This is a genomic window from Aeromonas sp. 600282 (assembly GCF_049175755.1).
Taxonomy (GTDB): Bacteria; Pseudomonadota; Gammaproteobacteria; order Enterobacterales; family Aeromonadaceae; genus Aeromonas; species Aeromonas veronii_A.
This window is the reverse complement of record NZ_JAAKVR010000001.1, coordinates 115344-172882: the sequence shown is the minus strand read 5'-3', so window position 1 is coordinate 172882 and position 57539 is coordinate 115344. Positions and strand designations below refer to the sequence as shown.

The 57539-nt window shown below is 60.0% G+C and carries 52 protein-coding genes and 1 tRNA gene (2 of these 53 cut by a window edge); 21 read left to right on the top strand and 32 right to left on the bottom strand.

What is annotated here, in order from left to right; translation table 11 throughout:
• The 12 genes from G5137_RS00825 to G5137_RS00770 all read left to right on the top strand — a co-directional run.
• Positions 1-363 carry the final stretch of an ATP-binding protein gene (locus G5137_RS00825; protein WP_421254752.1) on the top strand. Its footprint begins 3666 nt before the window's first position, so only the last 363 of its 4029 coding nucleotides appear in the window; its start codon lies beyond the left edge, outside the window; its stop codon occupies positions 361-363.
• Between the two features lie 954 nt (positions 364-1317).
• Complete coding sequence (hybO, locus tag G5137_RS00820) at positions 1318-2451, top strand: hydrogenase 2 small subunit (RefSeq protein WP_047435203.1); 1134 nt, start codon at positions 1318-1320, stop codon at positions 2449-2451.
• Positions 2452-2453: 2 nt separating this feature from the next.
• Complete coding sequence (gene hybA / locus G5137_RS00815; protein WP_159143598.1) at positions 2454-3500, top strand: hydrogenase 2 operon protein HybA; 1047 nt, start codon at positions 2454-2456, stop codon at positions 3498-3500.
• A complete protein-coding gene (hybB, locus tag G5137_RS00810; RefSeq protein ID WP_421208417.1) occupies positions 3493-4680 on the top strand; it encodes a Ni/Fe-hydrogenase cytochrome b subunit in 1188 nt (395 codons plus the stop codon). Before hybA ends, hybB begins: the two co-directional genes overlap by 8 nt.
• Positions 4681-4688: 8 nt before the next feature.
• On the top strand, positions 4689-6392 hold the full coding sequence (hybC, locus tag G5137_RS00805; protein WP_421254872.1) for a hydrogenase 2 large subunit: 1704 nt from the start codon (positions 4689-4691) through the stop codon (positions 6390-6392).
• Positions 6392-6922 (top strand): HyaD/HybD family hydrogenase maturation endopeptidase, encoded by a 531-nt coding sequence (locus G5137_RS00800; protein WP_407958744.1) that lies wholly within the window; start codon positions 6392-6394, stop codon positions 6920-6922. The genes hybC and G5137_RS00800 overlap by 1 nt, the downstream gene beginning before the upstream one ends.
• Positions 6904-7434, top strand: a complete 531-nt coding sequence (gene hybE / locus G5137_RS00795; RefSeq protein ID WP_421208419.1) for a hydrogenase-2 assembly chaperone — start codon at positions 6904-6906, stop codon at positions 7432-7434. The genes G5137_RS00800 and hybE overlap by 19 nt, the downstream gene beginning before the upstream one ends.
• Before the next feature lie 140 nt (positions 7435-7574).
• Positions 7575-9185, top strand: a complete 1611-nt coding sequence (locus G5137_RS00790; protein ID WP_421254751.1) for an ABC transporter substrate-binding protein — start codon at positions 7575-7577, stop codon at positions 9183-9185.
• The gene (locus G5137_RS00785; RefSeq protein WP_421254750.1) at positions 9170-10180 is read left to right on the top strand and encodes an ABC transporter permease; all 1011 of its coding nucleotides are present in this window, start codon (positions 9170-9172) and stop codon (positions 10178-10180) included. The genes G5137_RS00790 and G5137_RS00785 overlap by 16 nt, the downstream gene beginning before the upstream one ends.
• The gene (locus G5137_RS00780; protein ID WP_005360181.1) at positions 10170-10985 is read left to right on the top strand and encodes an ABC transporter permease; all 816 of its coding nucleotides are present in this window, start codon (positions 10170-10172) and stop codon (positions 10983-10985) included. Before G5137_RS00785 ends, G5137_RS00780 begins: the two co-directional genes overlap by 11 nt.
• Positions 10979-11770: an ATP-binding cassette domain-containing protein gene (locus G5137_RS00775; RefSeq protein ID WP_421254749.1), complete on the top strand. Its 792-nt coding sequence runs from the start codon at positions 10979-10981 to the stop codon at positions 11768-11770. Before G5137_RS00780 ends, G5137_RS00775 begins: the two co-directional genes overlap by 7 nt.
• A gap of 100 nt (positions 11771-11870) precedes the next feature.
• On the top strand, positions 11871-12512 hold the full coding sequence (locus G5137_RS00770) for an ATP-binding cassette domain-containing protein (protein WP_227340652.1): 642 nt from the start codon (positions 11871-11873) through the stop codon (positions 12510-12512).
• Between the two features lie 418 nt (positions 12513-12930).
• Here the strand turns inward: G5137_RS00770 and hypB are convergent, their stop codons facing one another.
• Positions 12931-13797: a hydrogenase nickel incorporation protein HypB gene (gene hypB, locus G5137_RS00765; RefSeq protein WP_421254871.1), complete on the bottom strand. Its 867-nt coding sequence runs from the start codon at positions 13795-13797 to the stop codon at positions 12931-12933.
• Between hypB and G5137_RS00760 the strand changes: the two genes are divergently transcribed.
• Positions 13684-14070, top strand: coding sequence for a hypothetical protein (locus G5137_RS00760; protein WP_421254748.1), 387 nt, complete (start codon positions 13684-13686; stop codon positions 14068-14070). The genes hypB and G5137_RS00760 overlap by 114 nt on opposite strands.
• Here G5137_RS00760 and hypA read toward each other — a convergent pair.
• From hypA to G5137_RS00660, 20 genes are all read right to left on the bottom strand, one after another.
• Positions 14048-14389, bottom strand: a complete 342-nt coding sequence (gene hypA / locus G5137_RS00755) for a hydrogenase maturation nickel metallochaperone HypA (RefSeq protein ID WP_005301911.1) — start codon at positions 14387-14389, stop codon at positions 14048-14050. The two genes, G5137_RS00760 and hypA, sit on opposite strands and share 23 nt — an antisense overlap.
• A 69-nt stretch (positions 14390-14458) precedes the next feature.
• Positions 14459-15463 (bottom strand): hydrogenase expression/formation protein HypE, encoded by a 1005-nt coding sequence (gene hypE, locus G5137_RS00750; RefSeq protein ID WP_043170816.1) that lies wholly within the window; start codon positions 15461-15463, stop codon positions 14459-14461.
• The gene (gene hypD / locus G5137_RS00745) at positions 15460-16572 is read right to left on the bottom strand and encodes a hydrogenase formation protein HypD (RefSeq protein WP_421254747.1); all 1113 of its coding nucleotides are present in this window, start codon (positions 16570-16572) and stop codon (positions 15460-15462) included. The genes hypE and hypD overlap by 4 nt, the downstream gene beginning before the upstream one ends.
• On the bottom strand, positions 16566-16817 hold the full coding sequence (locus G5137_RS00740) for a HypC/HybG/HupF family hydrogenase formation chaperone (protein WP_043819819.1): 252 nt from the start codon (positions 16815-16817) through the stop codon (positions 16566-16568). The genes hypD and G5137_RS00740 overlap by 7 nt, the downstream gene beginning before the upstream one ends.
• 5 nt (positions 16818-16822) lie before the next feature.
• Entirely contained in the window at positions 16823-19261 is a 2439-nt protein-coding gene (gene hypF / locus G5137_RS00735) for a carbamoyltransferase HypF (protein ID WP_421254746.1), read from the bottom strand.
• Entirely contained in the window at positions 19258-21153 is a 1896-nt protein-coding gene (gene selB / locus G5137_RS00730; protein WP_421254745.1) for a selenocysteine-specific translation elongation factor, read from the bottom strand. Before selB ends, hypF begins: the two co-directional genes overlap by 4 nt.
• A gap of 4 nt (positions 21154-21157) precedes the next feature.
• On the bottom strand, positions 21158-22636 hold the full coding sequence (selA, locus tag G5137_RS00725) for an L-seryl-tRNA(Sec) selenium transferase (protein ID WP_421254744.1): 1479 nt from the start codon (positions 22634-22636) through the stop codon (positions 21158-21160).
• Positions 22637-22950: 314 nt separating this feature from the next.
• Positions 22951-23042, bottom strand: a tRNA-Sec gene (locus G5137_RS00720).
• Positions 23043-23255: 213 nt separating this feature from the next.
• Positions 23256-23747 carry a hydrogenase maturation peptidase HycI gene (gene hycI / locus G5137_RS00715; RefSeq protein WP_201942033.1) on the bottom strand — a complete coding sequence of 164 codons (492 nt, stop codon included), beginning with the start codon at positions 23745-23747 and terminating at the stop codon, positions 23256-23258.
• Positions 23747-24160 (bottom strand): formate hydrogenlyase maturation HycH family protein, encoded by a 414-nt coding sequence (locus tag G5137_RS00710; protein ID WP_201942036.1) that lies wholly within the window; start codon positions 24158-24160, stop codon positions 23747-23749. The genes hycI and G5137_RS00710 overlap by 1 nt, the downstream gene beginning before the upstream one ends.
• Positions 24153-24968: an NADH-quinone oxidoreductase subunit B family protein gene (locus G5137_RS00705; protein ID WP_005333324.1), complete on the bottom strand. Its 816-nt coding sequence runs from the start codon at positions 24966-24968 to the stop codon at positions 24153-24155. The genes G5137_RS00710 and G5137_RS00705 overlap by 8 nt, the downstream gene beginning before the upstream one ends.
• The gene (locus tag G5137_RS00700) at positions 24968-25525 is read right to left on the bottom strand and encodes a formate hydrogenlyase complex iron-sulfur subunit (protein WP_005351513.1); all 558 of its coding nucleotides are present in this window, start codon (positions 25523-25525) and stop codon (positions 24968-24970) included. Before G5137_RS00700 ends, G5137_RS00705 begins: the two co-directional genes overlap by 1 nt.
• 9 nt (positions 25526-25534) lie before the next feature.
• Positions 25535-27253, bottom strand: coding sequence for an NADH-quinone oxidoreductase subunit C (locus tag G5137_RS00695; RefSeq protein WP_421254743.1), 1719 nt, complete (start codon positions 27251-27253; stop codon positions 25535-25537).
• An 80-nt stretch (positions 27254-27333) separates the two neighbouring features.
• A complete protein-coding gene (locus tag G5137_RS00690) occupies positions 27334-28287 on the bottom strand; it encodes a respiratory chain complex I subunit 1 family protein (protein WP_005345231.1) in 954 nt (317 codons plus the stop codon).
• 1 nt (position 28288) lies between these two features.
• Positions 28289-30160: a hydrogenase 4 subunit B gene (gene hyfB / locus G5137_RS00685; RefSeq protein ID WP_421254742.1), complete on the bottom strand. Its 1872-nt coding sequence runs from the start codon at positions 30158-30160 to the stop codon at positions 28289-28291.
• Positions 30160-30825: a 4Fe-4S dicluster domain-containing protein gene (locus G5137_RS00680; protein ID WP_421254741.1), complete on the bottom strand. Its 666-nt coding sequence runs from the start codon at positions 30823-30825 to the stop codon at positions 30160-30162. The genes hyfB and G5137_RS00680 overlap by 1 nt, the downstream gene beginning before the upstream one ends.
• A 597-nt stretch (positions 30826-31422) precedes the next feature.
• A complete protein-coding gene (gene kup, locus G5137_RS00675; RefSeq protein WP_013723794.1) occupies positions 31423-33291 on the bottom strand; it encodes a low affinity potassium transporter Kup in 1869 nt (622 codons plus the stop codon).
• A gap of 533 nt (positions 33292-33824) precedes the next feature.
• Positions 33825-34739: a hypothetical protein gene (locus tag G5137_RS00670; protein ID WP_421254740.1), complete on the bottom strand. Its 915-nt coding sequence runs from the start codon at positions 34737-34739 to the stop codon at positions 33825-33827.
• Between the two features lie 181 nt (positions 34740-34920).
• A complete protein-coding gene (locus G5137_RS00665) occupies positions 34921-35619 on the bottom strand; it encodes a hypothetical protein (RefSeq protein WP_323928218.1) in 699 nt (232 codons plus the stop codon).
• A gap of 231 nt (positions 35620-35850) precedes the next feature.
• On the bottom strand, positions 35851-36063 hold the full coding sequence (locus tag G5137_RS00660) for a hypothetical protein (protein WP_421254739.1): 213 nt from the start codon (positions 36061-36063) through the stop codon (positions 35851-35853).
• A gap of 91 nt (positions 36064-36154) precedes the next feature.
• Here G5137_RS00660 and G5137_RS00655 point away from each other — a divergent pair, with 91 nt between their 5' ends.
• The 5 genes from G5137_RS00655 to fdhD all read left to right on the top strand — a co-directional run bounded on the left by G5137_RS00655 (position 36155) and on the right by fdhD (position 42852).
• A complete protein-coding gene (locus G5137_RS00655; protein ID WP_040065709.1) occupies positions 36155-36754 on the top strand; it encodes a 4Fe-4S binding protein in 600 nt (199 codons plus the stop codon).
• Between the two features lie 46 nt (positions 36755-36800).
• On the top strand, positions 36801-38945 hold the full coding sequence (gene fdhF / locus G5137_RS00650; RefSeq protein WP_421254738.1) for a formate dehydrogenase subunit alpha: 2145 nt from the start codon (positions 36801-36803) through the stop codon (positions 38943-38945).
• Positions 38946-39041: 96 nt separating this feature from the next.
• On the top strand, positions 39042-39440 hold the full coding sequence (locus G5137_RS00645) for a hypothetical protein (protein WP_005345263.1): 399 nt from the start codon (positions 39042-39044) through the stop codon (positions 39438-39440).
• Between the two features lie 428 nt (positions 39441-39868).
• On the top strand, positions 39869-41998 hold the full coding sequence (locus G5137_RS00640; protein WP_421254737.1) for a sigma 54-interacting transcriptional regulator: 2130 nt from the start codon (positions 39869-39871) through the stop codon (positions 41996-41998).
• Positions 41995-42852 (top strand): formate dehydrogenase accessory sulfurtransferase FdhD, encoded by an 858-nt coding sequence (gene fdhD, locus G5137_RS00635; RefSeq protein WP_421254736.1) that lies wholly within the window; start codon positions 41995-41997, stop codon positions 42850-42852. Before G5137_RS00640 ends, fdhD begins: the two co-directional genes overlap by 4 nt.
• 105 nt (positions 42853-42957) lie before the next feature.
• On the opposite strand, the gene asd is transcribed toward fdhD, so the two are convergent.
• The 4 genes from asd to G5137_RS00615 form a co-directional block, all read right to left on the bottom strand.
• Positions 42958-44070 (bottom strand): aspartate-semialdehyde dehydrogenase, encoded by a 1113-nt coding sequence (gene asd, locus G5137_RS00630; protein ID WP_376896633.1) that lies wholly within the window; start codon positions 44068-44070, stop codon positions 42958-42960.
• A gap of 362 nt (positions 44071-44432) precedes the next feature.
• Positions 44433-45740 carry a D-amino acid dehydrogenase gene (locus G5137_RS00625; RefSeq protein ID WP_421254870.1) on the bottom strand — a complete coding sequence of 436 codons (1308 nt, stop codon included), beginning with the start codon at positions 45738-45740 and terminating at the stop codon, positions 44433-44435.
• A 154-nt stretch (positions 45741-45894) separates the two neighbouring features.
• Complete coding sequence (locus G5137_RS00620; protein WP_421254735.1) at positions 45895-47415, bottom strand: cryptochrome/photolyase family protein; 1521 nt, start codon at positions 47413-47415, stop codon at positions 45895-45897.
• Complete coding sequence (locus G5137_RS00615) at positions 47415-47579, bottom strand: DUF2256 domain-containing protein (RefSeq protein WP_421254734.1); 165 nt, start codon at positions 47577-47579, stop codon at positions 47415-47417. The genes G5137_RS00620 and G5137_RS00615 overlap by 1 nt, the downstream gene beginning before the upstream one ends.
• A 474-nt stretch (positions 47580-48053) precedes the next feature.
• On the opposite strand from G5137_RS00615, the gene G5137_RS00610 reads away from it, so the two are divergent.
• Positions 48054-49439 carry a tryptophanase gene (locus G5137_RS00610; RefSeq protein WP_421254733.1) on the top strand — a complete coding sequence of 462 codons (1386 nt, stop codon included), beginning with the start codon at positions 48054-48056 and terminating at the stop codon, positions 49437-49439.
• A 134-nt stretch (positions 49440-49573) separates the two neighbouring features.
• Here G5137_RS00610 and cdd read toward each other — a convergent pair whose 3' ends face one another.
• The 3 genes from cdd to G5137_RS00595 all read right to left on the bottom strand — a co-directional run bounded on the left by cdd (position 49574) and on the right by G5137_RS00595 (position 51695).
• The gene (gene cdd / locus G5137_RS00605; protein ID WP_005333283.1) at positions 49574-50458 is read right to left on the bottom strand and encodes a cytidine deaminase; all 885 of its coding nucleotides are present in this window, start codon (positions 50456-50458) and stop codon (positions 49574-49576) included.
• Between the two features lie 197 nt (positions 50459-50655).
• A complete protein-coding gene (locus tag G5137_RS00600) occupies positions 50656-51342 on the bottom strand; it encodes an LrgB family protein (protein ID WP_021230200.1) in 687 nt (228 codons plus the stop codon).
• On the bottom strand, positions 51339-51695 hold the full coding sequence (locus G5137_RS00595; protein WP_005333279.1) for a CidA/LrgA family protein: 357 nt from the start codon (positions 51693-51695) through the stop codon (positions 51339-51341). The genes G5137_RS00600 and G5137_RS00595 overlap by 4 nt, the downstream gene beginning before the upstream one ends.
• 165 nt (positions 51696-51860) lie before the next feature.
• Here G5137_RS00595 and G5137_RS00590 point away from each other — a divergent pair, with 165 nt between their 5' ends.
• Positions 51861-53570, top strand: a complete 1710-nt coding sequence (locus G5137_RS00590; RefSeq protein ID WP_421254732.1) for a glycoside hydrolase family 36 protein — start codon at positions 51861-51863, stop codon at positions 53568-53570.
• 77 nt (positions 53571-53647) lie between these two features.
• On the opposite strand, the gene G5137_RS00585 is transcribed toward G5137_RS00590, so the two are convergent.
• Both G5137_RS00585 and sbcB read right to left on the bottom strand, forming a co-directional pair.
• On the bottom strand, positions 53648-54148 hold the full coding sequence (locus G5137_RS00585) for a hypothetical protein (protein WP_005360277.1): 501 nt from the start codon (positions 54146-54148) through the stop codon (positions 53648-53650).
• A gap of 155 nt (positions 54149-54303) precedes the next feature.
• Positions 54304-55731: an exodeoxyribonuclease I gene (sbcB, locus tag G5137_RS00580; protein WP_421254731.1), complete on the bottom strand. Its 1428-nt coding sequence runs from the start codon at positions 55729-55731 to the stop codon at positions 54304-54306.
• Positions 55732-55914: 183 nt separating this feature from the next.
• On the opposite strand from sbcB, the gene G5137_RS00575 reads away from it, so the two are divergent.
• The gene (locus tag G5137_RS00575; RefSeq protein ID WP_421254730.1) at positions 55915-57108 is read left to right on the top strand and encodes a tyrosine-type recombinase/integrase; all 1194 of its coding nucleotides are present in this window, start codon (positions 55915-55917) and stop codon (positions 57106-57108) included.
• On the opposite strand, the gene G5137_RS00570 is transcribed toward G5137_RS00575, so the two are convergent.
• Both G5137_RS00570 and ssb read right to left on the bottom strand, forming a co-directional pair.
• Entirely contained in the window at positions 57055-57249 is a 195-nt protein-coding gene (locus tag G5137_RS00570; RefSeq protein WP_421254729.1) for a helix-turn-helix transcriptional regulator, read from the bottom strand. The two genes, G5137_RS00575 and G5137_RS00570, sit on opposite strands and share 54 nt — an antisense overlap.
• Positions 57250-57259: 10 nt before the next feature.
• Positions 57260-57539, bottom strand: partial view of a single-stranded DNA-binding protein gene (gene ssb, locus G5137_RS00565; protein WP_421254728.1) — the 3' portion only. The gene runs 203 nt beyond the window's last position; only the last 280 of its 483 coding nucleotides appear in the window; its start codon lies off the right edge, out of view — the gene reads right to left on this strand; the stop codon is at positions 57260-57262.

The following is a 57539-nucleotide window of genomic DNA, read 5'->3' as shown; positions in this document are numbered from 1 at the left end:
GCGGCGCTGCTCGAGCAAGCCTGTGAAGAGGGGGATGATGCAGGGGTCGCAACCCGCTTGCCATCCCTGATGGCCGAGCTGAAGCCCCTGCTGTCTGGGCTGGAAGCCGCGCTGGCAGTGTCCCCTGTGACGATGGGCGCTTCCCGAGGCATCGATGCCGGGATGCTGGCGGCGCAACTCCAGCAGTTGGGGGCCTTGCTGGCACAGAGCGATGCCCAGGCGTTGGCGCTTTGTCAGCAGATTGAGGCTGATCTGGCTGGCAGTGCATTGCCGCTGCGTGCTGCATTTCAAGAGGTGAGTCGGGCGGTCAACGAGTTCGAGTTCGATAAGGCGCTGCAGTTGCTGGTACCACTGCTTGGGTGATGGTTAACACCCTTATCGCTTGTCATGTTCATCGTCATCCCAACTCATTTTTTAGGGTTGCCATTGAACAAGAACAATTATCATCTATATCGATAGAGATGGATATTTACGCTCTGGTTAATTACGCAGGGTGACGTGAAGGTAAATAGTGTGAATACGTGCAGTAACATCTGTAACCGGATGAGCGAATGTATCGCGAGTTAAATATGATCACTATGTTGAAGGCAGCCTTCCACCTTGCCTTTTCTATTACCATTAATTTGAATGCAGATTCACGATGATGCGTAAACATATCCGTGAGTGCGATATTTTACTCACCAGCATCCAAGACAATAAAGAGTGGGGGGGAGCGTATTGATATGCATACCTCTGCGGCACCTTTTCATTAAGCGGTGTTAAACGGCAGGGAGGCCAAGCAGGGTTGTACTGCGTGGGCTAGCAGGAGCAATCATCGCCCTTCAGCGCAGGCAAGATGCAAGCAGATATCAAGCGACAGCAGGTAAATCGTGCCGTGCAGGCCGTGCTTGCTACCGGTGGTAGCTGGCCGTGAGACAGTTCTGGTATGGGGAGGCAAGTCAGGAGGTTGTCCCGTGGAGACTGTATGGAATATGCAATGAGATGAGTAAAGATATATTCAATGGATCATTTATTGGTGGGCATCAGTATTGTTAAATGAGCGGTATAGCCAAGATTTCAATCATGTTAATTTGGCTCACAGAGAAAGAGAGGATATGCGGTGATTAATTATTTACTATCCAATTAAGTTCATAAAATTTACGGGGCTGCTAAATATCTCTTTGGGGGTAATTAATTTCATTTGTGATGTGGCTCGCTATGAAAATAGGGGGGAGTCGGTCGAAATTGATAGAGATCAATACTGCAGGGTGGGTGAGTCCTTAGCATTTCCGCTATTAAGCATTTATCAAACAAGTGCTCACTACGGGAATAAGTAGAATGGTCGAGGATAATTTTTTATCGGCTCATGGGATTAATCGCCGTGATTTTATGAAATTGTGTGCCGGGATGGCCGCAACCCTGGGATTAAGTCAGCATGCCGTCGCCAAGATGGCCACTGCGCTCACCAGCCCCGAACGGCCGCCGGTGATCTGGATTGGGGCGCAGGAGTGCACCGGTTGTACCGAATCGCTGCTGCGCGCCACCCACCCCACCATCGAGAACCTGATCCTCAACACCATTTCGCTGGAGTACCACGAGGTACTCTCGGCGGCCTTTGGTCATCAGGCGGAAGAGAACAAGCACAACGCCATCAAGCGCTATAAAGGCAAGTATGTGCTGGTAGTGGATGGCTCCATTCCGCTCAAAGATGGTGGTGTCTACTGCATGGTGGCCGGTGAGCCTATCGTCGACCATATTCGCCGTGCCGCCAGTGATGCCGCTGCCGTCATCGCCATCGGCTCCTGCGCCGCCTGGGGCGGTGTGCCAGCCAGCGGCGGCAACCCGACCGGTGCCGTCAGTCTGGAAGAGGCGCTCGGCAATATCGGCACCCCGATCATCAATATCCCGGGATGCCCGCCCAATCCCCACAACTTCCTCACCACGGTTGCCTACTACATCACCTACGGCAAGCTGCCGGCGCTGGATAGCAAGAAGCGTCCGCTGTTTGCCTATGAGCGGCTGATCCACGAGAACTGCGAGCGCCGTCCGCACTTCGATGCAGGGCGTTTTGCCAAGGAGTTTGGCGATGAGGGCCACCGGCAGGGCTGGTGTCTCTACCACCTGGGCTGCAAAGGGCCGGAGACCTACGGCAACTGCTCGACCCTGGAGTTCTGCGATGTGGGCGGCGGCATCTGGCCGGTCGGCATCGGTCACCCCTGTTATGGCTGTAACGAGCAGGGGGTCGGTTTTAGCAAGGGGATCTTCCAGCTCGCCAAGGTAGAGAATCCGACTCCGAGGGTGGATAAACCCGATGTGAAGATCCAGGAGGGGGGCTATACCTCGCCCACCGCGACTGGCCTGATCGGTGGCGCCCTCGGGGTGCTGGTGGGGGTGAGTCTGATGACGGTGCGTGAACTCGGTCGCCAGCAGAAACGCCACGAAGCCGGGCAGCACCCATCACGGGAGGAGTAGCCGTGAACAGACGAAACTTCCTCAAATTTGCCTCCGTCGGTGCGCTGGCGGCGGGCACAGCCGTACCCGGCACCGCACTGGCGGCGGCCAAGAACAAGCCGCCCATTCCCGGCGCGCTCGGTATGTTGTATGACTCTACCCTTTGCGTCGGCTGTCAGGCCTGTGTGGCGGAGTGTCAGCGCCTCAACGGCAACCCGACCAACCCAGCCGGGGCGCAAACCTGGTCCAACAACGACAAGCTGACCCCTTACACCAACAACATCATTCAGGTGTGGAAGAGCGGCACTGGCGAGCACAAGGATCAGCTGGTGGATGGCTACGCCTACATCAAGAAGCAGTGCATGCACTGTGTCGATCCCAACTGCGTCTCTGTCTGTCCGGTGCAGGCTCTTAAAAAAGATCCCAAGACCGGCATTGTTCACTACGACCCGAGCGTCTGCACCGGCTGTCGCTACTGCATGGTGGGTTGCCCGTTCGATGTGCCCAAATATGACTATGACAACCCGCTGGGGGCGATCCACAAGTGCGAGCTCTGCAACCAGAAAGGGCTTGAGCGGATCGATCAGGGGAAATTGCCCGGGTGTGTCGAGGTGTGCCCCACCGGCGCTGTGATCTTCGGCACCCGCGAGGAGCTGATGGCCGAGGCCAAGCGTCGCCTGCTGGCGACCCCGGGCAGCGCATATGCCTATCCGCGCCAGACCCTCTCTGCCAACGACCCTTACCTGCACGAGGTACCCCACTACCAGCCTTACGTCTATGGCGAGAAGGAGGGGGGCGGCACCCAGGTGCTGGTGCTGGCCGGGGTGCCCTATACCAAGCTCGATATGCCCGATCTGCCGGAGCTCTCCTCCGGTGCCCGCTCCGAGCATATCCAGCACACCCTCTACAAGGGGATGGTGCTGCCCATGGTGGTGCTGACCGGCCTTTCGGTGCTCATTCGCCGCAACACCAAGAATGGTCACGAACACCATCATGACGATGGCCATGATCAGGGGAGTGCGCAGATCAAGGATCAGGGCACCACAAAGGGAGGCAAGGATCATGAGTAATCACAAGGCGTATCCCCTCGGTGGCAAGCTGGTCAGCTGGCCTGTACTGGTGCTGGCCCCCTTTGCCGTGCTGTGCGGCATGTTGATTTTAAAACGCCTCGTCTTCGGGCTGGGCTCGGTCACCGATCTGAATGGCGGCTACCCCTGGGGGCTCTGGATCTCGTTTGATCTCTTGATCGGTACCGGTTTCGCCTGTGGCGGCTGGGCGCTGGCCTGGGCTGTCTATGTGTTCAACCGGGGCGAGTATCACCCGCTGGTGCGACCGGCCCTGTTGGCGAGCCTGTTTGGCTACTCGCTGGGCGGCCTCTCCATCACCATTGACGTCGGCCGTTACTGGAACCTGCCGTACTTCTACCTGCCCGGTCACTTCAACACCTCCTCGGTGCTGTTCGAAACTGCGGTCTGCATGACCATCTATATCGGGGTGATGGCGCTGGAGTTCGCTCCCGTGCTGCTGGAGAAGTTCGGCTGGAAGGCGTCACTTATTCGCCTCAACAAGATCATGTTCTTCGTGCTGGCGCTGGGGGCGTTGCTGCCCACCATGCACCAGTCCTCGATGGGCTCATTGATGATAGTGGCAGGGGAGAAGATCCATCCGCTCTGGCAAAGCTACGAGCTGCTGCCGGTCTTTTCGCTGCTGACCGCATTTATCATGGGCTTCTCCATTGTGGTGTTTGAAGGATCCCTGGTGCAGGCCGGATTGGCGGGGCGGGGCCCCAACGAGAAGTCGCTCTTCTACAAGCTGACCCAGGTGATCGATATCTTCCTGATCCTGTTTGTGGCGCTGCGTTTTGCCGAGATCGTCATCCACGACAAGTCGGCCTACCTCTCCGAGTTCAATCGCTACTCCATCATGTTCTGGAGCGAGATTGCGCTGATGATCTTCCCGTTGCTGGTGTTCCACTGGGACAAGAGCCGCCGGGATTCGCGCATGTTGTTCCTGGGGGCCCTCAGCATGCTGCTGGGCGCCGCCCTCTGGCGGCTGGATTACTCCCTGCTCGCCTTCAACCCCGGCAATGGCTACCACTACTTCCCCTCTGCGGAGGAGGTGCTGATCTCCCTGGGCTTTGTTGCCATCGAGGTGTGTGCCTATTTGCTGTTGATCCGGCTCTTGCCGGTACTGCCATCACTTGAACGTGTTCACCAAGATTATCAGGCCCGAGGGAAAGCCAACGTATGAGCCAACGTATGAGCCAACGTATCACCATAGACCCCATCACCCGCATTGAGGGGCACCTGCGTATCGACTGCGAAATCGAAGGCGGTAAAGTGACCAAAGCCTGGTCGTCCGGCACCATGTGGCGCGGCATGGAGGAGATCGTCAAGGGCAACGACCCGCGCGATGCCTGGATGATAGTGCAGCGCATCTGCGGGGTATGTACCTCCATTCACGCCATCGCCTCGGTGCGGGCGGTGGAGAACGCCATTGGCGCCAAGGTGCCGGTCAACGCCCAGTACATCCGCAACCTCATCATCGCGGCCCACAACATCCACGATCACATCGTCCACTTCTACCAGCTCTCCGCGCTGGACTGGGTGGACATCACCGCGGCCCTTGAGGCCAATCCGCAAAAAGCGGCGGACATGCTCAAGGGGGTATCAACCTGGTCCCTCAACAGTGCCGATGAACTGACCAAGGTGCAGGACAAGATCCGCGCGCTGGTGGCGAGCGGCCAGCTCGGCATCTTTGCCAACGGTTACTGGGGTCACAAGGAGATGAAGCTGAGCCCGGAGGTAAACCTCATCGCCGTGGCCCACTACCTGCAGGCGCTGGAGTGCCAGCGCGATGCCAACCGCATTGTCGCCATCCTCGGTGGCAAGAGCCCGCACATCCAGAATCTGGCGGTGGGCGGCGTGGCCAACCCCATCAATCTGGATGCACCTAGCGTGCTCAACCTGGAGCGGCTGCTCTATGTGAAGAGCTTTATCGACCGGCTCGGCGAGTTTATCGAGCAGGTCTACAAGGTGGATGCCGCCATCATCGCCGCACACTACCCCGAGTGGCTGAACCTGGGGCAGGGTGCCAAGCACTACCTGAGCGTGCCGGAGCTGCCCACCGATGCCAACGGCGGCAGCTTCCTGATGCCGGGCGGCTATATCGAGAATGGCAATCTGGCGGGTTATCGCCCCATCGAGAGCCATCAGGATGGCTGGCTGATGGATGGCATCGCCGAGAGCAACAAGCACGCCTGGTACAAGGATGACGAGCCCCTCAAGCCGTGGGAGGGCAAGACCGAGCCCGACTACACCGGCTGGCAGGATGACGGCAAATACTCCTGGGTCAAGTCCCCCACCTTCTACGGCAAGGTGGTGGAGGTGGGGCCCCTCGCCGATTTGCTGGTGAAGCTCGCCGCCAAACACCCGGAGACGGTGGCGCACTTCGATCAGCTGAACGGCCTCTACAAAACGCTCACCGGTTCTGCCATCAAGACTGAACAGCTGCACTCGACCCTGGGCCGCATCATCGGCCGCGCGGTGCGCTGCTGTGTGCTCAAAGACACCCTGTCTCATCAGTGGAAGGCGCTGGTGGACAACATCGGCAAGGGGGACACCACCGCCTATATCAAGGCGGAGATCCCGGCGGACAAGGAGTTTCGCGGAGTGGGCTTTGAAGAGGCTCCGCGCGGCATGCTCTCCCACTGGATCGTCATCAAGGGGGGCAAGATCGAGAACTATCAGGCGGTGGTGCCATCGACCTGGAACTCGGGCCCGCGCAACTTCAATGACGAGCCCGGCCCCTACGAGCAGGCGCTGGTGGGCACCCCGGTGGCCGATCCGGCCAAACCGCTGGAGGTGGTGCGCACCATCCACTCGTTCGACCCCTGCATGTCCTGCGCGGTCCACGTGGTGGATACCCAGAATGGCGAAACGACTCAGGTGAAGGTGTTGTGATGAATACCCTGATCCTGGGCGTAGGCAACCTGCTCTTGAGCGACGAAGCCGTCGGTGTGCGCATCGTCGAGGCGCTGGGGCGTGAATACCGTTTCGCCCCCGGCATCGAGCTGCTCGATGGCGGTACCGCCGGCATGGAGTTGCTCGAAGCGATGGCCAGTCGCGATCACATCATTCTGGTGGATGCGGTGCGCAGCGGTAATCCGCCGGGCACCGTCGTGACCCTGAAGGATGAGGAGATCCCGACCCTGTTTGGTCGCAAGATATCCCCGCACCAGCTGGGGCTGGCGGACGTGCTCTCGGCGCTGCACATGACGGGGGAGTCGCCCAAGCGGCTCACCCTGATCGGGGTCGAGCCTGAATCCCTCGAACCCCGCATCGGCCTCACTCCTGTGGTGGCTGCTGCCATGGGGGAGGCGACGGATCGGATTTTGACTCTGCTGGCCGCCGTTGGCGCACCCGCCATCCCGCTCTCTGAGCAGGAGAAAGCTGAACAAGCACGGGAGGGTCTATGGCGCAGTCCCATTTAAGCGAGGCTGAGAGAGTGCTGGAGATAGTACCGGAGACGGCGCAGGAGTTTGCCGGTTTTGCTAGCGATCCCGCGCCTCTGCTGGTAGCCCAGTACGAGCGGATCGCTCGCGAAGAGATGCAGGCGTTGCCTTTCTATCACCCGGACATGCCTATAGTGGCGGAGTGCACGTTGTTTGAAGGTCAGTGGCTCGGCTGCGTGCTCACCCCCTGGATGTTGAGCGTGGTGGTGTTGCCGGGGCCGGATCAGCTTTGGCCGGTTCGCAGCAGCATCGATCGGCTCGCCCTGCAGCTCCCCTGCGGCAACATGACCTTTATGGTGGGGGAATTGCCCGAGACGGGACAGCTGCTGGCTTGCTCCCTGATGTCGCCGCTCGATCCCCATCTCGGTGCCGGGGAGGGGCGGGCGCTGGTGAGCAGCACCCTCAAGATGCTGCTCTCCTTGCCGGTGCAGCAAGGGGCTGGCGGCGTGGATCTGGGTCGCAGACGGCTATTCGGTGCCCGGCGCGGTTAACCGGCATAGTCGCTAGGTTTCACGCGAAATCAAGTTTAGAATAGGGGGCCATTTTGGCCCCTCACTCCCATGTTCAGACACGCATTTCGCCTCTTTTTTGAGTGATGATCCGTGAGTGGTACAAAACAAGAAGGATCCCCATGACTGTTTCTCGCAATTCCCTTCTCCATTACGCTAGATCCAGCGCGAGCGTCCTGTTGACTCTGCTGCTGGGCACCGCCTCTCACGCGGCGCTGGCCGCCGCCCAACCTGTGCCTGCCGAGCTCAAGCTCGCCATCGGCAGTGAGCCCACCGAGGGGTTTGACCCTCTGCTTGGCTGGAGTCACGGCAGCTACCTGCTGCTGCACAGCCCGCTGCTCAAGCAAAACGCGGACCTCAGCTGGCAGAATGTGCTCACCCAATCGGTGACCCCGAGCACGGATGGCAAGGGATGGCTCATTACCCTCAAGCCTGACCTGAAATTCTCCAACGGTGCACCGCTCACCGCCGAGGATGTGGCCTTCACCTACAACAGCGCAGCCAAGGGCGGCGGCAAGATCGACATGGGCAACTTTGTCTCGGCCAAGGTGCTCTCGCCCACCGAGGTTGCCATCACCCTGAGTGCTCCCCAGAGCACCTTCGTCAACGTGCTGGGAGCCTTGGGGATAGTGTCGAAGAAGGATTACGACGCAAAAGCATATGCCCAAAAGCCGGTCGGTGCCGGCCCTTACCGGTTGGTGAGCTTCCTGCCCGGCCAACAGCTGGTGGTGGAGGCGAACCCCTATTACGCCGGTGGCAACAATGACTTCAAACGGCTGGTCTTTGTCTTTATCGATGAAGAGAGCGCCTATGCCGCCGCCCAGAGCAGCCAGCTCGATGTGGTGCGCATCGCCCCGTCGCTGGCGCCCACCGTGCCTGCCTCCCTCAAGCTCTGGGTGCGGCCGAGCGTGGAGAACCGCGGTATCGTCTTCCCCATTCCTCCTGCGGGTAAAAAAGATGCCAAGGGTTATCCCATCGGCAACGACGTGACCTCGGATGTAGCGGTGCGCCGCGCCATCAACTACGCCATCGACCGCAAGCTGCTGGCCGATCAACTGCTGGAAGGGCACGCCATCCCCGCCTACAGCGCGGTGGAAGGCTTGCCCTGGCTAAACAAAGCCACCGCCTTCAAGGATGGCGATGCCGCCCACGCCAACGCCCTGCTCGACGAGGCGGGTTGGAAGATGGGCAGTGACGGCATTCGCCACAAGGGCAATCTGCGCGCCGCTTTTACCCTCTGGTACACCAGTGGCGACAGCACCCGCCGTGATCTGGCGGAAGCGGTGCGGGCCATGCTCAAACCCATCGGTCTTGAGGTGAGCCTCAAGTCCGGCAGCTGGGAGCAGGTGGAGCGGGAGATGCATGCCAATACGGTGCTGATGGGGTGGGGGAGTCTGGATCCCATGGAGCTCTATCACCACTACCAGAGCGGCTCAGGTGGCGTGGAGTTCTACAACCCGGGCTACTACAGCAACCCTGTGGTGGATAGCCACCTCAAGCAGGCGCTGGATGCCCCGAACTGGCAGGCGGCCGTGCCGTTCTGGCAGCAGGTGGAGTGGGATGGCAAAACGGGCGCCGGAGTGCAGGGAGATGCCGCCTGGGCATGGCTGCTCAATGTGCAGCATACCTATCTGGCCAACCGTTGCATCGATCTTGGCAAGGGGGCGCCGGAAATCCACGGTAGCTGGTCCCTGCTCAACAACCTGCAGGATTGGCGGTGGACGTGCCGTTAAGTTCGCCCTTGAGTCACTCCGGTTATCTGTTGCTAAAAGCCCTGCTGCGTCTGGCAGGGTTGTTATGTTTGGTCTCGGTCGCCACCTTTGTGCTGCTGAGTTACTCCCCCATCGACCCCATCAAGGCCTATATCGGCAACGACCTGCTCCATGTGCCGCCGGAGCAATACGCCCGCATCGCAGCCCGCTGGGGGCTGGATCAACCGCTCTGGCTGCGCTACTGGCACTGGTTTACCCAAGTGCTGCAGGGGGATCTCGGTTACTCCATGCTCTACAACGCGCCTGTGGGTGAGGTCATTGGCCAGCGTTTTGCTGCCTCCTTCCTGCTGCTGGCGGGCGCCTGGCTGCTCTCCGGCTTGTTCGGGATTTTGCTGGGCCTCTGCGCTGGTCGCTATCTCAACCGCTGGCCCGATCGCCTGATTTGCCGCTTTGCCTACCTGCTCGCCTCCCTGCCCACCTTCTGGGTCGGCCTGTTGCTGCTCGCCCTGTTTGCGGTGCACTGGCCGCTACTGCCAGTCTGCTGCGCCTGGACGCCGGGGCTTGCTGCCGATGAGGTGGACTGGGCCATGCGGCTGCGTCATCTATTGCTGCCGGTGACGACCCTGGCGCTGCTCGGGGTGGGCAACATTGCCCTGCATACCCGGGGGCGGGTGGCCGAGGTGCTGGAGAGCGACTTTATCCGCTACGCCCGCGCTCAGGGGGATGGCGGCTGGCCCATGCTGCGTTTTCACGTGCTGCGCCACGCCCTGACCCCGGCGCTCTGCCTGCAGTTTGCCTCCCTTGGCGAGCTGATTGGCGGATCGCTCTTGGCAGAAAAGGTCTTCTCCTACCCGGGGCTCGGCCAGGCCACCGTGGATGCGGGGCTCAGGGGCGATATCCCCCTGCTGATGGGAATCGTGCTCTTCTGCACCCTGCTGGTCTTTATTGGCAACACGGTGGCCAGTTTGCTGCTGGCCCGCATCAATCGGGGCTGGGAGGGTGAGCATGCTGTTTAATCCGCTTCCCTCCATACTGCGGCTGGGTTTTGCCCTGCTCGGATTGGCGCTGCTGGCCACTTACGGCTGGAGCCTATCTCATCAGGATGTGCCGATGGATCTGCTGGCGCGCCAGCAGCCTCCCTCGCTGGCCCACTGGTTCGGCACCGATCAGATGGGGCGGGATCTCTGGCTGCGGGCTTTTCAGGGCACCCTCACCAGTCTGGAACTCGGCATCAGCACGGCTCTCTGCAGTGGCCTGCTGGCCATGGTGGCGGCAAGCGTATCGCTCATTCACCCCAGATGTGATGCGGCGGTGCGAATGGTGATCGACGCCATGCTGGCGCTGCCCCATATGCTGCTGCTGATCCTTATCTGTTTTACCGTGGGGGGCGGTATGCGCGGGGTGATCCTGGCGGTGGCGCTGACCCACTGGCCCAAGTTGGCGCTGATCCTTTGCGCAGAAGCGCGGCGGATCGCCTGCAGTGACTATGTGGTGCTGGCCCGCTGTCAGGGGATGGGGGCGCTGCGTCGCTGGCGCATCCACTTGTTGCCGGGGCTGTTGCCCCAGTGGTTTATCGGCACCTTGCTGATGTTTCCCCATGCGGTGCTGCACAGCGCGGCCTTGAGCTTTCTCGGCTTTGGTCTGGCGGCCCACGAGGCCTCGCTGGGCCTGCTGCTGGCCGATGCCCTGCGTTATCTGGCCGGTGGCGGTTGGTGGCTGGCCCTCTTCCCGGGGCTGATGTTGCTGCTGTTGGTGCTGCTGTTTGATCAGGCTACCCGCGCTCTGCAACAGCTGTTGTGGCACAGGAGTGAACCATGCTGAGTTTTGATCAGGTGACCATAGAGGCGGCCCACTACTCTTGGCTGGGACGGCGCAGCTGGCAGCCATTGCTGACCGATATCAGCCTGCAACTGGCGCCGGGGGAGATAGTGGCGCTGGTGGGGGGGAGCGGCGAGGGCAAGAGCCTGCTGTTGCAAAGCGCTCTGACATTGCTGCCGGACAACCTGCGGATGCGCGGCAGCATCTCCCTTGATGGCGTGCCCCTGTGCGATGCCAGCCGGGCCCGTTTACGCGGCCACACCCTCTGCTATGTGCCGCAGGGGGTAAGCGCCCTCAATCCGCTGCTGACGGTGGAGCGCCAGCTGGGACGTGCGGCACGCCTCTGCGGCCAGAGCGGTTCTCGCGAGCGGCTCGGCGAGCAACTGCTGCGCTACCAGCTGCCCGCTGCCACTCTGGACCGCTATCCGCGTCAGCTCTCCGGGGGCATGGCCAAGCGCATTCTGGCCTGCACTGCGGCGCTCGGCGGTGCCCGCTTCATTCTGGCAGACGAGATCACTGCCTGGCTCGAAGAGGGGCTGGCCTGTCTGCTGCTCGGCCAGTTGCGTGAATTGGCCAATCAGGGCAGCGGTATCCTCTGGGTGACCCACGATCTGGCGCTGGCGGCTCGCTTTGCCGATCGCATTGTGGCGCTGCATCAGGGGCAGGTGAGCGATACCTTGAGCTGCCACCATCTGCGCCAGGGGCAGGGGAGCGAGATGCTCCGTGCCCACTGGCAGGCGCTGCCGGAGTTCAATGCGCTCTTTGCTGCTACGTCGGAGATCTCCTGATGATTGAGTTGCAGGAATGGATCGTCTGTCTGGTTGCGGGTGTTCAGTGGCAGGCACTGCCGGAATTCAACGCGATCTTCTCTGTGCCGGAGGTTTCCTGATGTTGGAAGTACGAAATCTCACTATCGCCCAGGGGGAACGCCCCCTTTGGCAGGGATTGTCGCTGACGGTGAAAGCGGGCGAACGGCTCGGTATCTCCGCCCCGAGCGGTTATGGCAAGACCACGCTGGGGCGGGTATTGGCGGGTTGGCAACCGGTTGGGGCCGGCGGGCAGATCCTGCTGGATGGGCAGCCAGTACCTGAACAGGTAAAAGGTTATAACCCCATCCAGCTGGTGCCCCAGCACCCGGAACTCACCTTCAATCCCTATCGCACCACCGGGCAGGCGTTGTGGGATGTATGGCGCCCCGATGACGCCATACTGGCCCGCTTTATGGTCAAGCCCGAATGGCTTGGCCGTAAACCCGGTCAGCTCTCCGGTGGCGAGCTGGCCCGCATCGCGTTGCTGCGCGCCCTCGATCCCCGCACCCGACTGCTGATTGCCGACGAGGTGACTGCCCAGCTGGATCCGCAAATTCAGCGCCAGCTCTGGCGGGAGTTGATGATTGAGTGCGAACAGCGCCGGCTTGGTATGGTGATCTTCAGTCACCAGCAGGCGCTGTTGCGCCAGATCTGCCATCGGGTGCTGCGCTTTGGTGAGGTGCCTGCGGAGCAGGAGGCGATGGCCCGTAGCGTGGCCTGAGGATTGGTGTTTCCCCCCTCATCCCCAGCCCTTCTCCCGCAAGGGGAGAAGGGAGTTGAAGGTGCCATCTCAATACGCTCAGGGTTTAGGGTTTGGAGAACCTTGGGGTTTGAAAATATGGCTGGTTGTTATGCTCGAAGCCTCCCTGAGGGGGTTGAGGGAGTCGTATTGTTGCAGCATATTGCCTGTATCCACGAATAGGTTCCCTTTTCCATGTTGAGACGGGAACGGAATGCGGCATCCACGAACCGGTTCCCTCTCCCTGGGGAGAGGGCCTGGGTGAGGGGACGCGAGTGTGAGGCGCTGGCCATTCGAGACAGATAGCACGGCCGACAAGGTCTACAGATAAAAGAGAGGGAGGCATCAGCCTCCCTCTCTTGCTATCCGCCGTTGGTAACGGCATTTAACCGGTTCTGGTTCAGGCTGTAGCCAGCCAGTTGAGCCAGGCATCCATCCCTTCGCCCGTGGTAGCGCTGACCTGGATCACCTGAATATAGGGGTTGACCCGTTTGGCGTTCTCGATGCAGCGGGTCACGTCAAAGCTGACGTAGGGCAGCAGATCGATCTTGTTGATCACCATCAGCTGGGCGGCGGCAAACATGTCCGGGTATTTCAGCGGCTTCTCTTCCCCCTCGGTGACGGAGAGGATCGCCACCTTGTACTTCTCACCGAGATCGAAGCTGGCGGGGCAGACCAGATTGCCCACGTTCTCGATAAAGAGGATACCCCCTTGATTGGCGGGCAGCTGGTGGCAGGCGTCGTGAACCATTTTGGCGTCCAGATGGCAGCCCTTGCCGGTGTTGATCTGCACGGCAGGGACGCCGGTGGCGCGGATGCGATCCGCATCGGCGCTGGTCTGCTGATCCCCTTCGATCACGGCGCAGGGGCGTTTTTCGGCCAGCAGGCGCAGGGTTTCGCACAGCAAAGTGGTTTTGCCTGAACCCGGACTAGAGACCAGATTGAGAACCAGCTGGTCGGCAGCTGTGAAGTGCTCGCGGTTGTGGGCGGCCAGCGCATTGTTCTTGGCCAGCACATCCATCTCAATGGCGATCAGCTGACGCTGCCCCATGCCCGGAACCGACAATCCCGCTTCCCCTTTGCCATAGTGCAGATCACCCTGCTGGTGGTCATGGTCATGGTCATGGTCATGGTCATGGTCATGGCTGTGATCATGGGGATGTGCGTGGGAATGGCCGTGGTCATGAGAGTGGGCGTGATCATGATGATGGCTGTGGGGGTGATCATTGTGGTGCTCATGGGGGTGATCATGACCCTCGTGGCTTATGGGAGCTCGCACCCCGTGGTAGTGGTGATGGACATCTCCCTGATGGTGATAGTGGTGGTGAATGATCAGGGTTCGCGGCGCACTCTGCTCGTGGTCATGATGGTGATGGGCGTCATGAGCATGATGATGGCCATGCTCATGCTCATGCTCATGCCCATGTTCATGGTGATGTTCATGTTCGTGATGATGCTCATGATCGTGCTCATGGCCGGCGATCCGCGCCTGGCCGCATCCGCATACGCTACACATATCAACTTACCTCGATGTCGGTGATGCGCAGGCTATCACCCTGCGCGACTCGTAATTTGTATCCGCCACATTCGGGACAGGCCTGCCCGCGTTCGGTGAGGGTGACCGTCTGGTTGCAGTCGTAACACCAGGCCTCTGCCGCTTGGTGCTGAAAGTGCAGTTGGGCCCCCTCGACGGCGGTGCCCTTGGCGGCCGCCTCGAAACAGAAGGCAATGGTGTCCGGGTCGACGCAGGAGAAGCTGCCGACCTCGAGCCAGAGGGCGGTCACCTTGTTAAAGCCCCGCTGGGTGGCCTGCTCGGCCGCCAGATCGATGGCGGCCATGGCCAGAGACATTTCGTGCATGGTGGCTCCTTAACCGATATGGGGAGGAGCAGTGACTCCTCCCTGTAATTGACGGAACGGCATGGCCGATCAACAGATCCGCGGCAGCAGCTCCCCTTGCGGTAGCTCCAGATAACGGCGGCTACCCCAGGGGTTGTTGAGGATCACCTTGTGACGATCGCTTGCCTGCACCACGCCGATCTGGCTGGCAGCGGGGTTGAATTGCCGCAAGATGCCCAGCGCGTCCTGTGCCTGTTCGGCAGGCAGGGCCAGCACCATGGTTCCCTCGTTGGCGAGATCATGGGGCTCGAAGCCATAGAGCTCGCACAGGCCACGCACCGGATCGCACACCGGAATGGCGGACTCCTCCAGCTCGATGGCAACGCCGGAGGCGCTGCTCCATTCGTTGAGCACGGCGGCAAGGCCACCGCGGGTGGCGTCGCGCAGGGCGTGAGGGGTAAGTCCCGCCTGCAGCAGCGCTTCTACCTGCGGCCAGAGGGTGGTGCAGTCGCTCTTGAGATCAGATCCCAGTTGCAGGGCGTCGCGGGCCATCAGGATGCAGGCGCCGTGGCTGCCGATATCCCGCGACACCAGAATGGCGTCACCGGCTTTGAGGTTGCGTACCGAGATGCCCCGGCTCTGCTCAGGCAGCGGGAAAGTGCCGACCCCGCTGGTGTTGATGAATATCTTGTCGGCGGCTCCCTTGGGCACCACCTTGGTGTCGCCGCAGACGATGCGGGCACCGCTCTTGGCAAGTTCAGCCGCCATCGACTCGACGATGCGGGCCAGATCGGCGTAGGGGAAGCCCTCCTCGATGATAAAGCTGCAACTGAGGTATTCCGGTTTGGCCCCCATCATGGCGAGATCGTTGACCGTGCCGGCGATGGCCAGCTTGCCGATATCCCCCCCCTCGAAGAAGAGCGGCGAGACGGTAAAGCTGTCGGTGGTGAAGGCGATGGGGCCGCTCACCGGCAGCAGGGCGGCATCTTCACCGCGCAGCAGGATCTCGTTGCCAAAGTGGCGAAAGAAGAGCTGGTTGATCAGCTGGTTCATCTCCACGCCGCCGCCGCCGTGGCTTAACTGAATTTCTCTCATTGGATCCCCATATATCGGTAGTAGGCATTGCAGGCCCCTTCGGAGCTGACCATGCAGCTGCCCATTGGCTGGGTCGGGGTGCAGCCCCGGCCAAAGACTTTGCACTGGTTCGGTTTGGCCAGGCCGCGCAGGATATCGGCGCACTGGCACCCCTTGTGGTCATCGATGGGTGTCTGACTGAGCGCAAAGTGACGCTCCGCATCGCGCTTGGCAAAGGCATCGCGCAGGCGCAGGGCGGAGGCGTTGATATCCCCCAGACCTCGCCAGCGAAAGTGCTCGCGGGTCTCGAAAAAGCGCTCGACCAGCCGCTGGGCGGCTTTATTGCCACTGGCGGTGACGGCGCGGCTGTATTGCACCTCCAGCGCGTAGCGACCCTCCACCTTCTGGCGCACCATCATCAAGAGCGCCTCCATCACATCCACTGGTTCGAAGCCACTCACCACCACCGGCACCTGATAGCGATCGACGATAGGCAGGTAGATATCGGCGCCGGTGATGACGCTGACGTGGGAGGGGCCGATAAAGGCGTTCACCTTGGCAACCCCGTCGGCCATCACCGCATGAATGGCGGGGGGCACCAACACATGGTTGATATGAAACAGCAGGTTCTCAATCCCCTCAGCTTCAGCCGCAGCCAGCAAGGCGGCGGTCATGGGGGTAGAGGTCTCGAAACCGATGGCGAAGAAGACCACGGTTTTGTCCGGGTTCTCACGGGCGATACGCAGGGCATCGAGGGGGTCATAGACCGGGCGGATATCGCTCCCCTTGGCCCGCTGTTGGGCCAGCGTGCCCCTGGAGCCCGGCACCCGGATCATGTCCCCAAGGGTGACCAGAATGACGTTCGGTTGGCAAGCCAGCTCGATGGCCTGATCGATGCGCTCTTTGGGCATGATGCAGACCGGGCAGCCGGGGCCGTGGACGAACTCGATGCTGGCCGGCAGCAGCTGGTGCAGGCCGTACTTCATGATGGTGTGGGTATGGCCGCCGCACACCTCCATCACCCGCAGCGGCTCGGGCAGATCTTTGGCAAGCTCGGTAATTTGGGCGGCGAGGGCGCGGATCACCTCGGGCTGGCGAAAGCCCTGAAACAGGTCATTTAAGGTCAGCATGGCAAGATATCCTGTTTGGGCATCAGGGCCACCATCTGGCGGAAGCTCTCGAGGCTGGCCTGCGCCTCCTCTTCGTCAATCTTGCTCATCACAAAGCCGATGTGGAGCAGCACATAGTCGCCAATGTTGAGAGGTTCTTCGAGCAGCATGCAGCTGACGCGCCGCTGCACCCCCAGGGTATCGACGGTGACGCAGTTATCTTCGGGGTGCAGCTGCACCACCTGAGAGGGGATGGATAGACACATGGATTTCAGGACTCCGACAAGGTGGTACAACCGGTGGTGACAGGCTGATGCGTGGCAAGATGGTGGATGGCAAACCAGAGCTGACCGGCGGCGATGCCACCGTCATTGAGCGGCAGGGTTTCGCTGGTCAATACCTGCCGACCGGCGGCTTCGAGCGCGGGCACCAGCTGATCCATCAGCACCCGGTTTTGAAAGACGCCGCCCCCCAGCGCCACCGGATAGCCGGGGAAGCGCTCGGCCAGAGCGATGACCAGAGCGCTGATGGCGCGGATAAAACCGGCGGCCAGGCTGGCGGTGGAGGTGCCTTGGCGCCGCTCGTTGATAAGGGTATTGATGAGCTCGGCCCACTCGATCTGCAGCGGCCCTTCCGCTGATTGGCTGAGATCAAAGGCAAGGGATAAGGGCTGTTCATCGGGGGCCAGCTGCAAGGCGGCCGCCTCCAGCAGGAGTCCCGCTTCGCCCTCGTAATCCGGGGTGTTGATCACCCCCAAGAGCGCCGCCACCGCATCGAACAGCCGACCGATGGAGCTGGAGTAAGGGGCGTTGCGACCCAACTGCCAGAGCTGGTGCAGGTTGCGGATCCGTTCAGCGGGCAGTTGCTTGATCAAAGGAATATCGAGGGCGCTGATCTGCTCAGGGCTGTACGATTCAAACAGCAGCCCCAGTAGCTGGCGCGCTGGCTCGCGGATGGCCGCTTCGCCGCCGATCAGCTTGAAGGGGGCAAGGTGGGCAACCCGCTCAAATCCCTGAACGTCTGCGATCAGCAGCTCGCCGCCCCAGAGGGTGCCGTCATCGCCAAGGCCGGTGCCATCGAAGGCAACACCCAGCACCGGGCCCGTGATGTTGTGCTCGGCCATCACCCCCAGCAGGTGGGCGTGATGGTGCTGCACCTCGAGGTGGGTGGCACCCTGATTCTGGCAATAGCTTCTGGCCCACTGATGGCTGAGATAGCCCGAGTGGCGATCCGAGACCAGCAGTTCGGGGTTGAGATCGTAGAGTTCGCGAAAGGTCGCCAGGGTTTGCTCGAAGTGCTCCTGCATCGGCAGGCTGAGCAGATCGCCGATATAGGGGCTGTAGATGCGCTGGCGGCCGAAGGCGAGCGCCAGCTGGTTCTTCTGCTGCGCTCCGACTGCCAGCAGTGGCGCCTTGACCGCCTCTTGCAGGCTGGGAGTGCAGGGAGCATAGCCCCGGGCGAGGCGCAACGTCTGGCGCCGCCCGCCTGCCCACTGCACCAGACTGTCGTCACACGGGTGCAGGATGGGGCGGTTGTGATCCAGGATGCCGTCAATCTCGCGGCCGAGTTCCCTGACCACCGCCTCGCACTCGATAAGGATTGGGCTGCCGCGACCATTGGCGCTGGTGGCCACCAGCGGCATGGCGCAGGCGTCCAGCAGCAGCTGATGGAGCGGGGTATAGGGGAGCATGACCCCAAGGTAGGGGATGCCGGGGGCGATCCCCTCGGCCAGCGGCGCAGTTGTCAGTTGGGATTCTGAGAGCCGATCATCGTTTTCGCGCTTGCGCAGCAAGGCGATGGGTCTGGCCTGAGAGGCGAGCAGTTGCCACTCGTCTTTGCTGCCGGTGACATGCAATTTGGCCTCGGCAAGGGAGCCCATCATCACCGCCAGTGGTTTGCGTTCGCGCCGTTTGAGCATTCGTAATCTGGCAACACTCTGTTCATTGCGGGCATCACACATCAGGTGATAGCCCCCCATCCCCTTGACCGCGATAAGCTTGCCTGCTTGCAGGGCGCTTGCAGCTTCTTGCAGGGCATCCTCGCGCTCGGCCAGCGTATCGCCATAGCCATTTCGCCAGCTGAGATGGGGCCCGCACTCGGGGCAGCTCACCGGCTGGGCGTGGTAGCGTCTGTCCAGCGGGTTTTCATAGGCCGCCGCGCAGCGCGGGCACATGGCAAAGCCCGCCATGGCGGTGTGGGGGCGGTCGTAGGGGAGGCGGCGGATGATGGTGTAGCGCGGGCCGCAGTGGGTGCAGTTGGTAAAGGGGTAGCGATGGTGGCGATCCGCGGGGTTGGCCACATCCCGGGCGCATGCCTCGCACATCCCCTGATCCGGCGAGATGGCGACCGTGGCCGCGCTCTGCTGCTGGCTCGCTTTAATTCGAAACTGGCCATGAAATTGGTCATCGAAGTCGGGATCATGAGCAAGGGGCAGTTCCCGCTCGCTGAAATGATCGATACGGCTCAGCGGCGGCGCCAATTCCCGCAGTTCGCGGGCAAAGGCGGCCAGCTGCTCAGGCGATCCTTCGGCACCTATGGTGACGCCGTTGGCATCGTTCAACACATAGCCGGCAAGGCCGTGGCGCAGCGCCAGCCCATAGACGAAGGGGCGAAAGCCGACCCCCTGAACTATGCCGTCGATATGAAATTCGCGGCGCAGCCGGTTGGCCACTGGATTGGAAGAGCCAGAGGGGGCGATGGTGGTGCTCATGCCGGCTCCATCTCATCTTGAGTCTGCGGCAAACGCAGCACCCGGCGCTCGTTCTCCTCGCGCCGTACCCAGCCATCCATCTCCATGCGCAGGCAGAACGGAATGGCGTATTTGCGCGACAAACCGGTGATCTCCTTGAGGGATGCCATGTCGATCAGATCTCCCACCTGCTGGCCCGCCAGCACTTCGGCGACCATCTGGTTGTAAAGCTCGGCGTCGTAGTAGATGGGGCCATCGAGCTGCACCAGATACTTGAGTCGCGCCAGATTGCGCAGTTGCTTTTGCAACGCGCCTTTTTGCTGCAAGCCCTGCTGCAGGGCGGCGGGCAGCTTGCGGGTGATAAAGGGATCCAGCTCCACGCCGCCGGGGCCCAGTTTACCGGGCTCGTAACCCTCCTTGCCTTGATCTCGCACCACCTTGAGCACCAGCTGTGCTTCTTCCCCCAGATCATCTTCTGACTCGCCGCTGCCTTGCTGCCACTTGTCATGGTGCAGGCGTATCAGCTGCTCGCTCTTGAGCTGCTGGAGTAGGGCCTGAGTGACCGGCAGGGCGATGCCGAAGCGGGTTGCCAGCTCGGCGGCACTCAGCGGTTCGCTGGCCAGCGTGCCGAGCAGCTGGTCGCGGCTCTGGGCCAGCCAGCAGTTATCCAGCAGCCACTCACCGAGGGGGGTGACCTGCTCGGGCCGCTGGTCAAAGCGGCTGGCCAGCACATAGCCATTGAGGCCAAGCTGCAGGGTGGCCGGGTTGTAGTGCTCGAGCTCATCAGGCAGCTCACCAAGCAGGGTGTGCAGCGCCTTGCGTCTGGCGGGATGGATGTCGCCGCACCAGACGATGCGGGCGCCGTGCAGCAATTCGCTGCTGCCGTGGCGAATGATGGCGAGCGGCTGGCCAAAGAAGCAGGGGATGGGGCTGGCAAAGATCAGCCGCGCCAGCCGGGAGTCCTTGATCGGCACGAAACGGGCCCGGCCATGCCAGCTGCCGAGGGCTACTTCGACCTCCTTGTTGTGCAGAGAGGGGCGTAGTGCCTTGCCGCTCAGGCTCTCGGCGTTGAGTCGCACGATAAGGTGGGTTGCCGCCTCGCACTGGCCAGCGGCGTTGGTAAGGCAGTGACCGCGGGCCACCTCCTTGTGGGGCACTTTTTTCAGGCCCACTGCCACCCGGCAGACGGCGCCGATCTCGTCGACGCTCTGGTGATAGGCCTGCAGGGAGCGCACCTGCACCTCCCGATCGGCGGGGTAGAGGCGCAGCTTGTCCCCCACCTTGAGGCGGCCCTGTTGCAATGTGCCGGTCAGCACGGTACCGGTGCCATTGGCGGTAAAGACCCTGTCTACATACAGTCGCGGGGCGCTCTGCTCGCGGGCAGCGTGTGAGGCAGGTAGCTCGGCAAGCTGGCGCACGATGGCGGTGTGCAGGGCAGCCATATTCTCGCCGGTTTTGGCGCTGACGCTGACGATATCGGGCACCATGCCGCTCTCGTCCATCACCCGCTCCAGCAGGCTCTCCTCCAACAGCAAAAGCTCGTCGGGGGAGACCAGATCGCACTTGTTGATGCAGACCAAGAGACGCGGCACCCCCATCGCCTTGAGCAGGCGCAGGTGATCGCCGGTCATCGGCATCCACCCCTCGTCGGCGGCGATGACCAGCAGCACCAGATCCAGACTCCAGAGCCCCGCCACCATATTGCGGATATAGCGCTCGTGGCCGGGCACGTCGATGACGCCTATGGCGTTGCCCTGACCGTCGTCGAAGTGGGCAAAGCCGAGATCCTGGGTCATGCCGATGGCCTGCTCATGGGCGCGGGCCGTAGTGATGCCGGTAAGGGCCTTGATCAGCAGGGTCTTGCCGTGATCCACGTGGCCGGCAAGACCGATAACGGCGCGATAGGGGGTCATGGGATCAGGGCTCCTCGGTCGCATTTGTTGCATTGAACGGGGCGGGCAGCAGCAACTCCCTGAGTTGGGCGATCAACAGCTCCATCTCGGTCGGCAGCAGGGTCGCCATATTGAGCAGCACCTTCTGCTGGCGCACGGTGGCGATGACAGGGACGGGGAGTTCGCGCAGGGCGTCGAGCAGCTGCTGGGCCGGGCGCGGGTCGGTGCATTCGAGCGCAGGGGCCGGGTAGAACTCGTCCGGCAATGTGCCGCCGCCCACCACCAGCTGGGCGGGAACCGGCACAAAGGAGCCGGGCAGGGCGGCCATCAGCTGATCTGCGCGGGCCTGCATGGCGGCAGGGTTGCTCAAGGTGCGCTGGGCAATACCCTCGCCGATGGGAGATTTGTTGAGCTTGTGGATGAGCAGCCGTTCGAGCAGGGAGTAGACGATGCGGCTCGGGCGGAAGGTACGCATCATGGGGTGTTTTTCCAGCCGCTTGATAAGGTCGCTGCGGCCACTGATGATGCCCGATTGCGGCCCCCCCAAGAGCTTGTCGCCTGAGTAGCAGACCAGATCCGCCCCCGCCTTGATGTACTGGCGCACCGAGGTTTCATCTGGCGCAAACTCTTCGGTGGTCAAGCCGGAGCCCTGATCCACCGCCAGCACTACATGTTCGGGCAGGGCGCGGGCCACCTCGCCGATATCGGGGGATTCGGTAAAGCCGCGAATGGCGAAATTGGATCTGTGCACCATCAGCACCAGCGCGGTCTGATCGGTGATGGCATCGAGGTAATCTTTGGCGGTGGTGATATTGGTGGTGCCCACCTCCACCAGTTTGGCGCCGGAGAGGGCCAGAATGTCGGGAATGCGAAAGCCGCCGCCAATCTGGATCTGTTCGCCGCGGGAGACGATCACCTCGCGCCCCTTGGCCACCTCCTGTAGCAGCAAAAAGAGCGAAGCGGCGTTGTTGTTGACCACCAGCGAATCCTCGGCCTGGGTGAGGCAACGGAGCAGGGGGGCGATCAGCCCCTTGCGCCCGCCGCGCTTGCCGGTGGCGAGATCCAGCTCCAGATTGTTGTAGCCGGTGTTTAGATCCCGCACCTCGTCCCACAGATCGGCACTTAACGGCGAACGCCCCAAATTGGTATGCACCAGGGTGCCGGTTGCGTTGATCACCCGGGTTTGACGCTGGCGCAACTGCTGTTGGCAGCGTTTGGCAATCAGCGCCTCGATCTGCTCGGGGGCGACGCCATGCTGGCGAAAATCTTCGCTCTGGCGCAGCTCGCTCAGGGTGTCGCGCACCGCCTGAGTCACCAGCGGGCGGCTCAGCGCCTCGATAAACCCGACGAGAAAAGGTTGTTGCAGCAGCTGTTCCACTTGCGGCAAGCGGCGCGTTTGTTGCTGGCCGGGCTGTTGCTGAGAATCTGGCTGTGAATCGTCGGCAGCCGTACCTGATGCGGGCTGGCGATGGGGGATGGCTGGCGCGTGAGACGAGTTCGGCATGGGATTACCAGTGCAGTGCGTGGGTTCGGGATGCGCACCGGTTTGCCGATAGAGAGGCCGAGCTGACGGGTTATGGCACTGCTGGCGATTTGCGGATGATTGCAAACTGGGGGCATCAATGAGCGGGTATAAATTAATGCTGCATCGATGCTGATAAATTAATTTTTGGCCAGCGAGATAACCTGAGTTCGGATTATATTGGCAAGCGGCAAGCACCTTTTTTAAGGTATTACTTCAAACATATTGAACAAACAATGGAAATAACATTCAGGCCGAAAAATTCAGCGGGAGAGTATTTGTTCAATAGATAAATTTGGCGGAAGAGGCAGGAATCGAACCTGCCAAAGCCTTCTCGGCTCACATCGGTTTTGAAGACCGAGGAGGCCACCAGACCCCATCAACTTCCGTAACGGTCGCCATTTTGTGGCAAATTTCTGTGACTGGCAACGCTTTTTTTGTCATAAAAAATCGAGAGTTAGCGATTTTTTGAAAAAATAAAAGAACCTTGTTTTATATCAAGTTCAGCACAATTAGCCCGATGTTTTTAATTTAACATCGGGCCTCGATCACATTGCCGAAATCGTCGGTCAATAACGGTCGTTAACAACTCGATAAATAATCACCGCTTGGCGTTGGCAATATTCCACTGATCCAGTTTATCTATTAACAGACCGGTATCCCTGGCGGCATCAAGATGCTGATAAAGATAATCCATCGCTTCACTCACCATCTCGGTCATCGGGAAAGAGAACGCCACGATGGCCGGTTGTACCCCGACAAAGATCACCTCGGGGACAAAGGTCTTGAGCTCGTCGATCAAAAAATTGAGCGGCATATTGTGGGTTGAGAAGATAAACATCTCGGCGATGGTCTCGGGGGGGATCACCTGCAGGGTACCCGCCTTCTCGCCCATCTCGGCGGCATCCACCAGCACCACTCGCTCCGGTTGCAGCTCCCGCACCTTGTAGACCACATTTTCCGGCGCGATGCCGCCGTCGATATGGATCCAGCCGGGCAGGGGGGCGGCTTGCAGCTTGTCGGCGAGATAGGGGCCGGCACCGTCGTCCCCCATCATGGCATTGCCCACGGTCAACACGAGATTGCAGCCCATCAGCGGCTCCTTACCATTAGGTACATATGGGGGTCGTTAAAGAGGGCGGTGAGCTGATCCATAAAGGTATTGGTCCAGCCCAGCTCCTGCTCATCGAGCAGATTGTCGGCTTTGCGCAGTCGGTCGAAGGCGCAGGCCAGCATATGGCAGTGCTCGCGATAGATGGTGATCTCGCCAAAGGTGAGAAACCCCTCCATCTTGCAGCGCGCTTCGCTCCCCTCTGGCAGCTTGGCTACCCAGTCGCGATAACCGGTCAGCGAGCAGACCAGGTCTGCTCGCAGGCAATCGACGATGCCGAGGTGATGGCCGATGGCGAGGCTGTAGTACATCACCTCCTTTGCCTCTTCCGGCACGTCGAACTGCTCGTCGACGAACTTGCGCGAGAGGCGATAGAAGAAAACCTCGTCAGCCATGCACCGCCTCTCCCTTGCCGGCCGCCCGGTTGAGGCAGGCATTTGCGAGGTTGTTGACGATCTCCGAGAGGCGCGGATCGTCGTGCTGATCGAGGTAGCTCTGGATGCGCAGATCCACATCCTGCTGGGTCGCCCCTTCGAGCAGGGCCATAAACTCGTCGGCGATGATCCGCCCCTGCCGGTAACCGGCCATGCGGCGCGCTTCGCGCTCGATCATCACCCGGATTTCATTGGGGATGCCGGTGTGGCGCAGTTCGACCCGTTCACCCGGTTGCACCTCGTGGCTGGTGGCTTTGAGTTTTTGCTCAAGCAGGCCGAGCGCCACCGCAAAGCCATAGATGGTAGCCGCCGGTGTGGGGGGGCAGCCCGGGATATAGACATCTACCGGCACGATCTTGTCGGTGCCGCCCCAGACGCAGTAGAGGTCGTGGAAGATGCCGCCGTCACAGCCGCAGGCGCCGTAGGCGATGCAGATCTTGGGATCGGGCGCCGCCTCGTAGGCGCGCAGGGCCGGAACCCGCATCGCCCGGGTCACCGCGCCGGTAAAGAGCAGGATGTCGGCGTGGCGGGGGGAGGCGACCACCTTGATGCCGAAACGCTCGGCATCAAACAGTGGGGTGATGGTGGCGAAGATCTCGATCTCGCAGGCGTTGCAGCCGCCGCAATCGACCCGGTAGACATAGGCCGAGCGGCGAATGTCCTTGAGCAGGGTCTTCTTGAGTTTGGTGATCTCGGGATCCTGTGCCAGCGGCACGGCGCGGGTATGGGCATGGCCGACAACCGGTTCTATGCCTTTGATCTTGCTCATCACATCCACTCCTTTTGTGCGGCCATCGGTGTGGCTATCGGTGTGATCAGGGCCGAGTCAGGCTGGCTCAGCATGCTCTGTTTTCGTTTGCAGTCGGGGCAGTGGTGCAGCCGCTCCGGGGTGGCCAGCGGCGTGCCCGCCTGCTTGAGAGTGTCCTCCACCAGCGCCACCAGCTTGCTCGGGGCAAAGTAGGTGCCGCACAGGGTGCAGGGGGCCAGCGCGAAGCGGGCCTCCTCATAGAGATCCGCCTTGTTGGTCACCGCCAGTTCGAACTCGGGGGAGAGGGCGATGGCGCGGGTCGGGCAGACCTCTTCGCAGCGGCCGCAGAAGATGCAGCGCGCCATGGAGATCTCCCAGCGCCGTTCGCCGGTCTCCATGTCCACTTCCATCACCAGCGCATTGGCCGGGCAGGCCTTGGTGCAGGCGGCGCAAGCGATGCACTGATCCGCCTGATATTTCGGTTTGCCGCGAAAATCCCGGTTCACATCAATAGGGGCGAAGGGGTACTTGGCGGTCGGGGTGCCAGCCTTGAGAATGGTCTTGAACAGCTTGATCATGATGACCCCTTATTTCAGCGGAGAGTGTTTGCGATCGATGCCGTAGCGCTCGATCTCCTTGTAGGAGACCACGGTGGATTTGCCCTTCTTGGGGTCGACCAGGGTGACCCGGTCGGTACAGGAGTAGCAGGGATCCAGACTGCCGATGATGAGCGGCGCGTCCGCCACGGTATTGCCGCGCAGCATGTAGCGCAGGGCGGGCCAGTTGGCGTAGGTGGCGGCGCGGCAGCGCCAGCGGAACAGCTTCTGGTTATCTCCCGTCATGCTCCAGTGGACGTTCTCGCCGCGGGGCGCTTCGGTAAAGCCCAGCGCAAACTTGCCCGGCTGGTAGGTGAACCCTTCGGTCAAAAGCGGCCCTTCCGGCAGGTGCTCCAGGCCAAACTCAATCATGTCGAGGGAGTCGTAGAGCTCGTGGATGCGCACCAGTACCCGGGATTGCACATCGCAACCCGCCTTGGTCTGGATCTCCATCGGCAGCTCGCGGTAACCGGCAAAGTCGTGGACCCGGCGCACATCGCGCTTGAAGCCGCTCGCCCGCACCATGGGGCCAACGCAGCTGAAATCGCGGGCAATCTGCGGGTCTAGCTTGCCGATACCGATGAGGCGGGAGGAGATGTTGGCGGTATCCAGCAGCATGGCCACCAGGGGTTTGAGCTCATCGCGGAGTTCGCGCACCAGCTGGGCACCCTTGATGCGATCTTCCTTGAAGATGTCGCGGCGTACCCCGCCAATCAGGTTGAGACCGTAGGTCTTGCGCGCGCCGGTCAGCAGCTCGGCCAGGGTCATGGATTTTTCCCGTACCCGGAAGAACTGCATGAAGCCGGTGTCGAAACCGGTGAAGTGGCTCGACAGGCCGATGTTGAGGATATGGCTGTGCAGGCGCTCCACCTCCAGCAGCACGGCGCGGATCATCTTGGCCCGCTCCGGCACCGGAATACCCATGGCGTTCTCCACCGAGGTGGTGTAGGCGACGCTGTGGGTAAAGCCGCAGATGCCGCAGACCCGATCGGTCAGGAAGGCCACTTCGTTGTAGCCCATGCGGGTTTCTGCCAGTTTTTCCATGCCGCGATGGACATAGAAGAGGCGGTAGTCGGCATCGATGATGTCTTCCCCATCGACGAACAGACGAAAGTGGCCCGGTTCATCCGAGGTGATGTGCAGCGGGCCGACCGGCACGATGCGGTTGGCATCACTGCCGAGCTCATTGACGAAGGGGTAGGTCTCGGTGTCGGTGGTGGGCATCGGGCGCTGGCGATAATCCATGGCGTCCTTGCGCAGGGGGTGGATATCCTCCGGCCAGTCGTCCGGCAGCACCAGACGGCGCTCATCCGGCAGACCGATGGCGCGCAGGCCATACATGTCGCGGATCTCCCGCTCGCCCCACACCGCCGCCGGAATGGTCGGGGTGATGGAGGGGTACTCCTGGGTATCGGCATCCACCAGCACCTTGACGGTGATCCAGCACTTGGTGTCGCCCTCCATGGAGAAGACGTGGTAGACGGCGAAGTGGCCGTTTAGGCTGCGCTCGTCATTGGCAAAGGAGAGCGGAAGCCAGCCCCCCAGCTGATGGAAGATCAGGCTGGCGGTCTCGACCAGACTGGTGGGTTTGACGGTAATGGTGGCCTGATCGGCGGTTTGCCACTCCTCGTCGATGATGGCGTGGGGCAGTTGTGCTCGCACCTGCTGGATGTAGTCGCAGCCGATGCGATCCGAAATGGCGATGGTCATGCAGTTCTCACTTTAATGTTCGGGAATGAGCATTCACAAATGATGAAATCGGAAAAAGTTGCTGTGCTGGCGGGCATGATTCAGATCCCGACCAGATAGGCGAGCAGCGCCAGCAGGGCCAGCCCCAAGCCGTAGCGGGTGAGCTTGTGGGTGCGCACGAACTGGGTACGGGCCATGGCGTTTTCGATGATGCCGGCCAGCAAAAAGGCCACCAGCAGCTTGCAGGCGAGGATCAGCGCCGCGCCGATGAGCGCAGGCAGACTCCAGTTGGCCGCCTTGCCGAAGGGGAGGAAAATCACCAGAAAGAGCTGCACCACTACCAGCTGCTTGAGGCCGATGGAGAGCTTGAGCAAGGCCAGGCCCGCACCGGAGTACTCGGTAAGCGGCCCCTCCTGCAACTCCTGCTCGGCTTCGGCGCAGTCAAAGGGCAGCTTGCCCATCTCGACAAACACCGCGAAGGCGCAGGCGGCACCCGCCAAGAGGGTAGCGATGGGGGCGGCCAGTGGCTGGGTCGCCACATAGCTGCTGATATTGCCCAGATCCGAGCTGCCCACCATCATCGCCATGATGAAGCAGGCGAGCACCAGAATGGGCTCCACCAGAATGCCGAGGGTCAGCTCGCGGCGGGCACCGATCCCTGCAAACATGCTGCCGCTGTCGAGCCCCGAGAGGGAGAAGAAGAAGCGGAAGATGGCGAACAGATAGATATCGGTGATGAGATCCCCGGCGATGGGGAAGGGGGACTCGTGAGTCAGGGTCGGCAGCGCCATCCCCACCAGCAAGAGGGCGGCGATGAGCAGCGCAGGCATCAGGTTGAAGATGATGCCGGCAGGCTCGGGGGTCACCTCCTGACGGCGCAGGAGCTTGGCGATATCCCGGTAATCCTGCAGCAGGCCCGGCCCCTGACGGGAGTGCATCTTGGCCCGCAGCACCCGGTTGAAACCGGTGGCGAGCGGCGCCAGCGCCAGCATGGCGATGGCCTGGGTCAGGGCGAGGGCAACCATGCCCCAGCTCGGCATTTCAAGAACAGGCATATCAGACTCCTACAGCCATCAGGATAAAGAGCGCCAGCACAATGGCGTGCAGCAGCCAGCCGGTCATTCCGCTGGTATCGCTCACCCCGTGCAGGGCGGTGGCCAGATCGAGCTGCGGCTGCTTGCGATAGAGCGGCGCGCAGAGTTGGCGCAAGGTGTGGGTGACACCGCCAGAGGTGAGGCTCATGCGCTCCTCATAGGCGTAACCACAGGCCCACGGGGTGCCGGCGTGACGACGACCGAGCTTGGGGCCCTTGAAGATGGCCAGTACCAGCAACGGGATGAGGAACAGACCCAGCAAGGTGATGGCGATAACGGGCGGGGAGAGGATCGCCTGGCTGCTATCGAGTGGCAGCAGGGTGGCGCCGGTGGCGACACTCATCTGGCTGGCAACGAGTGCCTGACCATAGCTGGCGATATGGGGGGCAATCCAGGGGGCGCCCAGACCCAGCACCAGACAGACCGCAGCTAGCAGCAGGGTGCCTGCCACCATGGCCCCCGGTACTTCGCGGGCGTGGCTCGCGTGTTCGCTGCGCGGTGCACCGCAGAAGCAGATGCCATACACCTTGACGAAACACATCACCGCCATGGCGCCGGTCACCGCCAGCATCACTACCGCGAGCGGCGCAACGACAGAGGTGCCGAGTTTGGTCATGGAGAGCAGGGATTGGTAGATAAACCACTCGCTGACAAAGCCGTTGAGCGGCGGCAGCGCCGAGATGGCCATGGCGCCGATGAGGAACGCCAGCGCAGTCCAGGGCATCAGCTTGGCCAGCCCCCCCATCTTGTCCATGTCACGGGTGTGCAGGCGGAACATCACAGAGCCGGTACCCATAAAGAGCAGGCTCTTGAAGATTGCGTGGTTGAGCAGGTGATAGAGGGCGCCGAGCAGCCCCAGCACCACCAGCGCCGGCTGCTGGTTGGCGATGCCGATCATGCCGATCCCCATCCCCATCAGAATGATGCCGATGTTCTCCACCGTGTGGTAGGCGAGCAGCCGCTTGAGGTCGTGCTCGGCCAGCGCAAACAGCACCCCGAGCACTGCCGAGCAGGCACCGAAGATCAGCACCACATAGCCCCACCAGAGCTGGCTGGCGCCGAGAAAATCGATGCTGACCCGCAAGATGCCAAAGAGACCCAGCTTTACCATCACGCCGGACATCAGCGCCGAGATATGGGAGGGGGCAACGGGCTCGGCCACCGGCAGCCAGCCGTGCAGCGGCACGAAACCGGCGCGCAGGCCAAAGCCGCAGAAGCTGAGCAGAAACACCAGGGATGCCAGGGCGCCCGCCAGATGGTGCTCGCGCAGCGCGGCGAACTCCAGCGAGCCGCTTTCGCGGCAGAGCAGCCAGAAGGCGATCAGCACCAGAGCCATGCCGATATGGTTCATCACCAGATAGAGGCGGCTCTGTTTGGCGGCCTCGGGGTTGGTCTTGACCAGCCAGTAGGTGGTGAGGGTCACCAGCTCGTAGCAGAGCAAGAAACCGAGCGCATTGTCGGCCAGTACCATGCCCACCATGGCAAAGAGGAAGAGGTTCATCAGCGCGCCGATGGCCACATCCCCCTTGCCCTGATATTCGCGGATATAGGCAAAGGAGTAGAGGGCGACGGCGACGCCGACGGTGCTAATCACCAGCAGCATCAGCGCGGCCAGCATGTCGAGGTGCACCGAGCCCAGCAGCCAGAGCTGGCCGTCGACGGGGGTGCCTTGGGCAAAGATCTGGATGGCGGCGACCAGACCCGCGAGTGAGCCCAACAGGGCAAAGCCGCTGTTGAGACGGTTGGCCAGTGCGGGCAGCTTTTGCAGCAGCAAACCGGCGGCAGCGCCCAGCAAAAAGAGCAGGAGCGTGGCCATTACAAGGGGGGACAACATCAGCGAGCTCCCTTTGTGGTGGATAAATCGGAGGCAGGGATCGCCGTGGCAGGCGCCGAGAAGGCAGAGGCCCCTTGCGGGTTGGTGTCGGCCGCTTGCTGGCGACGGATACGGGCAGCGCGTTCGGTGTCGCCGTCATTGACCAGCTTCAGTGCCTGGGAGGGGCAGGCACCGACACAGGCCGGGCCGTCGGCGCGAAACTCGCACAGGTCGCACTTGACCGCGATGCTGCGCACCCCCGGCTCCCAGCTCAGCAGATCCTCGCCAAAGCAGCGCAGGCCGGCAGAGGTGGAGGGGTTGCTGGAGCGGATGGAGCAGGGGATATAGGTGTCGTAACTGGTGGCCACGGCCACCGGACGGCTGCCACCGCTCTGGATGGCACCAAAGGGGCAGGCCACGGCGCAGAGATTGCAGCCGATGCAGAGCGACTCGTTGAGTTGCACGCAATCGCCGGTCTGGCGAATGGCCTCGACCGGGCACACCTTGATGCAGGGGGCATCGTCACAGTGACGGCACTGAACCGGCATGGTCGCCTGCTCGTGTCGCATAACGGTTAAACGGGGGGCTTGCTGCAAACCTTGCGCCTTGTGTACTTCACTGCAGGCCGCCATACAGGTGCCACAGCCGATACAAAGCTTGGGGTCAGCGATAACGAAGCGGTTCATAGCCTACCTTGTCGTGTCGCGAACGGAGAAAGTAGGGGCAGGTTGGCAAGATACGGGCCAGAATGGTTCTTGCAGAGAAATTGGTTTTAAGTGGCTGTTTTTAAATGAATAAAAATCTTGATGTGGTTGGGGCGAAGCGCTGATACGGCTGTCGAACTGTGACGTTCGTCACTTGTGACGAAGCCATCGGGAGGGTTCGTCACCTTGGAAAACGCAGCATAAGCAGGGTGCAAAGAACGCAGTGAATTGCACCGCTATCAAATATGTTCGCGGTGCACGGCGCTGCGCTTGTTGCACCCTACGGTGGGATGTCTGAGGGGGCGATGTGGTTTGCTCCCTTCTCCCCTTGCGGGAGAAGGGCTGGGGATGAGGGGGGAGGTCAGCCATATGTTCGCGGTGCACGGCGCTGCGCTTGTTGCACCCTACGGTGGGATGTCTGTGGGGGGCTATGTGGTTTGCCCCCTTCTCCCCTCGCGGGAGAAGGGTTGGGGATGAGGGGGCCGGTAACTGAGTTAACGGAAACAAGAGAGGGAGGCCCATGCCTCCCTCTCTACTTGCTGAGGTTTTCTATGCCTTTAAGAGGCCATCAACACGCCATCAGATATCCACCTGCGAGCCCAGTTCGATAACCCGGTTGGGCGGGATCTCGAACTGATCTGGCGCCCGCAGGGCGTTGCGCTGCAGCAGCATAAAGAGCTTGCCGCGCAGATAGAGATACCAGGGGCGGTCTTTCATGATGAGCGACTCGTGGGCCATAAAGAACGAGGTCTCCATCATCCGGCAGCTCAGCCCCTCGGCGTTGCAGCGGTGGAAGATCTCCTCCACGTTCGGGGTCTCGCGCCAGCCGTAGCTTGCCACCACCCGCCAGAAGGTGGGGGAGAGCTGCTCGATGCAGACCCGGCGCACATTGTGGACGTAGGGCACATCCTCCACCCGCAGGGTGAGCAGGATGATCCGCTCGTGCAGCACCTTGTTGTGCTTGAGGTTGTGCAGCAGCGCATGGGGGATCACATTGACCACCCGCGACATATAGACCGCAGTGCCGGCCACCCGGGTCGGCGGGGATTTTTCCAGCGAGGCGATCATCGGCTCAAGGGAGTTGCCGTGCTCGTTCAGGCGACGAATAAGCTGGAAACGCTCGCTCTTCCAGCTGGTCATCACGGTGAACATCACCGCGCCCAGAGTGAGCGGCAGCCAGCCGCCGGAGAAGATCTTGGCGAGGTTGGCGGCAAACAGCGGCACGTCGATACAGAGCAGCGCGGCAAACAGGATGGCCACCAGATACTTGTTCCAGTGCCAGCTGTTCTTGGCCACCGAGCAGGAGAGGATCGAGGTGAGCACCATGGTGCCGGTCACCGCGATGCCGTAGGCCGCCGCCAGATTGCTGGAGTGCTCGAAGCTCATGATGACGATCACCACCGAGATATAGAGCATCCAGTTGATGACCGGAATATAGATCTGGCCGGACTCCTGCTCGGAGGTGTGAACGATGCGAATGGGGGAGAGATAACCGAGCCGCACCGCCTGACGGGTCAGCGAAAAGACCCCGGAGATCACCGCCTGCGAGGCGATGACCGTCGCCATGGTTGCCAAGAGCAGCAGCGGCACCAGCGCCCATTTCGGCGCGAGCAGGAAGAAGGGGTTGGCAATAGCGGCGGGGTTGCTTAGCAGCAGCGCCCCCTGACCGAAGTAGTTGAGCACCAGCGAGGGCAGCACCACGATAAACCAGGCGAGGCGAATGGGATTTTTGCCAAAGTGGCCCATATCCGCGTAGAGCGCCTCCACCCCTGTGATGGCCAGCACCACGGCGCCGAGGGCAAAGAAGGAGGTGGTCTGGTACTGGACAAAGAAGCGCACCGCCCAGATGGGGTTGAGTGCACCCAGCACCTCGGGGTTATGGATGATGCCGCGCAGCCCCAGCACCGCCAGCGTCATAAACCAGATCAGCATGATGGGGGCAAACAGCTTGCCCACCATGGCGGTACCATGTTTCTGGATGGCAAACAGCAGGGTCAGCACCAGCACCGAGAGAGTGACGATATAGGGGTCGAGGGCGGGGGTGAGAATGCTCAGACCCTCGATGGCTGACATCACCGACATCGCCGGGGTGATCACCACCTCACCATAGAAGAAGCTGCCGCCAATCAGGCCGAGGATGATCAGCAGCGGCGTCCAGCGGGTGGAGGCGTTGCGGGTCGCCAGCGACATCAGGGTGAGAATGCCACCCTCGCCGGCGTTGTCGGCCCGCATCACAAAGGAGAGGTACTTGACCGACACCACCAGGATCAGCAGCCAGAAGATCAGCGAGAGAAAGCCGAGAATGGAGGCCGGCTCGACGCCGAACCCGAATTGACCTGACAGGCACTCGCGCAAGGTATAGAGCGGGCTGGTGCCGATATCGCCATAGACTACGCCAATCGCCGCCAGCATAACGCCGGGAGTGGCTTGTTGTTTATCACAGTTCATGAGTTCATCTTGTCAGTTTGATGTTTACACGTTTGCCAACGCACAGCTGCCCGACCTACCAGGAGAGTCGTGATATTTAATCGGGAGAGAATTAATGGATTGCGATGGGAAAGGGCGCTAACGGAATAGTGATCTGCTTGTCATGGAACACAGTCTGTTCATCTGTCATTAAGCTTATAATGACACACACTTTGCGGGACTATGCTCAGTTATAAACAATCAAAAGTTCAATTTGAGTAAGAGAATTAATTATCCGGCGATTGAAATAGGCCGCGACAATGCAGGCAACTGTTTGTTTTATCTAGCGAAGTGGTTTGGCTAAAATCTTTTTCCAAAATGGATGATAAATAAACGATAAAATAATCGCTAATTAATTGCTTGCAGGATGGCAAAGGGGAGGGTGTTGGGTAGCAATAGAGTCTTTATTTGGGCGGGGAAAATGTAGGGTGCAATGAACGAAGTGAATTGCACCAAATATTGAAAGAAGCAAGAGGTGCAATGCACTACGCTTATTGCACCCTACAGTGATATTTTTATGAACTCATTTCAGCACATTTTCTGGTGTGATACTTGGCCACCCTTATTAATTCAGCTGTATGCTCAGGGTATTGCTGCTGTAAGAGGCTGAGGGCATCAGCCAAGGTAATCTGATGCAGATTAAAGCAGGTGTCAAAAACCAACGACCATATTTGTTCTTTGAACCCATCAATATCATTATGGGTGGCGCAGGAGTTCCACAAGTTTAAATCCAGTTCGTCATCAGGGTCTTCAAGGGGCTCGACGGCTTGTAAATAGAGGTTGCTTAGCATGGCATTATATTGAGCATCAGATAACGAGTTTTTGCAGCGAACTATCCAGGCCAAAGTGATCAGGTTATGGCCAAAAAAGCCGGGCTGCTGCAAACAGGAATGCAATACATCCTCTAATGTTGCCGGCTGTCCGGTTGTGATCACCTCACAGCATTCTCTATTTTCTTCATTAGGGAAGGTAGCAGTGACAAAATCCGTGACCCGATTTAAAAATGCAGGTACCCACTCGGGAGGAAGGGCGCTGTATACCTCATTAAGCGCAAGCAAAATGGTGACGTTATGGGATAAATATTCGGGCTTATTGGCTGCCTTGGCGATATAGAATTCAAAGATATCGTGAAAGCCGTACTCGGCATGCCATTGGGAAATAGCTTGGTAGGCTGCGGGATAGATACCACGTGCCAGAATGCGATGCCTGCGCACATCGGAAAAAGCGATATGCTCCACACTATCGGTAAGTACCGTTGAAACCTGTAATCCATCCTTGGCAATCAATTTGGCGGTTTGTTGCCACAAGGCTTCCGATTGTCCAAGGTGTGCAGCAAGATATTGAGTCGATAAATAGGCTTTTAGCGCATGAGGCTGATGAATAATAGCGCTTCTGTGTACGGCTTTTTCAAGTAGTTCCCGAGATGTCATTTATCCTCCATGAATCTAACGTTTCCCTTAATGAGCCGGCACAGGAAAAATCAATAGTCGTAGGGTGCAATAAACGAAGTGAATTGCACCATTAAATAAAAACATAAGAGCAGAGATGCGATGCTAGACTAACTGCGTCTAATGGCACTAGTCACCCTCATATTTATATTTAAAGATCTTGTTATGTTCCTATTGATTTTATAGTTGTTTCTTTGTGTTCTGAGAGTTTTCTCTCGATTTCTTTCTTTTTAATTTTCAATTGTTTCGTTTCATATTTACTGCTCCACATAAAATATAAAGCTTTTATAGGCTCTATATCATCATCTTCAATTTCACAACATGGTATTAATTTAAATGCTTTTTCAGCAAACTTGATAAATGTTTTTGCATTTGAATGGAATGCGATGTTTTCATCTGCGACACCACTTAAGAAAAATAATGCGTAAGCTTCAAGCCCATTCATATATCTATTAAGTATTTCTTCGGCACCTACCATTTTATCAACGTCTTCTTTTTTCACGTTTTTAGCATTAATTTTAAATCCATTCTCAGTTCTGGTAAGTATAACATCATCAAAATAAGTTATGCCATTTTGAGTGCAGTATTTATCTAAAGCAATAGAATCCAGCACAATGGTTTCTGCGAATCGACGACATTCAACAACTGCGGCTTCTACTGCCGCTCTTTTAGATTGTGTTTTAAAAATATCTTTACTTGTCTCAATTTGATTTTTTGCAAGAGAAATTTGATCTTTGGCTAATTTAAGTTGCCTTAATCCTAACCCAATTAATACCATCACAACTAGGCCGCTAGCAAAATATAGCACTTCTAGCCAGCTTCTGATTTCTGAAAAAAGAGTTACATTTTCGATAGGGGCCATAGCGAATCCTTAACATGGAGCTTATTTTTTAATAAGTAAAGTGTATTAATTATATCTAGTGTGGTTAAATTTATATTTATAAAATGCCTTGAGTAAAAATGGTGAAGCCTATCACTTTGGCTAATTAATTTATCAACTACGTTGGCTGTCATATTCCTGACTAGAGATGATATCCAATCGAATAGCTGATGAAAAGGTAAAACGGGGTAAAATATGCACAAGATCAATAAATTACTCATTGATTGGTTGTTGTTTGTCCGTTTGTGCTGAAAGGCAGGGTGATACACCTTGATCCGCCGGTGTCGAGCTCGTCACTTTTGTCGTGTCGATCACACTTCCCACCCCGTCGTCACCCTCGTCAGGGGTGGCATTCAGCACGTTCTTATTTTTGATTAATCCTTTATTTTCAGTTGCTTGTAAATTTTTATCGCGCCATTCTCCCATTTTGGTCTGATAAATGCTTTGTGGGGGGCTGGCCGCCTCTTTGCCTGTCGGCGGGCGGCCCGGTGTAACGAACCATTTAGGATCCCTCTCTATGAACAGCTTCGTGATTGCAGATCCCAGTCTCTGTATTGGGTGTCGTACCTGTGAGGTGGCCTGCGCCGTTTCACACCAGTCAGGGTCTTGCAGCGGGACCCTTGAGCGGGAGGGCGGCCTGCATCTTGCCATCGAGGATGGACATCTGGTCTCCAAGGACAGCTACTTTCAGCCGCGCCTGAAGGTGATCGTGGGCAGCAAGGTGACCACGCCGGTGCTCTGCCGCCAGTGTGAAGACAAGCCGTGCGCCATGGCCTGCCCGAACAATGCCATCGTCAGCGAGGATGGTTGCGTCAAGGTGTTGCAGGAGCGCTGCATCGGCTGCAAGTCCTGCGTGGTGGCCTGTCCTTACGGCGCCATGGCGGTGGTGCTCAAAGAGGTGGCACCCGCTGCCGATTCGCTCTTCAAGCGTCCGCAGACCAAGGCGCAGGCGCTCAAGTGCGATCTCTGCCGTCACCGCGAGGCGGGCCCGGCCTGTGTCGAGGTGTGTCCGACCCAGGCGCTGCGGTTGGTCACGCCGGAGCATCTTGAAACCCTGAACCGGCAGAAGCAGCTGGCCAGTGCCGAGGCACTGCTGGCGATGCCGGCGCGGGTGTGAGCGGGCTTGCCGAGCCGTTTTTCGTTAACAAACAAGAGTGTGAGTCATGAAAAAAGTCATTACCGTGTGCCCCTATTGCGGCACCGGTTGCAAAATCAACCTGCTGGTTGAAAACGACAAGGTGGTGGGGGCCGAAGGCGCCAACGGCCGGACCAACGAGGGGCAGCTCTGCCTCAAGGGCTATTACGGTTGGGATTTCTTGAACGACACCAACCTGCTGACCCCCCGTCTCAAGAGCCCGATGATCCGCCGCGAGCGCGGTGGCAAGTTCGAGGCTGTCTCCTGGGATGAGGCGATCGAGTTCGCCAGCAGCCGTCTCTCTGCCATCAAGGCGAAATATGGCCCGGACGCCATCATGACCACCGGCTCTGCCCGTGGCCCCGGCAATGAAGCCAACTATGTGATGCAGAAATTTGCCCGTGCGGTGATTGGGACGAACAACGTCGACCACTGCGCGAGGGTGTGACACGCACCCTCAGTCTCCGGTCTGGAGACAACTGTAGGCAACGGCGCCATGAGCAACGCCATTCCCGAAATTCAAGAGACCAAGTGCCTGCTGGTGTTTGGTTACAACGCTGCTGACTCTCACCCCATCGTCGCCCGCCATATCCTCAAGGCGAAGGCAAACGGGGCCAAGGTGATTGTGTGTGATCCCCGCATGGTGGAAACCGCCCGTATCGCCGATCAGTGGCTGCCGCTCAAAAACGGTTCCAACATGGCGCTGGTTAACGCCTTCGCCAACGTGTTGATCAATGAAGGGCTTTACAACAAGGCATTTGTCGCCAACTACACCGAAGGGTTCGAGACCTTCAAGGCGACGGTGGCCAAGTACACCCCGGAATATGTCGAGGGGATCACTGGCCTGAAAGCCGCCGATATCCGCGCCGCCATTCGCACCTATGCCGAGTCGCCAGCTTCCATGATCCTGTGGGGCATGGGAGTGACCCAGTACGGTCAGGCGGTGGACGTGGTCAAGGGGCTTGCGGGTCTGGCGCTGCTGACCGGCAACTTCGGTCGTCGCGGCACCGGTTGCGGGCCGGTGCGCGGTCAGAACAACGTGCAGGGCACCTGTGACATGGGGATGCTGCCGCACCAGTTCCCGGGTTATCAGTCGGTGGCCGATCCCGCCATCAGCGCCAAGTTCGCCAAGGCGTGGGGCGTGGAGTCACTCTCCCAAAAGCCCGGCTATCGCCTGACCGAGCTTGGCCACAAGGTGGAGGAGGGCAAGTGCAAGGCCTTCTACATCTTCGGTGAAGACCCGGCCCAGACCGAGGCAGATCTCGGTCAATTCCGCCGCACTCTGGCGGGGATGGAGCTGGTGATTGTGCAGGATATCTTCATGACCCAGACCGCCGAGATGGCCGACGTCATTCTGCCCGCCACCAGCTGGGGCGAGCATGAAGGGGTCTACAGCTCGGCGGATCGCGGCTTCCAGCGCTTCTACAAGGCGGTGACGCCCCCCGAGAACGTCAAACCGGACTGGGCCATTTTTTCGCTGATGGCGACCGCCATGGGCTATCCCATGGAGTACCACAACACCGAACAGATCTGGGACGAGATGCGTGCGCTCTGCCCGCTCTATGCCGGGGTCAGCTACGACAAGATGGCCGATCTCAAGAGCGTGCAGTGGCCTTGCCCGACCGAGGATCACCCGGGCACCAGCACTTTGTTCGAGGGGAATGTGTTCACCACCCCGAGCGGCAAGGGTCAGCTGATTGCCTCCGAGTGGCGGCCGCCGCTGGAGCAGCCCTGTGCCGAGTACCCGCTGGTGCTCTCCACCGTGCGCGAGGTGGGTCACTACTCCTGCCGCTCCATGACCGGCAACTGCTCGGCGCTGCAGACCCTGGCCGATGAGCCTGGCTATGTGCAGATCCACCCGAGCGATGCCAAAAAGCTCGGGGTGAAGGATCAGGCGCTGGTCTGGATCTCGTCGCGCCGTGGCAAGGTGATCACCCGCGCCAACTACAACGAGCGGGTCAACGCCGGGGTGGTCTATATGACCTACCAGTGGTGGATCGGGGCCTGCAACGAGCTCACCATCGAGCACGTCGATCCCGTCTCCCACACGCCGGAGTACAAGTACTGCGCGGTGAAGATCGAGCGCATCGACAATCAGCCTGAGGCGGAAGTGTACGTCCAGACTGAATACAGCGCGCTCAAGGCGAAATTGCGCAGCGCAGCCAAAGGCTGATCGCCCTAAAAAAGAGGTTCTGCACAAATAAGGGAACCCGACTCGGATTTATCGAGTCGGGCACCCTTTTATTACCCAAAGAAAGGGGTGTAAATGATGCAACATGAAATTGGTCGCTTATTCGGACTTTTCTATATTGGCACCTATCTGGCGGCGATATTGCTGGGAATAGGTTGCTATATTTGGCGCGACGAGATGATATTTCTGCTCGGCTTCGGTTTTTTCGGCTGTTTTATGGCGGCACGGCTCGCCATGGGCAGCGTATTTTCTGCCTTGAGTATTTCCAGTGCCTGGCTGATCGGGTTTATCTCCACCACCTTGATCAACTGTCTGCTGCTGGGGGTGATCACCCTGCTGGTCTACCTCACGCATCAGAGCGTCACCGCCGAGCTTGCCGACAACGCCAGCTGGCTGCTGATGGCCTTCCAGAGCCTGTCGGCCCTCTTTATCTTCGGTGGCCTGAAGTGCTGCCACAGCCGGATCATCACCTCATAAACTGCCGATGGATGGGCAGCAAACGCCATCTCGAAACCCGCAGCCAGTGAAGCAGCCAGCGAAGAGGAGAGGCAGATCTGACAGTTGACGGCGGCCCACTTTTCAGGCGCCTTAATTGAGATCAAGAACTGATGAAATAACCGGTTAAATATGGCCATCAGATATATTAAATCGGATTGTAATGAAATTTGAGCTCATCTATGATGAGTCGCCATTCCAATATATCCCCCGATAACGATGTTACTTTTTGTTGTCGTTCGTTAATAACAACTCTGGAATTGCAACATGCGACAATTTTCGTCACCGCTTTTCTTATTGGCAGCCGCTTTTACGGGCTGCGGCTATTTATTTTGGTGACGGGTGCTTGTCGTGATGCGATGGCATGGACAGCCTGACTGGTGACTAAATCGATATAACGTGAGGCCGCAATGCTAAATGTGAGTGCCATCCCCCTGGACGAGATCTCTCCCATCTGGGACGACGGTTTCCTCCTGCTCTCCAAATCCCTCCTGTCGGCCGTGACGCTCGATGATTTTATCCACAAACTCAACAAGATAGATGCCAGCTTCGGCGGCGTGACCCGGGTCAACCTGATCCTCAACATGGGTGCGGACGAGGAGGCCATCTTCTACTTCATGGGACATTCCGGCCCAAAGCATCTGGTCTGCCCCAAGGCAGAGCTGCACCTCTCCCCCCGTCCTGCCAAAGAGACCCCGGAACAGGCCATCATTCTCGCTGCCGCCCGCTTTGAGAATCGCTGCCCGGCGCTGGATCGCGAAGGGGTCTACGGGGGGCTGCGCTCCTACTGCCAGCTCCCCATCACCACCGCCCGCAGCCACCTTGGCGGGGTCGAGTTTATCAACACCCAGCTCGACAGCTTCACCATGGAGACCCTTGCCAAACTGACCCAGCTGGCGGCCATTATCGCCATTGCGCTCGAGAACGTGCTCGACAAGGAGCGCACTCTGGAGCAGGCCAACTCCCTGCGCCTTGAGCGCGACAGCTGCAAAATTCTGGTGGATGTAACCAACGCGGTGATCAAACTGGTGCGCATCGCCGAACTGCCCAAGAGCCTGTTTGCCATCCTGCACCACCACTTCGGCATTAGCAGCTTGTGTCTGGCCGAATACAACGCCACCTCCGACAGCTTCAAGAGCTATCTGGTCAATCAGCACCAGAGCGATCAGCCGGGCATCATCGATCACTCCTGTTTCGAAAAGAAGTGCCTGCAGGGGGCCCTTGGTCATAGCGAGCCGTTTTTTGTCTATCGCGAACACGGCCACGGCTGCAGCAATCGCTGCCGCTTTACCTCCCAGATCCTGCCGCCAGAGGCTGACAGCTCCTGCATTTTGCCGCTGCGCTATCGGGGCAACCTGCTGGGGGTGTTGATCCTCTCGCACCCCAACGCCGACTTTTTTGCCGATATCGATATCTCCTTGCTGGAGCAGGTGGCGGCACGTACGGCCATTGCCATGAACAACGTGCAAGCGCAGCAGGAGATCTCCAACACCAACGGTGCCAAAGAGAAGACCATTCGCATCAACGAGCCGCAGATGCAGGGGGAGTTCCCCCATATCATCTACCAGAGCGCGGTGATGGAGAGTGTGCTGGAGAAGGTGCGGCTGGTGGCCGAGAGCGACAGTACCGTGCTGATCCTCGGTGAGACCGGTACCGGCAAGGAGCTGATCGCCCAAGCCATTCACGCCCTGAGTGCCCGCCACGACCACGAGATGGTGAAGGTGAACTGCGCCGCCATCCCCACTGGCCTTATCGAGAGCGATCTCTTTGGCCACGAGAAGGGGGCCTTTACCGGTGCCCTGACCCAGCGCATCGGCCGTTTCGAGCGGGCCCACAAGGGCACCCTGTTCCTCGATGAAGTGGGGGATATGCCGCTGGACTTGCAGCCCAAACTCTTGCGGGTATTGCAGGAGCACGAGCTGGAGCGGGTGGGGAACAGCAACCCCATAGCAGTGGATGTGCGGCTGGTGGCCGCCACCAACTGCGATCTGCTCTCCATGGTCAAGAACAAGCGCTTTCGAAGCGATCTCTACTACCGCCTCAACGTCTTTCCCATCGAGCTGCCGCCGCTGCGGGAGCGGCGCGAGGATATTCCGCTCTTGGTCAATTTCTTTATCAAGAAGATTGCCAAGCGGATGCGCCGCACCATCACCTCGATCCCCGCCGATGCCATGAAGATGTTGGTGTCGCTGCCGTGGTACGGCAATATCCGCGAGCTGGAGAACGTTATCGAGCGCGCCGTGGTGATGACCCGCGGTCATGTGCTCAACCTCTCGCCGGAGGAGCTGATGCCCCTCAAGGGCTATCACAAGATTGAGACCCTGGTTTATGACGAGCCCGCCACACCGCTCTTTGCCGAGGGGCCGGAAGATGAGCGCGAGGCGATCATCGCCGCCCTGCGCGACTGCAATGGCATAGTCGCTGGCGAGCGGGGGGCGGCCAACCGCCTCGGCATGAAGCGCACCACCTTGCTCTCCAAAATGAAGCGGCTCGGCATTTCGGCCAGAGATCCCGAGATCATTGACGGGGTCGCACCATGAGAGAGGCCATAGAGCTTGAGGCGCGGGGCGAGCAGAGAGAACAGAGCGAACAGAACGAGCTGGCACGCTGCGCTATCCATCGCGAGGTGGTGCACTACCGCGCCGATACCTTGACCTGCGACAGCGAGATGGCGCTCCCCTCCGAGACGCCGGTGGCGCTGGTCTACAACGGTATCGCCCACAGCGTGATGATGTGCTCGGCCTCCGATCTGGAGGATTTTGCCATCGGTTTTTCGCTATCCGAGGGGATCATCGACAGCCTGCTCGATATCCACGATATCGAGCAGACTGACGGCTGTCAGGGGATTGAGCTGCATATCACGTTGGCCAATCGCTGCGTTCATCGCCTCAAAGAGAAGCGGCGCACCATGGCGGGGCGCACCGGTTGCGGCATCTGCGGCAGCGAGAGTCTGGAGCAGGTGATCCGCACCCAGCCAAGCTTGCCCGACAGTCAGCGTCTGGCTGTGGGCCATATCGACAAGGTGCTGAGCGCGCTGCGCCCGCTCCAGCTGCTGGGTCAGCGCACCGGCGCTACCCATGCGGCAGTGCATCTGGATGGTGAGGGCAATATTCTCGCCATCCGCGAGGATGTGGGGCGCCATATTGCGCTGGACAAGCTGGTCGGCCATCTGTGCCGCACTGGTCGCCGTGACGGCGCCATTCTGGTGACCAGCCGCGCCAGCTTCGAGATGGTGCAAAAGTGCGCCAGCGCCGGCGTGGAGATCTTGCTCGCCATCTCGGCTGCTACCGAGCTTGCGGTCGAGCGGGCCGAGCAGACCGGGCTCACCCTGGTGGGTTTTTGCCGCCCCGGGCGGGCCGAGATCTACAGCGGCTGTCAGCGCATTCTGCTTTAAGTGACTGCAAGAGTGAGAGCCTGCTAAAGGGCTTATAAAAACTGGCAATAAAAAAGGGCGGGGAGTGTGACTCCCCGCCCTTGTTGTATCTGCTGCTGTGGCGGATTAGCGCGCCAGCAGGATACGCAGCATGCGGCGCAGCGGCTCGGCGGCGCCCCACAGCAGCTGGTCACCCACGGTAAAGGCGGCCAGATACTCCGGGCCCATATTGAGCTTGCGCAGACGGCCAACCGGAATGCTGAGGGTGCCGGTGACGGCCGCCGGAGTCAGCTCGCGGGCGGTGATGTCGCGATCGTTGGGGATCACTTTCACCCAGTCGTTGTGGGCTGCCAGCAGGGCTTCGATCTCCGCCAGCGGCACATCCTTTTTCAGCTTGATGGTGAACGCCTGGCTGTGGCAGCGCAGGGCGCCGATCCGCACGCAGAGACCATCCACCGGAATGACGGCGTTTTCGATACCCAAAATCTTGTTGGTTTCGGCCTGACCCTTCCACTCTTCACGGCTCTGGCCGTTGTCGAGCTTGGTGTCGATCCAGGGGATAAGGCCACCGGCCAGCGGTACGCCGAAGTTGTCTACCGGCAGGGTGCCGGAGCGGGTCTTCTCGGTGATCTTGCGCTCGATGTCGAGGATGGCGGAGGCGGGATCCGCCAGCTCGACCGCCACTTCGTCACGCAGCATCCCCATCTGGGTAACCAGCTCGCGCATATGGCGGGCACCGCCACCGGAGGCCGCCTGATAGGTCGCCACGCTCACCCACTCCACCAGATTGGCCTTGAACAGGCCGCCGAGGGCCAGCAGCATCAGGCTGACGGTGCAGTTGCCGCCAACGAAGGTCTTGATGCCGTTGTTCAGGGCCTGCTCGATGACGTCGCCGTTGACCGGATCCAGAATGATGACGGCATCTTTCTCCATCCGCAGGGAGGAGGCGGCGTCAATCCAGTAACCCTGCCAGCCAGCGGCTTTCAGGCGCGGATAGACATCCTTGGTGTAGTCGCCGCCTTGCGCGGTGATGATGATATCCTGCTTGGCCAGCGCCTCGATATCGAAGGCGTCTTGCAGAGTACCGGCATCGACGCCAAAGTTGGGTGCGGCCTCACCGGCCTGGGAGGTGGTGAAGAATGTGGGTTGAATATGGGCGAAATCCTGCTCTTCCTGCATCCGGCTCATCAGAACCGATCCCACCATGCCACGCCAACCGACCAAACCTACTTTTTTCATATTGTCCTACCCTGGATTGCTGCTAAAGAAACTCGTGGTGACACCCGTAACCCCTTGTCTGGCGACGCCTGTTTACAAGCGGTTTACAGGCCATTTAAAAAATATGCGCTGCGAAAAATGCGTCTATCCACATTACGGATTGTGGCGGCTTGCGCAAGTCGAATTGCGCAATATTCTGTGCCGTTTGCTGCATTAACCGGCAGCCAGAGCACCGCTCAGGTAGACGGGGAGGGAGAAGGTCAACATCAGATGAAAAGGCCACCGTTTATGGCGGTGGCCTGTCAATAAAACGGTTGAGGACGTCCTCTGCTGCTGTCTGGGGGGCGCAGTTGGCGTGTGAAACAGCCCGACAGCTTAGGTGCTTAGCCGTAACGAGCCAGAGTGAGCCCCTCATCGCTGATGGCGGGCTCGCTGCCGCTGATGAGATCGCACAGAAGCTGACCCGAACCGGCCGCCATGGTCCAGCCCAGGGTGCCGTGGCCGGTATTGAGCCAGAGGCCGGGAATGGGGCTCGGCCCCACCAGCGGGGTGCCGTCCGGCGTCATGGGGCGTAGGCCGGTCCAGAACTCGGCTTGGCTGATATCGCCCCCCTCGGGGAAGAGATCCCCCACCACCATCGCCAGAGTGTCGTGGCGTCTGGGGTTGAGAGCGAGGTTGTAGCCCGACAGCTCCGCCATGCCGCCGACCCGGATCCGCTCGTCAAAGCGGGTGATGGCCACCTTGTAGGTCTCGTCGAGTACGGTACTGCGCGGCGCGGCGTCTGCGTTGATCATCGGCAGGGTGAGGGAGTAGCCCTTGACCGGATAGACAGGCAGCTCCAGCCCGAGCGGGCGCAGCAGCGGCCGCAAAAAACCGGTGGCATAACTGCCGAGCGCACAGACGATGGCATCGGCGCGATAGCGCTGCTCGCCCGCCCGCACCGCCACGGCTCGGCCACGGGCTTGCTCAATCTCGTCGATGTCGCAGCTGAAGACAAACTTGACCCCGAGCTTCTCGGCTTCAAGGGCAAGGGCCTTGGTGAAGCGGAAGCAGTCGCCGGTCTCGTCGCCGGGCAGACGCAAGCCGCCGACGATTTTGCCGCGCACCCGCGCCAGCGCAGGCTCTGCCGCTTCGCAGCCGCTGGCATCCAGCGACTGGTAGGGGACGCCATACTCCTCCAGCACCTCGATATCGCGCTGGCTGGCATCGAGCTGGGACTGGCTGCGAAACAGCTGCAGGGTGCCGAGCTGGCGCCCTTCGTAATCGATATTCAGCTCGTCGCGCAGCAGCTTCATGCAGTCGCGGCTGTATTCGGCCAGACGCACCATGCGCCCCTTGTTGGTGGCATAGGCGGTCGGAGTGCAGTTGGCGAGCATTCTGAGCATCCAGCGAAGCTGGAAGGGGTCGGCGGTGGGGCGCACGGTGAAGGGGGCATGCTTTTGCAGCATCCACTTGGCGGCCTTGAGGGGAATGCCGGGGGCCGCCCAGGGGGCCGCATAACCCGGGGATATCTGCCCGGCGTTGGCATGGCTGGTTTCTAGGGCGACGCCACCTTGTCGCTCCAGCAGGGTTACTTTGTGACCCGCTTTGGCCAGATACCAGGCGCTGGTTACCCCAATTACGCCGCCACCGAGAATCACTATCTCCATATCGTCTTTCCTTGACTGATCTCCTGATGTGGCCACCACCATAATCAGCCGCCACAGGATATTCAACCGCTCTGCGCAGGATTGGGATCTCCGTCTGCTTGCCTGTCACAAGCTGGTGTTTGGTGCGATGGAGAGCCTGATTGCCAGCGTAAATCGCTGCGCTGTTTCCAGGGCTGTGTCAGGGGGTATGGCCCGCTTACAGCTGCTCCAGCTTGATCAGGTACTGCTCCGCCGTCGCCAAAATGGCCTGCTGTTGTTCTGCGGCTTGGCCATCCCAGTTGGCATAGGGGAGGGCGAGGCGGGGATTGCCGCCCAGTTTGTCCCGATTGCGCCAAAGAAAGTGCCAGTAGAGGCTGTTGAAGGGGCAACTTCCGTCGCCGTGGCGGGCTTTGACCTGATAGTGGCACCCCTTGCAGTAGTGGCCCATCCGCTCGAGATAGGCGCCGCTGCTGGCGTAGGGCTTGCTGCCCATCAGGCCGCCATCGGCAAACTGGCTCATGCCGCGGGTGTTGGGCAGCTCCACCCACTCGATGGCATCCACATAGATGCCGAGATACCACTGATCCACCTCGTCAGGATCAAGCCCCGCCAACAGGGCAAAGTTGCCGGTCACCATCAGCCGCTGGATATGGTGGGCGTAGCCATGCTCGAGGGACTGGCGAATGGCGTGTCGCACGCAGGCCATCCTGGTTTCGCCGCTCCAGAAGAAACCGGGCAGCGGCCGGTTGGCCCCGAGAAAATTGATCTGCTGATAGCCCGGCATCTTTTCCCAGTAGAGGGCGCGGACAAACTCGCGCCAGCCGAGGATCTGGCGAATAAACCCCTCCACCTGTGCCAACGTGATGGTGGCCTGATTGGCCTGCCAGTGGGATTCGGCGGCCCGAATCACCTCAAGCGGATGAAGCATTTTGCTGTTGAGGGAAAACGACAGTCGGCTGTGAAACAGACTCCAGCCCCGCTCGCTCATGGCATCCTGATAGCGGCCAAAGTGGGGCAGGCAGTGGGCCAGAAAATGGGCCAGCAGCTCGCGACTCTGGCGCCTTGTGATGGGCCAGGGCAGCCCGCTGGCATCTGCCTCGCCTATGGTGCTGACCCCGTGGCGGGTCAGCATGGCATCAATCTCGATCACCTCGTTGGCAAAGGTGAGGGGCGCCGGGATGGGCTGGCTCGCCGGCAGCTTGGCGCGGTTCTCGTCATCAAAATTCCAGCGCCCGCCAAGGGGTTGGCCGCACTCATCGAGCAGCACTTGGTATTGCTTGCGCAGGGCGCGGTAGAAGAACTCCATCCGGCTGTGGGGGTAGCGCTGCCAGCCATCGCGGGGGGTGAGAAAATGCTCGCTCTCCACCTCGGTGGCAGGGATGGCCAGGCCCGCCGCCCAGCTTTTCAACTGGCTGGCAAGGCGCCACTCGTCCGGGCTCTGCCAGGCAAAGCTGCTGGCCTGATGTGCTTCGAGTTGAGCCTCCAGCAAGCCGGGCAAATCGGGCCAGCGGGCGCTCTCATCCAGGGTCAGGTAGCAGACGCGGTGGCCCGCTTGGGTGAGGGCTGCCGCGAAGGCGCGCATGGCGGCAAAGAAGGCCAGCACCTTCTGTCGATGGTGGCGGCAGTAGTCGGTCTCCTGACGTAGTTCCGCCATCAGATAGCAGATTGCCGGATCCGGGGTGCGAAACCAGCTGTGACCGGCGTTCAGCTGATCGCCGAGAACAAGACGCAGCTCCATCAGACTCGCTCTCCCACAGGTTGCTGGCTGCTGTGACGAGCGTTGCGACAGCGCTCGCTGCAGTAGCGAACCTCCTCCCAACTACGTGCCCACTTGCGCCGCCAGCTGAAGGGGCGCTGGCAGACGGGGCAGATCTTCTCGGGCAGAATGGGTTTGCGATGCATGATGGCTTCCGGCCTTGGCTGATGGGGGATGTGGCGTGTGGGTAGGGAGAATAACGAAGCGGGGGCGTGGACGGATCAACCTCACTGCCGGTTTGCCGCGCAGATGCCCACTTTGTGAGCGGGCGCACAGCCCGTCGGTGCGCCCCTTGTTTGCCAATTAACCAGCCGTTAACGTGGCGAGGCTGCCCGTTGGCAGCATCCATCAATGGACATGGGTTCATCGACATAGTTGGCCACCGACTGTCTACAACCGATATGGAGGGGAGTGATGCCAATCATGACAGCTACGCCCCGGGCAGCTTGCCTGCTCGCCCACTGGTATACCCGGGATCCCATTCTGACCTTCGACTTTCCTCACCGCTGATTGGTGGCACCCGCCGTTTGAATTTGTCAGCCGGACGACCCTGATCGCCCCGGCCTCTTTGCCAATCCCGATTTCAAACACACTGGCCTTGCGCCGGTGAGGAGTCTTTTATGCGTCGTATACCCGAGCCGTTTCGTATCAAGATGGTCGAGCCCATCAAACAGACCACTGGCGCTGAGCGTCGCGCCGCCCTAGAGGCCGCTGGCTGGAACCCCTTCCTGCTGCTGGCCGAGGATGTCTATATCGATCTGCTGACCGACAGTGGGACCGGTGCCATGTCCGACCGTCAGTGGGCTGGCATCATGATGGGGGATGAGGCCTATGCGGGCAGCCGCAACTTCGTCGAGCTGGAGCGCACGGTGCGCGAGATCTTTGGCTACCAGCATGTGATGCCCACTCACCAGGGGCGCGGGGCGGAGCAGATCCTCTTCCCCGAGCTGGTCAAGCGCTGCAAGGGCAAGGCACCGGTCTTTATCTCCAACTACCACTTCGACACCACCAAGGCCCATGTGGAGTTGGCCGGGGCGCGGGCCATCAACCTGCTCACCCCGAAGGCCCTCGACACCACGGCCCCTTATGCCTGGAAGGGGGATTTTGATCTTCCCCGCCTGACCGACACCATCGAGACCCTGGGGGCCGACAACGTGGCCGGCATCATCATCACGGTGACCTGCAACAGTGCCGGTGGCCAGCCGGTCTCCATAGCCAATATGGAGGCGGTCTCGGCGCTGGCCCGTCGCCACCAGATTCCGGTGGTGATCGACGCCGCCCGCTTTGCCGAGAACGCCTGGTTTATCAAGGAGCGGGACCCGGCCTATGCCAAGCACAGTATCAAGGAGATAGTGCGCCAGATGTTCGCACTGGGGGACATCTTCACCATGTCGGCCAAAAAGGACGGGTTGGTCAATATCGGCGGACTCTGCTGCTTCAAGGAAGATCTCGACCTGTTTCGCGCGGTGCAGGTGCGCTGCGTGGCGATGGAGGGGTTTGTCACCTACGGCGGCCTTGCCGGGCGGGACATGGCGGCGCTCGCCATCGGCCTGCGCGAGGGGATGGATGAGGAGTATCTCACTTACCGCATCAGTCAGGTGGCTTATCTGGGCGAGCGGCTGGCCGAGGCTGGCATCCCCATCCAGACCCCCACCGGCGGTCATGCGGTGTTTGTGGATGCCAAGAAGCTGCTGCCCCATATTCCGGCCGAGCAGTTCCCGGCCCATGCGCTCGCCTGCGAGCTCTATCTGGAAGGGGGCGTGCGCGGGGTGGAGATTGGCTCCCTGCTGCTGGGGCGCGATCCCGCCACCGGCAAGCAGGAGGCGGCAGACTTCGAGCTGCTGCGTCTGACCATTCCGCGGCGGGTCTACACCCGGGATCACATGGACTATGTGGCCGACTGCCTGATCGCGGTGAAAGCGCGGGCCAGCGACATTCGCGGGCTCACCTTTGACTACGAGCCGCCGCTGCTACGCCACTTCACGGCGCGGCTGAAACCGGTCTGATCAGCAACCGGTTAGATGTGGTGATCAACCGCGCCAAACTGTGCAGATCACCGGTCGCTCCCGGTTAAACGGCCCAGTAAAAAAGCCCCCGCACCAAGGTGCGGGGGCTTTCGTTTATCGACGCAAAGCCGGGGTCAGACCGCCTGATACTCCAACTCGACCGAGCCCAGCGCCTTGAGGGTGGACTGGGCGGAGTCACGCTGGCTGATCTGGCCGTTTTTGTTCTCCAGCAGCACGGCGCGGCGGATGGTGGCGAGATCTTCGCCGTTAAGCACCGCATGGGCGCAGGCCATCTGCATCGGCGGCAGGCTGGGGTTGAAGGCGGCGTTCTCGGCGTAGCGGCCAGAGAAGATGCGACCATCGGCAAACTGCAGCGCCACCGCGGCATAGCCCTGACTGTAGGGGGCGTAGCTTTGACGGGCGGCGGCCAGCGCGGCCTGCCACAGCGGGTCTTCGCTTTGAAGCTCAAGCTCTGCGTGATCCTGCGGGCTCATCAGCGCATCCGTGATGTCGAGATCCGCCGGGCCAAACGAGTGGGGCAGGAAGGATTGCAGGGCGCTCAGGTCATCGGGCAGAGAGACTTTCAGGATCTTGGCGGTGCTCAGCTCGTTCATAAACTGACGGCAGTGGCCACAGGGGGTGTAGTTGACGGTGATTTCGCTGATCCCGGTCTCGCCACCCAGCCAGGCATTGGAGATGGCGGACTGCTCGGCGTGGACCGAGTGGAACAGGCCTTGTCCCGCAAACTCCATGTTGGCACCGAAGTACCAGGTGCCACTCAGGCCGCAGGCGATGGCACCGACGTAAAATTTGGAGATGGGCGCTACCGAGCAGGCGGCGGCCAGCGGCAACAGGGCGAGGCGCAGGGCGCGATCATCGAGACCTGTGGCGGCTTTCAGGGTGGCGACTTGCTCCGGCGTGAAGCGGGCGTTGAAGTCGGCACTATCCAGCATGGGCTGCACGGCTGCTTTGAGCGGGGCAGAGAGGGTATCGAATGGCTTGGCAAAACGGGGATGCATAGTGTGTCCTCAAAGGCCAATTGGGCGGCCATTGTAGGGAGCAAGCTCGGGTAAATGTGTGAGCAGGCTCACGCCCTGACGGGCAAACGGAGGGGGATGGTAATGGAAACGTTTGTCTTGTGCAAATTGTGCGGCAGGTCGCACCCCGAGAGGCCAGCAGGCCCCCCGGAATGGCCAAAAGGTGGTCAATGGGGTGATCAGATCAGCCAGTGATAGATGGCAAACAGCAGCGGGGCGACGGCCGCGGTGAGGATCCCGCACACCACCATGGCCAGCGATGCAAAGGCCCCCTGGGTGATCCCCTTCTCGGCGGAGGTGGCGGTGCCGATGGCGTGGGCACAGGCCCCCATGGCGAGCCCTTGCGCTTCCGGATCGGTCACTTTCAGCAATCTGAGCAGCGGGTAGCCGATCAGGGCACCGACAATCCCCACCACCACCACCACGGCGGCCGCGATGGCGGGAATGCCGCCGATGGACTGGCTGACGCTCATGGCGAGCGGGGTGGTGATGGATTTGGTGGCAAGGGAGGCGAGCAGCGCCGGATCTGTGCCCATAAAATGACCGATCAGCAAGGTTGTGCACACCGAGATCAAGACGGAGGCGAGGGTACAGATTAGGATGGGCTTGAGCTTGGCCTGGATCTGGCGCGCCTGCTGATAGAGCGGCAGTGCCAGCGCCACTACTGCGGGCTCCAGCAGCATGGTAATGGGGCTGCTGCCGCGCTCGTACTGCTCAAGGGGCAGATCAAACCAGAGCAGCAGGCCGATGATCACCGCGGTCGGCACCAGCACAGGGTTGATGATGGGCCAGGGCAGGCGGCGATAGAGGGCGCGGGTGGCGAAATAGAGCGCCAGGGTCAGAGGGATCGCTAGCCAGAAGATCATTTGTTCATCCTCTGGTAGAGCCGACCGACGGTGGCGAGGATCAGCACGATACCCAGCACGATGCAGAGCATGATGACGCCGAAGGATTGGCGCAATGGCTCAAGCCAGGCCACCAGTCCGACTGCAACCGGCACGAACAAAACGCCCATGTGGCGCAGCAGCAGGCCAGCCCCCAGCTCGACCCAATGAAGCTTGATCAGTTGCAGGGAGAGCAGCACAAACAGCAGCAGCATGCCGATGATGCTGCCGGGAAAGGCAAACGGCAGGATGGCTGCCACGGATTTGCCTGCCAGCAGGCAGGCGACGATGACCATAAAGTCACGAAAGTACAGCAAGGCGCGTTGCGCGATCACGTGAACCTCATCGACTGGGAAGAAAAATCGCAGTTTACCAGAGAGGCCTGGTCGCGGCATTAAAACAATAACAACTGAAATCAGTTCGTTTGAAGCTGATTTGTATGCAGATTATCTGTTGAACATCGTCTGATAGAACCCTTTTTCGAACTACAAGGAGTAGTGATGACATCCCTCTTGTCCCGAGTTCGCCAGCTGGCGAACGATACTGCGTTGCCACCCCATCTGTTGCAAACCCGTCAGTGGGAAGGGCCTCTGTGCCGGGTGCGACTCGACAACACCGGTTCTGATGCCACCCCGGTCGAGCGCTGGGTGCTGTTTGACGGCAAGCTTGGCCTGCCGGTGGAGAGCGCCATTTATGGCGAAGGATTCCAGATGCTGGCCCAGACCATGGGTAGCTGGCAATCACCGCAACATGTCGGCCGTTGTCCCGATGCCAGCGTTTATCGCATCACTGATGACAATGACTATCACACCATTCACAACCTGTTGCTGGTGGAGCATGGCAAGGGGTGGCTGCTGCTCGCCTTTGCCAGCTGCCACCGTTTTGGCGGGGAGTTTCGCCTCTACCCCGATGGTCGCTTGCAGATCCTGATGAACTGCGAAGGGCGAAAACTTGCGGCCGGTGAGCACTGGCAGAGCGAGGCGCTGATCTGCCTCGAAGGAGCTGAGCGCGAGGATCTGCTGGCCGAACTGGCACAGCTGATCGAGGTCGAGCACTGCTCGCTGATCGGCAAGGTAATTGAGCGCCCGAGCGGCTGGTGCTCCTGGTATCACTACTACGCCGAGGTGAGCGCTGCCGATATTCGCGAGAACCTGCAGGTGCGTGCCGAGCGTTTCCCGACCCTGCGTTATGTGCAGATCGACGACGGCTATCAGGCCAAAATGGGCGACTGGCTCACCCCGTCGGCCAAGTTCGAGCAGGGGGTGGCATCACTGGCTGAGGAGATCAAACAGGCTGGCTGCGAGCCTGCCCTCTGGGTCGCTCCTTTTATTGCAGAGCCCGGTTCGCAGGTGTTTCAGGATCACCCCGACTGGTTTGTGAAGGGGGATGATGGCCTGCCGCTCCCTTCCGAGCGGGTCACCTATGGCGGCTGGCGCTGCACCCCCTGGTATGTGCTGGACGGCACCCACCCCGAGGTGCAAGCGCACCTTGAGCAGGTGTTTCGTACCCTGCGCGAGCAGTGGGGCATCCACTACTTCAAACTCGATGCCAACTTCTGGGGCGCCATCCACGGTGGTCGTTTCCACGATCCGGCCGCCACCCGGGTCGAGGCCTATCGGCGTGGTATGGCGGCCATCCTGCGTGGTGCAGGTGAAGGCGCTTTCCTGCTCGGTTGCAATGCCCCCATCTGGCCGAGCCTTGGGCTGGTGCACGGCATGCGGGTGAGCGATGACGTGGAGCGCAATGGCCACCGCTATCGCCAGATTGCCCGCGAGGCCTTCTGCCGCGCCTGGCAGAATGACAAGCTCTGGGCCCTCGACCCCGACTGCATTTGCCTGCGGGATCTACCGAGCCAGCAGGCAAGTAAAGCTGAATACAGTTTCCATCTGGCGGCGTTGGTGGCGAGCGGCGGCATGATGCTGGCTGGTGATCGACTGCAAGATCTCGATGAGGAGCAGGCGGCGCAACTGCATAAGCTGCTTGCGCTCTGCGCAGCCCGAGCACCCTCTGCCCGTTTCGAGTCGATGGACTTTGCCTGCGGAGAAGTAAGCCTGCCCGAGGGCGGCACTCTGCTCTGCCTGTTCAACTGGGAGGGGCAACCACAGGAGTTTCTGCTGCCGGAAGGGGGAAGCGATTTTTGGCTGGGACAGGCAGTCGGCACGGCTGTGACCCTGCAAGGGGGCGAGGGGCGGGTGATCCGCTACACCTGATCACTGCGTCACCAAACAATTCAGGCTCCATCATGGAGCCTGAATTGTTTCAATCAGCGGTTATCAGTCACGTTTTTTCAGTAACGCCACTCAAAGCCGACGGCGTATTTGGCTGAGCCATAGCCCGGGATGTCACTGCCGGAGGCGATCGCCTTGAGGGTCAGCAGCGGGGTGATGGGCACCCCCAGACCAAAACCGATGGCCAACTGATCATTGGGGTTCCCCATCAGATCGACCCGCATCACCCGATAGAGGGACATATCCTCGCTCAGGTGCATATAGGCTTGCGAAGCGCGGTTATAGACCTGACCAAACACCTCCAGCTGGAAACCTGACTGGGCGCTGATGGCCAGCGGTACCCCGACAAACTTGTAGAGATGGGAACCGTTGAAGTAGCTGTTGGTGATCAGAGGAGTGAAATCAGTCTGCTGATAAAGGGTGTTGAAGTTCTGTTCTACGATGCGATAGGTCTGCTCGGGCAGGCGAGCAAGATAATCCGGTACATCGAACCGGTATGCGGCGTTGGCTGCCAGCGGCAGCAGGGCCAGTAATCCGAGCAGTGCGTGGTGACGAGGCATCAGCAAATGGCTTCCGTTCGGCCAAAGAGATCTCTTGCTTGTGAGACATCCGCTCAGGATGTTGCAAGATATTGGTTTTTGGGGAAATCCCCTTCGTCATTATGACCTGAAGAAGGGGATGAGCGGGGAGGATTTATTGTGAAACTACTCACAACTCATAAATCTTCCAGATAGTGATAGAGACTCTTTAGAATCGCGAAGTTCCGTTCGTTACTCTGGTTCTGCTCGGCCAGCGCCTCGAGACGGGGCACATAGTCCGGCAGACGGCGGCTGAAGTAGTCGCTGCAGTGCAGGCGCCAGCGTTTCTGCTCTGCTTCGCTCAAGGTGTGTGGCCAGTTGCGGGCGCGGTAGCGGAACAGCATCTCCGGCAGCCGCGCGTCGGTAAAGGCAAATTCCCGCTCACCCAGCAGATCCGCCGGGGTGGCGCGCACCAGATCCATGGTGGACTTGTCGCCGTGGCCAAAGAATCCGGCGTAGAGCTGGGTATCGGGGTCGCTCTCATTGCTGCCGGCGAACTCCTGATTGAACACTTCCACCAGTTTTTCCCGTACCTCGGGGTGGGCGCGCAGCAGATCCAGGCTCTTGCGGCACTGCTCCCGATTGATGCCGAGCTCGTCGGCCCGTTCCGCCGTCAGGGTGGCGGCCGGCGCCAGCACCGGGCACTTGTTGATGTGCACCAGTTTCACCGGAATGCCCGCCAGATCCCCCAGCTCCTCTTTTTTGGTATAGAGGCGCTCGCGGATCTCCTCGCTCGTGAGCTCTATAAGCGGGGTGGGGTCGCGGGTCAGGTCGACCATGATCACCGCGTTCTGGTTGGTGGGGTGCCAGGCGAGTGGCGAGACCCAGCTTGCACAACCTTGCCAAGGAGAGAACATGCCGGAGACGTGCACCAGTGGCTTCATGGTCACCACGTCAATCAGCGCTTTCACCTTGTTTTTGTTGCGAAGGTCAAAGAGATAACCAAACAGCTTGGGTTGGGCCTTTTTCACCAGCTTGGCCATCTCGATGGTGGCCAGTACGTCGGAGAGCGCATCGTGTGCATTGGCATGGGCGACGCCGTTGGCGACTGTCAGCTTCTCCAGCCGGAAACTCGGTTTGCCTTCATCATCAAACGCCCACTCGATCCCCTCCGGGCGCAGGGCGTAGCAGGCCCGCAGCATGTCGAGAATATCCCAGCGGGAGTTGCCGTTCTGCCAGCTGTAGGCATAGGGGTCATAGAAGTTGCGATAGAGGGTATAACGGGTCACTTCATCATCGAAGCGGATGCTGTTGTAGCCAAGCACACAGGTATTCGGCGTGGCGAACTGCTCGTGGATCTGGCGAATGAAATCCGCCTCGCACAGCCCATCCTTCATCGCCTTTTGCGGCGTGATACCGGTAATCAGGCACGCCTCCGGATCCGGCAGGTAGTCTGCCGGAGGCTTGCAATAGATGACCAGTGGCTCGCCAATGAGGTTGAAATCCGCATCGGTACGAATACCGGCAAACTGCGACGGCCTGTCCTTGGCGGGGCTGATGCCGAAGGTCTCGTAGTCGTGGAAGTAGAATGTGGGCTGTGTTGTTTGGTTCTTGGGTGTGCTCATGTGTTCTTGTTTTATCGCCTAAGCTTCTGATTATATGGTTCTTAATGATGTGTTCAGCTTTGTCTGAGCACCCAATAAATTCTTTGCTGTTTGTGTCTGTCTGCCTATGTTCACCATCCAATTAGTACAACTCAAAGTACAAAACATGGTATTTTGTTAGTACAAAATTTTATTGGGTGAGCTATGGCAATTACAGACAGCTGGCTGCGAGGCGTCAATGGTAAACCATACTCCGGCCAGAGCGAAGTCACTGACGGTGATGGGCTTGGCATAAGGGTGTCACCTAAAGGTCTGATCACCTTCCAAGTGCGTCATATGCGTGATGGGAAACAAGTCAGAACCACGATTGGCCGTTACCCTACGGTGACTCTTCGGGATGCCAGGATCAAGGCCGCGGAAATCAAGGCAGGCCCTGAGCAAATTGTTAAAACCAGTGAAGAGCCTACACCTGCTGCTCTGTTTGAAGAGTGGTTCGAGAAGTATGTGATGCGGGAGTGTCGTGAAGGCACGCAGAAGAACTACCGCTACACCTTCTCTTCGGTTAAGAACCGGTTACCAGACAAGCCACTCAATCAGATTTCTATGGACATGTGGCTGAGCTATTTCGATGCCATAAGCGAAAGAGCACCTGGTGTTACCCGTTCGGTCATTACCGGGTTGAAAGCATGCTTCAACTGGCATATCCGCCGCGGCACGATCAACGTGCCCAACATGATGAGCTTACGGGCTCGGGATGTCGGGGCGCCCGCTAAGACCGGGCACCGGGTGTTGACGGTAGCCGAGGTTGCCAAGATCTGGCGAGCTATTGAGGCGAGCAGGGCAGGCACCGGTAACAAGGTGATCCATTTACTTTGTCTGGTCTATGGGTGCCGCCTGTCCGAGGCCAGAATGCTCAAGCGCCAAGACCTGGATTTCGAGTCTATGGTCTGGACGGTGCCGGCGGAGATCAGCAAGACCGGTAAGCCTATTCGTCGCCCCATCACATCAGTAGGTAAGCAACTGTTCGAACGGGCTGGGATGGCGTCGGTGGACTCTGTCTATCTGTTCCCTGGGCAAGGGGAGGGGAATAATCCTCTGGAGATCCACTCGTGTAATCGGCTGGTGAGCCGCTTACGCAGCAACTTGGGGATCCCCCATTGGCGCATTCATGATGCAAGGCGCACCCTGTCGACCAGGTTGTCAGAGCTTGGCGTATCACCGCACGTTACTGAAACCATGCTGGGGCACGCATTGCTTGGGGTGATGTCTGTGTACAACAAACATGACTGGCTGGAGGACCAACGGGCTGCATATGAGCTTTGGTGGTCAGTCCTCCAGCGCGAGTTAGGAGTGGGTGGCAGTTCGGTTGTGGCTATCAATCCACGCAATGACGTGTGACTTGATCCAGCGCAGCGGCTGGTGGTCGATCGGCTTGGGAAACGTGGCGTCTTTATTGCGCAGGTGATAGAGCGCGGTCCGTCCCTTGCCAAGCATTACAAGCAGCTCTTTCTGTTCAATTTTCTCGATTGGCTCAATCATAATGTCTCCTTCAGAACGGGATATCGTCGTCAAAATCAATCGGTGGCTCGCTGTAAACGGACGGTGCCGGTTGCTGTGCGGGGCGGCTATATCCGCCCTGTGGCTGTGATGCTGGTGGTTGTTGCGGCTGGCCCTGTTGCGGTCTACCGCCCAACATCTGCATCACGCCGGTGAAGCTATCGACCAGCACTTCGGTGGTGTAGCGCTCCTGGCCGCTCTGGTCCTGCCATTTGCGGGTCTGCAGCTTGCCTTCAACATAGACCTGAGAGCCCTTCTTCAGGTACTCGCCG

Excerpts from the sequence above, each read along its gene's own strand:
- hybO (WP_047435203.1), top strand. The coding sequence starts at position 1,318 with ATGGTCGAGGATAATTTTTTATCGGCTCATGGGATTAATCGCCGTGAT.
- hybB (WP_421208417.1), top strand. The coding sequence starts at position 3,493 with ATGAGTAATCACAAGGCGTATCCCCTCGGTGGCAAGCTGGTCAGCTGG.
- hybC (WP_421254872.1), top strand. The coding sequence starts at position 4,689 with ATGAGCCAACGTATCACCATAGACCCCATCACCCGCATTGAGGGGCAC.
- G5137_RS00800 (WP_407958744.1), top strand. The coding sequence starts at position 6,392 with ATGAATACCCTGATCCTGGGCGTAGGCAACCTGCTCTTGAGCGACGAA.
- hybE (WP_421208419.1), top strand. The coding sequence starts at position 6,904 with ATGGCGCAGTCCCATTTAAGCGAGGCTGAGAGAGTGCTGGAGATAGTA.
- G5137_RS00790 (WP_421254751.1), top strand. The coding sequence starts at position 7,575 with ATGACTGTTTCTCGCAATTCCCTTCTCCATTACGCTAGATCCAGCGCG.
- G5137_RS00780 (WP_005360181.1), top strand. The coding sequence starts at position 10,170 with ATGCTGTTTAATCCGCTTCCCTCCATACTGCGGCTGGGTTTTGCCCTG.
- G5137_RS00775 (WP_421254749.1), top strand. The coding sequence starts at position 10,979 with ATGCTGAGTTTTGATCAGGTGACCATAGAGGCGGCCCACTACTCTTGG.
- G5137_RS00770 (WP_227340652.1), top strand. The coding sequence starts at position 11,871 with ATGTTGGAAGTACGAAATCTCACTATCGCCCAGGGGGAACGCCCCCTT.
- G5137_RS00760 (WP_421254748.1), top strand. The coding sequence starts at position 13,684 with ATGGGGATGTGCGTGGGAATGGCCGTGGTCATGAGAGTGGGCGTGATC.
- hypA (WP_005301911.1), bottom strand. The coding sequence starts at position 14,389 with ATGCACGAAATGTCTCTGGCCATGGCCGCCATCGATCTGGCGGCCGAG.
- hypE (WP_043170816.1), bottom strand. The coding sequence starts at position 15,463 with ATGAGAGAAATTCAGTTAAGCCACGGCGGCGGCGGCGTGGAGATGAAC.
- hypD (WP_421254747.1), bottom strand. The coding sequence starts at position 16,572 with ATGCTGACCTTAAATGACCTGTTTCAGGGCTTTCGCCAGCCCGAGGTG.
- G5137_RS00740 (WP_043819819.1), bottom strand. The coding sequence starts at position 16,817 with ATGTGTCTATCCATCCCCTCTCAGGTGGTGCAGCTGCACCCCGAAGAT.
- hypF (WP_421254746.1), bottom strand. The coding sequence starts at position 19,261 with ATGAGCACCACCATCGCCCCCTCTGGCTCTTCCAATCCAGTGGCCAAC.
- selB (WP_421254745.1), bottom strand. The coding sequence starts at position 21,153 with ATGACCCCCTATCGCGCCGTTATCGGTCTTGCCGGCCACGTGGATCAC.
- selA (WP_421254744.1), bottom strand. The coding sequence starts at position 22,636 with ATGCCGAACTCGTCTCACGCGCCAGCCATCCCCCATCGCCAGCCCGCA.
- hycI (WP_201942033.1), bottom strand. The coding sequence starts at position 23,747 with ATGGGCTGCAATCTCGTGTTGACCGTGGGCAATGCCATGATGGGGGAC.
- G5137_RS00710 (WP_201942036.1), bottom strand. The coding sequence starts at position 24,160 with ATGGCTGACGAGGTTTTCTTCTATCGCCTCTCGCGCAAGTTCGTCGAC.
- G5137_RS00705 (WP_005333324.1), bottom strand. The coding sequence starts at position 24,968 with ATGAGCAAGATCAAAGGCATAGAACCGGTTGTCGGCCATGCCCATACC.
- G5137_RS00700 (WP_005351513.1), bottom strand. The coding sequence starts at position 25,525 with ATGATCAAGCTGTTCAAGACCATTCTCAAGGCTGGCACCCCGACCGCC.
- G5137_RS00695 (WP_421254743.1), bottom strand. The coding sequence starts at position 27,253 with ATGACCATCGCCATTTCGGATCGCATCGGCTGCGACTACATCCAGCAG.
- G5137_RS00690 (WP_005345231.1), bottom strand. The coding sequence starts at position 28,287 with ATGCCTGTTCTTGAAATGCCGAGCTGGGGCATGGTTGCCCTCGCCCTG.
- hyfB (WP_421254742.1), bottom strand. The coding sequence starts at position 30,160 with ATGTTGTCCCCCCTTGTAATGGCCACGCTCCTGCTCTTTTTGCTGGGC.
- G5137_RS00680 (WP_421254741.1), bottom strand. The coding sequence starts at position 30,825 with ATGAACCGCTTCGTTATCGCTGACCCCAAGCTTTGTATCGGCTGTGGC.
- kup (WP_013723794.1), bottom strand. The coding sequence starts at position 33,291 with ATGAACTGTGATAAACAACAAGCCACTCCCGGCGTTATGCTGGCGGCG.
- G5137_RS00670 (WP_421254740.1), bottom strand. The coding sequence starts at position 34,739 with ATGACATCTCGGGAACTACTTGAAAAAGCCGTACACAGAAGCGCTATT.
- G5137_RS00665 (WP_323928218.1), bottom strand. The coding sequence starts at position 35,619 with ATGGCCCCTATCGAAAATGTAACTCTTTTTTCAGAAATCAGAAGCTGG.
- G5137_RS00660 (WP_421254739.1), bottom strand. The coding sequence starts at position 36,063 with ATGGGAGAATGGCGCGATAAAAATTTACAAGCAACTGAAAATAAAGGA.
- G5137_RS00655 (WP_040065709.1), top strand. The coding sequence starts at position 36,155 with ATGAACAGCTTCGTGATTGCAGATCCCAGTCTCTGTATTGGGTGTCGT.
- G5137_RS00645 (WP_005345263.1), top strand. The coding sequence starts at position 39,042 with ATGCAACATGAAATTGGTCGCTTATTCGGACTTTTCTATATTGGCACC.
- G5137_RS00640 (WP_421254737.1), top strand. The coding sequence starts at position 39,869 with ATGCTAAATGTGAGTGCCATCCCCCTGGACGAGATCTCTCCCATCTGG.
- fdhD (WP_421254736.1), top strand. The coding sequence starts at position 41,995 with ATGAGAGAGGCCATAGAGCTTGAGGCGCGGGGCGAGCAGAGAGAACAG.
- asd (WP_376896633.1), bottom strand. The coding sequence starts at position 44,070 with ATGAAAAAAGTAGGTTTGGTCGGTTGGCGTGGCATGGTGGGATCGGTT.
- G5137_RS00625 (WP_421254870.1), bottom strand. The coding sequence starts at position 45,740 with ATGGTGGTGGCCACATCAGGAGATCAGTCAAGGAAAGACGATATGGAG.
- G5137_RS00620 (WP_421254735.1), bottom strand. The coding sequence starts at position 47,415 with ATGGAGCTGCGTCTTGTTCTCGGCGATCAGCTGAACGCCGGTCACAGC.
- G5137_RS00615 (WP_421254734.1), bottom strand. The coding sequence starts at position 47,579 with ATGCATCGCAAACCCATTCTGCCCGAGAAGATCTGCCCCGTCTGCCAG.
- G5137_RS00610 (WP_421254733.1), top strand. The coding sequence starts at position 48,054 with ATGCGTCGTATACCCGAGCCGTTTCGTATCAAGATGGTCGAGCCCATC.
- cdd (WP_005333283.1), bottom strand. The coding sequence starts at position 50,458 with ATGCATCCCCGTTTTGCCAAGCCATTCGATACCCTCTCTGCCCCGCTC.
- G5137_RS00600 (WP_021230200.1), bottom strand. The coding sequence starts at position 51,342 with ATGATCTTCTGGCTAGCGATCCCTCTGACCCTGGCGCTCTATTTCGCC.
- G5137_RS00590 (WP_421254732.1), top strand. The coding sequence starts at position 51,861 with ATGACATCCCTCTTGTCCCGAGTTCGCCAGCTGGCGAACGATACTGCG.
- G5137_RS00585 (WP_005360277.1), bottom strand. The coding sequence starts at position 54,148 with ATGCCTCGTCACCACGCACTGCTCGGATTACTGGCCCTGCTGCCGCTG.
- sbcB (WP_421254731.1), bottom strand. The coding sequence starts at position 55,731 with ATGAGCACACCCAAGAACCAAACAACACAGCCCACATTCTACTTCCAC.
- G5137_RS00575 (WP_421254730.1), top strand. The coding sequence starts at position 55,915 with ATGGCAATTACAGACAGCTGGCTGCGAGGCGTCAATGGTAAACCATAC.
- G5137_RS00570 (WP_421254729.1), bottom strand. The coding sequence starts at position 57,249 with ATGATTGAGCCAATCGAGAAAATTGAACAGAAAGAGCTGCTTGTAATG.